The sequence below is a fragment of the Pantoea sp. CTOTU50773 genome (assembly GCF_032082325.1).
Taxonomy (GTDB): domain Bacteria; phylum Pseudomonadota; class Gammaproteobacteria; order Enterobacterales; family Enterobacteriaceae; genus Pantoea; species Pantoea communis.
This window is the reverse complement of sequence record NZ_DAMDQC010000009.1, coordinates 1-57,671: the sequence shown is the minus strand read 5'-3', so window position 1 is coordinate 57,671 and position 57,671 is coordinate 1. Positions and strand designations below refer to the sequence as shown.

The following is a 57,671-nucleotide window of genomic DNA, read 5'->3' as shown; positions in this document are numbered from 1 at the left end:
ATCGCGCAGCGTATCAAGGTTACCGCCTGAGTAGCGGGAAGCTGGATGCGCTGGATTCAGAGTTTCCGCCCCGACCTGCGCCATACGCAGGCCGTCGCGCGAACGCGCCATAGTGAGCTCTGCATTAACTGCATGACGCTCACGATCGGCGTTGACCGGATCGAGCAAAGGCTCTGCAATGGCATCGGCCAGACGATCCACCGCCGGTTGCAGTGCATCGTTTTCCACTTCCAGATAGAACGCGGTGCGATAAGAAGCGGTACTGGCATTGTGACTGCCGCCGTGCTTTTTCAGGAATTCGGCCAGATTATCCGGTTGCGGATAGCGTTTTGAGCCCATCAACACCATGTGTTCGGTATAGTGCGCCAGCCCTAGCTGCTGATTCGGATCGTCCAGCGAGCCGATAGGCAACGTCAGTGCGGCCAGTGATTTAGGCGCTTCTTTGTCAGACACCAGCAACACCGTCATACCGTTAGTCAGCGTGATGGCCTGATAACTGCGCGGATCGTGATCGCTTTTTCGAATTGTTTCATTGATGGGCTGCCAGCCGCGATCGCTATCGGCAAAGGCATTCAGCGCCAGCATGCTTAGCAGCAGCGCTCCCATCCAGCGTGCGTAAATCCGCATTTAAACCCCTTTCTTTACCCTTTACCGCTGGCTGTGTGCCCAGCGGCGCAATAGACAACTTTTTATGATTTTGGGAACACCCGCAAAAGCGGCGTTACCCAATTGCTATTCATCATCTTGATGCGCAAGGCGCACCGGTAAATACCACTGGCGAGCGGCGGCAACAATTACCTGCACCGCCTCATCATCCAGCGTCCGGCTCAGGCGCTGCAGATAAGGATCGCTGCCTTCGCCCTCCACCTGAAAACCACCCTGCCAGGCTTGCAGCAATTTGTTCAATGCCTTTTTCTGCGTGGCGTCATCGTCCAGCAACTGGCCGGATTTTCGATCAAAACTGGCATCCAGCCACGCGCCACCCGATTTGTTCAGCAACATCAACGGTTCCGTCATCCCCGCCTGATAAGCCGTCACGTATTCGTTCAACAGTGACAGCGCAGACTCAGCGTCGATGGCTTTAAAACGCCAGCGGCTTTGTTTGCGCCCGTACATGCGGCTTTCTCCTTTGCCGCCCAGCGCGCAATAAACCAGATGCTCCAGCCACAATAGCAGACCATCGTTCATGTTCAGCACACCCGGACGCCAGCGTAACAGTCCATCAGCTTGCACCTGGGTTAACCAACCGGTCAACTGCACCCCATTCAGCGGCAGATTGATTTCCCAACTCTCTGAGGGCTGACGCTGTCCACTCACTTCCGCAGCCACTTCCTGCATCTCTTCGGTCTGGCTCTGCCAGAAAAGTTCCCCAAAAGCACCATAAGGCAGATTGCCCGCAGCGCGATGACGCGCATAAAGCTGCGCGGGATCCTCACCGTTGACCAGGGTATTCAGTAGCTGCGCATTGATTTGATAACGCTCCAGACTATCTGGCGCAAACGGCTCGCTGTCCGGCAATTCGCTCTCTTCCATCCAGAAAGCCACGCCCAGCCGCTGCTGGAACCAGGCCCGTACCGGATGACGCCAGAAGCGCAGCAATTGCTCAAGCGAGAGCGTTTCCAGCGGCAGTGGCGGCAACCTTTGCACAAAGTCTGGCTGTGCCACGCCATTGCCGGTGGCAGCGGGCAACCATTCTGCGGCGAAGCTCTGGCCGTAAGCGTCAGGGCGGAAGTTCTCCGCTGCAAAGGGCATGCGGCTGTGGAGCTTCTGTAAATGTTCACGAACACGCTGCTCGCTGACGTCGGGTTCGCACGCTTCATCGCCTGGCAGACAAAAACTCTGACCAAGATAATCCACCAACTCTGTCACCAGCACTGAGGGATAACGCTCGGTGTTGTCCTGAATCGCGCGGCCGATATAGCTGATGTAGAGCTGATGCTGTGCCGAAATCAGGGCTTCAAGGAACAGGTAGCGGTCATCATCACGGCGGCTGCGATCGCCTTTGCGTGCCTGCTGCTGCATCAGGTCAAAACCGAGCGGCGCCAGCGTGCGTGGATAGACACCATCGTTCATCCCCAGCAAGCAGACGACTTTGAACGGAATCGAACGCATTGGCATCAGGGTACAGAAGTTTATCGGCCCGGCCAGGAAGCGCTGACTGATACGCTGCTGATCGAGGCGCGAGCGCAACTCATCACGCAGTAAGGTGACGGGAATCGGTTGCTGATAATCAGCCTGCGTGCCCTGCTCAATAATCTGTTTCCACTGGGTTTCAACCAGTAGTAATGCTGCGTCGCTTTCGGCATCGCCGTTGAAGAAGCTGTCGATCAGCTCGCGGCACAGCGGCAGCCACTCCGGTAGCGTACGCTCGCCGGTCAGTCGGGTGCGCCACGACTCTAAGCGAGAGAGCAATTCGGCCAGATGCCCGGCCAGTTCGGCAATCAATCCGCTGGATTCGTCGTAAGGCAGAATGCCCTGCCAGTCACCGTTGCGGCTTTCCAGCGCGTAACCCAGTAGCATGCGCTGCAGGCCAAAGCGCCAGGTATGTTGACCGGTGGCAGGCAGTGCCAATGCTTCGACGCTGGCATCATCCAGCCCCCAGCGAATACCGGATTCCATCACCCAACGGCGCAGCAGGCGCAAACCGCTTTCATCCACCGAGAAGCGCTGCGCCAGCGCAGGCACTTCGAGCAGTGCCAGCACCTCTTCGGAAGCAAAGCGGCTGTCTGGCAGCGCCAGCAAGCTCAATAAGGCCAGAATCGCCGGATGTGCCTGGCTGGCGCGGCGATCCGAGATGGCAAACGGCAGATAACGATCCGCAGGCGCACTGGCAAACGCCGCCTGAATGAAGGGCGCGTAGCTATCGATATCCGCCACCATCACGATGATGTCGCGCGGTTTGAGATCGGGATCGGCCTCCATCAGCGCCAGCAGATGATCCTGTAACACTTCCACTTCACGCTGAGCGCTATGACATACCTGCAGCGTGATGGTGCGATCATCAGGGTCGAGCACCCGTTTTTTGTGGCTGTTACCCAGTTCATCGGCGTGCAAACCGATCACGGCGTGGTCATCCAGGTTGAGCAGGTCGGCTTGCAGACTGTGTAGCAGGCTGTCCTGCGGCATCTCAACAAAGGCATCAATATCGTTAGCGGCGGATTCCATCTGACTCAGCAGAAACAGATTATCGCGCCCCAGTTTGCCCCACGAGGCCAATAACGGATTGGTGAGTTGTTGCTCGCCGAGTTCATTGAACAGCGTCGGCGCTGCTTCGGGATCGCGGAACAGCGGCTGTGCTTCTTCAGACTGCATGCGGCGACGTTTGCGGCTCTGCAATTTGGCGAGGAAAGCGTAATCCTGAATATCGCCCCAGTAGTGGCGGCAGGGGTTGGTGAACAGCAGGTGAATATCGATATGGCGGCCAAGCGCTTCCAGCGCCTGTAAATACACCGGCGGCAGCGCGGAGATACCACAAATAAACACGCGCTGCGGCAATCCCGCCGGTGGCGTTTCGGCCTGCTCCAGCGCATGGATAAAGCGCGCATACAGGTTGGCACGGTGCCACATCGGCTGGCCCAATTGTTTAGTGAACGCCACCAGATCGCGCCACAGCGGTGCCTGCCACTGTTGGGCATCGCTCAAGCCGTCGATGAGTTCTCCGCGCTCCCAACTGTTGAGCCAGTCAGATCGATACACCAGATACTGGTCAAACAGATCGGCCACGCGGGCGCTGAGCTGATAAAGCTTGCGCTTGTCATCGTCATCATTGAGGTAGTGACGCAACGGCTGAAAGGCCTCCTGCTCCAGCAAGGTGGGCAAGCGATGCATCAATTTCCAGCTCATGCTGGCTTTAGTGAAAGCGCTCTCCTCTGGAATGCCGGGCAGCACTTTGACAAACATGTTCCAGATAAAGGTCGCAGGGAGCGGAAAGTCGATATTCGCTGCAATACCAAAACTGTTTGCCAGTTCCATCTGCAGCCACTGCGCCATGCCGGGGCTTTGCACCAGCACCTGTTCGGCCGCGAACGCATCGTTCAGCGGCTGGTTTTCAATCAGAATACCTGCCAGATTTTTCAACAGATCAAGCTGATTGGAGTGGTAAACCCGGAACATAAATCTCCTTGAGAGGGAAAACAGCGCAGCCTGGTCACTCTACCCTGTATCGCTAACGATGCCTATCGCCGAGGTCACCTTAGTGACAATTGAGCTGGGCCAGACTGGCACTGCGCTGTTGCGAGCCCGTCACCGTGATACGCTCCAGCACGCATCCTATGCCCACACTCTGCTGCTGACGATCGATCTGCCAGCCCGCCACCTCACGCCCCAGCAAGGCTTGTCCGGCAACCTGCCACGCCTGGCGCTGCTGCCACTGTTGACTAAACCCTAAGGCCAGCGCGCGATGGTATTGCAACAGCATGCTGATGGTCATCGCCAGCAGCAGCATCGCCACCAGCGTTTCTGCCAGGCTAAAGCCCTGTTGATCCTTCCTGCGGCTGGCAGTGCTCCGGTTTAGACAATGGACAGTAGTCAATCCAGCCGTGCGCCTGGGGATGCAACCGTTGGTTGCGTGGCGAGACCCATTGCCAGAGGCGGAGATCACTCTTTTCATCCTGACCCGATAACAGCGCATTGCCCTCCTCCATCTGCAATAAGCAGCTTAACCACTGGTGCGCGGACTGTTGCTGACATTGCCAGCCGGACGCCGCTGGCCAACTCTGCATCAGCCCCCATTGCAGCGCAGTCTGTGCCTGCGCAAAATCTTTATGGTGCTGCTGCGTATCGGCCACCAGCACCATACCCTGTGACAACTGCGTGCGTGTGGCATGCAGCGTCAGGCTGCCGAGCAGTAACAGCATCAGCACCATGCCCAGCGTGCTGTTGCCGTGCTGGTTCATAAGTTTCGTCCTTCAATCCAGTGCTCCACCTGCAGGCTTTGTCTACCCGATCGCCCCGTCAGATGGAGCATTAATCGGGTGCCTTGCCGCACCACGCTAAAATGTTCGATGGTGAGGAAAGCGGGATCGGTTAGGCGTTCCCAACCGTTGCCGTTGCAGTTATCAACCGCGCGCTGCATTTCCAGCTGCCCGCTGCGCAACCGATAGCCGTAAAAGTCGCTGTCACTGCTGCCCACATCTTCCCAGCGCCCATTGCTGTTTTCATCCCAGCGCAGCAGCACACAGCTGCCACTCGCAGCCAGAGTCAGTGCGGGGCCAGTACATTGCCCACGACAGTATCCCGCGCGCTGTAACGCTTTTTGCAGCGTATGAGAAAGCTGCTGTAGCTCCTGTTGCAATTGCACGCGCTGCTGCAGGCGCAGATTTTGCTCCAGCAGTAGCGGCAAAAATCGGCCCACACTCACCATCAATATCGCGCCTACTGCCAGAGCAATCAGCATTTCCAGCAGGCTGAAACCGGCCTCCGCTACTCGCACCCTTTTTCTCCGGTCTGGCAGGCGCGAATACGTGCTCGCGCAGAGATAATCACCCGCCAGCGACCGGCAGCATTTTCAATCTCAATGCTGCCAGGGCGCGCCACGTCACGCCGTCCAAAGAAACCCGGCTCGCCGATGATGGTACTGAAGCGTACCCCGGCATGCGGCGGTGCTAGCCACCAGCGTGAAGGCAGTTCACAGCCCTCCGCCGGTTTTACACCTACGCCCAAACAGCCGCGTTCGCCGGGAATCAGCCACAAATTGAGATCGCTGTTATGCCCGTTCGCATGGGCGCGCAGCCGTAACAGAAACCCCTGCAGCTGCAGCACGCTATCGCGCAGTTGTTGATGCTGCTGCCAGCGCTGCCAACTGTGCAGGGCGCCGAGGCTGAGTATGCCGGCGATCACCATCACCAGTAGCAGCTCCAGCAGGGTGAAACCGAGGTTTGCGTGTTTGTTCATGGCAGCCAATGTGCGCTTCAATCGAACAGGCAACAAGGCATCAAGCGGCAGGATGGAAAGCGTCGCGCAGGCTGTTTTCGCGCGGTACAGGTTGAGACAAATTTTTGCGAGGCGGATACAGATAACAGAGATAAAAAAGCCCCGCAAAGTGGCAGGGCTTCAGCGTGATGACGCGTGCGTTTACACCGCAACCGGCGCTTTAATGGCTGGATGCGGGTCGTAACCCTCAATCTCAAAATCTTCAAAGTTGTAATCGAAGATAGAAGCAGGTTTACGTTTGATCACCAGTTTCGGCAGCGGGCGTGGCTCGCGCGTCAGCTGCAGCTGTGCCTGCTCCAGATGATTGCTGTACAGATGCGTGTCGCCACCGGTCCAGACAAAATCACCCACTTCCAGATCGCACTGCTGCGCCACCATATGCACCAGCAGCGCATAGCTGGCGATATTGAACGGCAGACCAAGGAAGATATCGCACGAGCGCTGATAAAGCTGGCAAGAGAGCTTGCCGTTTGCCACGTAGAACTGGAAGAAGGCATGACAAGGTGCTAGCGCCATCTGATCCAGCTCGCCCACGTTCCATGCCGATACGATGATGCGGCGTGAATCGGGATCGCGCTTCAACTGCTCAATCACTTTGCTAATCTGGTCGATCTCTTCGCCTGACGCACTGCCCCAGCTGCGCCATTGCTTACCGTAGACCGGTCCTAAATCGCCATTCTCATCCGCCCACTCGTCCCAAATCGTCACCTTGTTATCTTTCAGGTAGCTGATATTGGTTTCGCCTTTCAGGAACCACAGCAGTTCATGAATGATCGAACGCAGGTGCACTTTCTTGGTGGTGACCAGTGGAAAACCATCCTGCAAATTGAAACGCATCTGGTGGCCGAAAATCGACAGGGTGCCTGTACCGGTACGGTCGGCTTTCTCTGCGCCTTCATTCAGCACATGTTGCATTAAATCCAGATACTGTTTCATTTTACCTCACGAGTTTGTTGCTGCGGACGACGACGGAACGCCCAGATCATCATAATCACACCGGCCAGAATCATTGGGATCGAGAGAATCTGCCCCATGCTGATGCCGCCTTCAAACAGGCCCAGTTGGGCATCCGGCTGGCGGAAGAATTCGACGATGATGCGGAAAGCGCCATAGCCAATCAGGAACAGGCCAGAGACGCTGCCCATCGGGCGCGGCTTGCGAATAAACAGGTTGAGGATGATGAACAGCACGATACCTTCGAGGAACAGCTCATACAGCTGCGAAGGATGACGCGGCAACACACCGTAAGTGCTCAGCAACTGCTGATACTGCGGATTGTTGGCCGCCAGCGCGATATCTTCACTGCGCGATCCCGGGAACAGCATGGCGAATTTGAAGTTGGGATCGACACGCCCCCACAGCTCGCCGTTGATGAAGTTACCGAGACGACCGGCGCCCAAACCAAACGGAATCAGCGGCGCAATGAAATCAGATACCTGGAAGAAAGTGCGTTTAGTACGACGCGCAAACACCAGCATCACCACAATCACCCCAATCAAGCCACCGTGGAACGACATACCGCCATCCCAGACTTTGAACAGATAGAGTGGATTATCGAGGAACAGCGGCAGGTTATAGAACAGCACGTAGCCGATACGGCCACCGAGGAACACGCCGAGGAAGCCCGCATACAGCAGGTTTTCCACTTCTTCTTTTTTCCAGCCGCTGCCGGGTTTATTGGCACGGCGCACCGCCAGCCACATAGCAAATACAAAGCCCACCAGATACATCAAACCGTACCAGTGAAGCGAAATCGGTCCGATGGAGAAAATTACCGGATCGAATTGGGGAAACGAAATGTAGCCGTTAGTCATCTTTCACCATCGTTTTTTCTGACCTGAAACGGGTCTGGCTAAGGGGTCATACCATAAAAGGCTGCGCATGATAGCACAGCCGCTTTTCACAATTGCCGCGGAAATGTAAAAGCCGTTAACGGCCGCCGCGAATCAAACCGCCCAGGCCACGTCGTTCCATAAACGCGGACACCAGATGGCGCACTTCTGAAGCGGTATGGGCCGCCACACCATTTTCACTGAGCTTCTGCGTTTCCTCGTGATCGAGGTGACGCAACAGATACTTCACGCGCGGAATGTTTTTACCGTTCATGCTGAGGTGGTGATAACCCATGCCCACTAGCAGTGCCACGCACATCGGATCGCCGGCCATTTCACCACACAGGCAGAGTTCCAGTTTGGCCTGACGGGCTTCGTGGGCAATGCTCTGCAACGCGCGCAGCATCGCCGGATGCAGCGGATCGTAGAGATTCGCCACACGGGTATTGTTGCGATCCACCGCCAGCAGATACTGCGTCAGGTCGTTGGTGCCCACCGAAATAAAGTCCACGCGATCCGCCAGATGCGGGATCATAAACAGCATGGAGGGCACTTCGATCATCACGCCAATACGCGGTTTCGGGATCACATAGCCCAGCATCTCTTCCACTTCGCGACCGGCACGATCGATCAGGCGACGTGCATCGTCGATCTCATCGATATGGCTGATCATCGGCAGCAGAATGCTGAGATTGCCGGAGGCCACGTTGGCACGCAGCATGGCACGTACCTGCACCAGGAAAATTTCTGGCTGGTCGAGCGTCAAACGGATACCGCGCCAACCAAGGCAAGGATTTTCTTCACTGATCGGCATGTAAGGCAGCTGTTTATCGGCGCCGACATCCAGCGTACGCAACGTCACCGGCTTATCGTAGAACAGTTGCAGCATGCCTTGATATTGCGCGACCTGCTCCTCTTCCGACGGGAATCCGTTGTGCAGCATAAATGGAATTTCTGTGCGGTACAGGCCGATGCCATCCACCCAGTTATCCAGCTTCTGCTCATGCTCAGGGCTCAGGCCCGCATTCAGCATCACCTGCACCCGTTCGCCGCTTTTCAGCTCGCCGGGCTGCTCCACCACACCTTCCGCCATTTTGCTCAGCGCATTTTCTTCGCTGATCAAACGCTGATACTCCTGCACCAGCACGGGTTCAGGATCGATTAACAACTCGCCGCGATAGCCATCGACAATCAGCAGGCGTTTGTTGAGCTGCGCAGGGATGATATCCGCACCCATGACGGTGGGAATGCCCATCGCGCGCGTCAGAATAGCCGCGTGGGAATTGGCCGCACCGTCGCGTACCACCACACCGGCTAAACGCTCCGGTGGCAGCTCTGCCAGCGTGGTCGCGGTGAGTTCATCCGCCACCAGCACGAAGCGTTCAGGCCAGGCATTGGTGCCGACCAGCGTATCGTCGAGATGGAATAGCAGACGTTGTCCGAGCACGCGCAAATCGCCCGCACGCTCGCGTAAATATTGATCCTGCAGGCTGGCAAACTGTTCGGCGAACTTCTCGATCACCGTTTTCACCGCCCACTCGGCAACCGATCCGCGATCAATCTCGGCAAACAGATCTTTTTTCAAACGGGCATCGGTTAACAGGTGCGAGTAGAGATCAAAGATCGCCGCACTCTCTTTTTGCACGCTGGCGGTAAAGCGTTTGCTGAAGCGGCGAAATTCATTGCCCGCCTCGCCCATTGCCAGCACCAGACGCTCGCGTTCACGCTGCACATCCAGCGTGGAGGCCGCAGAGACTTGATCCAGCAAGGGCTGGGTTTCATCAACCCAACCGGGCGCGACCGCCACGCCAGGTGCCGCCGCGATGGCTTTCACCCGCGTCTGACGGAACTGACCAAACAGTTGGCCGAGCTGCGATTGAGATAACAAGCCCGCCATCTGCGTGGCCAGCGTCACCAGGAAAGATTCTTCGCTTTCGTCGAACTGACGATGTTCGCGCTGCTGAACCACCAGCACGCCAAGCAGTTGGCGACGGCTGATGATCGGCACGCCAAGGAAAGAGCGATAACGCTCTTCTTTAACAGAAGGAATGTATTTGAAGCTGGGATGGCTTTGCGCATCGGCAAGGTTGATCGGCTCGGCTAAACGTCCGACGAGCCCGACGATACCTTCATCAAACGCCAGCATGACAGTGCGACCGCGCGGCTTTTTCAGCCCGCGCGTCGCCATCAGGTAGTAGCAACGACGATCGTGATCTGCGAGATAAACCGAGCAGACCTCGGTTTCCATCGCAAGGCAAATTTCGTTTACCAGAATGTCGAGTGCTTCATTCAGACGCGGAGCACTCGCCACTTTCTCTACTATTTCGCGCAACTGAGTGAGCATAAAGGGCGTGGCCTATCCTCTTTTACGTCGATGAGCGGCATTGTTATTACGCTGCCCCGCACTCTCCTGCATAGACATCACCACGCCAGCGAATTCTTTCATCACGCGGCGATAGACATCGCGCTTAAAAGAGACGACCTGACGCACCGGATACCAAAAGCTGACCCAGCGCCAACCATCAAACTCCGGCGTGCTGCTGTGTTGCACATTGATCTCCGCGTCACTACACATCAACTGCAGAAGAAACCACTTTTGTTTCTGGCCGATACACACCGGCTTTGTGTCCCAACGCACCAAACGTTTTGGCAACTTGTAACGTAACCAGTTACGGGTTGAAGCAAGTATTCGAACATCTTTGCGGTGTAAACCCACTTCTTCGAACAGTTCGCGATACATCGCCTGTTCAGCGGTTTCACCCGGATTGATGCCTCCCTGAGGAAATTGCCAGGAGTGCTGTCCAAAGCGCCTGGCCCATAACACTTGTCCTTGCCTGTTACAGATTACGATACCAACATTCGGGCGGTAGCCATCATCATCGATCACTGGACTACCTCAAAGCTAAATTTGAATAGCCTGATTGTTTCACACTCCTTACAGGCGGTAAACCACTGGATATCCGGGGCGATAGCCGAATAAAAACAGGATAACTCACAGAGTTTAGCCAAGTTATAAACAGCGGAGCGGTTTTCAGGGCGATCTTATTCACCTTTTCTGTGGATAGCTTTGTGCAGAACACGGGAATGAGTTGAATAACCACTTCGGAAAATTCTCATAAGGCAGACTAAGAATAGCACTAAAAACACCATTAATCATAGTGATAGGAAAAAATCACAGTGTTGTTTCAACGCCGATCACTTTCTAATTATCCTCAGGTTCCATTAGCTGCTCAAAGATCCATCAGCGTCGCTTTTATCCACAGATAATGCCCTAAACCTGGTCAAAGAAAGGAAAAAAAGCGTTCAAATCACTAAAGTCAAGGCTGTAAATCGAAACAGGGGTGCTCTGTGAGGGGGGTTATCCCACCATTCTGTGGATAAGTAGTCTGGAGATCCTGTTCATTGTCGATAACAAACTGGGATAACCTTGCCATAGCATCCACAGCCGTCCGGCAATGCAAATAAAAAAGCACGCTTAATCATGCTATTATCACGGTTATTCACGCTGCGCGCATGTGGAAAACTCGTCCCCGCCAGCGCTGTACATCCTTTAACCAATATGAGTTTTGCCATGAATTCCCCCGTTTTATTGCCGCAGCCACCACAAAATGAAGCGGAATTACTGCAACGTGCACAACAGCTGGCAGGCCAGACGTTTGCCGCACTGGCAGCTCAGCTGGGTTTGCCGGTGCCAGCCGATTTGCGGCGGGATAAGGGCTGGGTTGGCATGCTGATTGAGCTGCACCTTGGTGCCAGCGCGGGCAGCAAAGCGGAGCAGGATTTCGCCCATCTCGGTATCGAACTCAAGACCATCCCCGTGGATGCGCTGGGCAAACCGTTGGAAACCACCTTTGTCTGCGTTGCGCCTCTGACCGGCAACAGCGGCGTAACCTGGGAGACCAGCCATGTGCGCCACAAGCTGGCTCGCGTTTTGTGGATCCCGATTGAGGGTGACCGTGCTTTGCCCCTCGCGGATCGACGAGTGGGATCGCCGCTGTTATGGCAACCGAGCGAAGAAGAAGATCAGCAGTTGCGTGAAGACTGGGAAGAGTTGATGGATATGATCGTGCTGGGCCAGGTGGAACGCATTACCGCCCGTCACGGCGCCTGGCTGCAGATCCGCCCGAAAGCGGCCAACAGCAAAGCGCTGACGGAAGCCATCGGTGAGCATGGAGAGCCTATAATGACGCTACCGCGCGGTTTTTATCTCAAGAAAAGCTTTACCGGACCGCTGCTGGCACGCCATTTTCTACTGTAAATGACTCGACTCCATACACGACTGGTTCGGTTCCCCTGATGGGGCCTTTTTTTGGTGCAGCCATGCGGCAAGTACGCGAATCCCCGGGAGCATACATAAGTAAGTGACTGGGGTGAACGTGAGCAGCCAAGGCAGCTGCAAGCCGAAACAGGACGTGTATAATCGCCGTTTAATTTTCGTTTAGGATTGAATGATTCATGTTTGACTGGATTGCTGATCCCAATGCCTGGCTGGCACTGGGAACATTGACCATTCTGGAAGTGGTTTTGGGTATCGACAACATTATCTTCCTGTCGCTGGTTGTCGCTAAGTTGCCGAAACACCAGCAAAACAAAGCTCGCCGCCTCGGTTTAATGGGTGCCATGCTGATGCGACTGGGTCTGCTGGCGTCCATTGCCTGGGTAGTCCGTCTCACCAATCCGCTGTTTACCCTGATGGATCACAGCTTCTCTGCGCGCGACCTGATCCTGCTGTTTGGTGGTCTGTTCCTGCTGTGGAAATCCAGCATGGAGATTCATGAAACCATCGAAGGCGCCGAAGGTGAGCACAAAACCAACGTCCACTCCTTCTTCGGCGCGATCGTTCAGATCATGTTGCTGGACATTATTTTCAGCCTCGATTCGGTGATCACCGCTGTCGGCTTGTCCGATCATCTGTTCATCATGATGGCTGCCGTGGTCATTGCCGTGTTGATGATGATGTTTGCCGCACGCGCCATTGGTGAATTTGTTGAGCGTCATCCATCGGTGAAAATGCTGGCGCTGGCATTCCTGATTCTGGTCGGCTTTACCCTGATTCTGGAGAGTTTCGGTATCCATGTACCAAAAGGTTACATTTATTTTGCCATGTTCTTCTCCATGGCCGTGGAGTGCCTGAACCTGATGCGCAGCAAGAAAAGCGCGGCTTAACGATGTCAAGGGCGAGCGCATCTCGCCCTTTAATTTTAGGAATGATGCGATTACGTCAGCCAGCGAAAGCATTTATTACTACACTTTTGCAGTTGAAGTAGGTTGAGGGAGATAAGAATGAAAGGGTTGGTGAGTGTCGTGGGTATTATGCTGGTCGCGCTGACGTTGAGTGGTTGCAGCAGTGATTACGTGATGGCGACCAAAGATGGCCGTATGATTAAAACTGATGGCAAACCGTCCATCGATAAAGAGACAGGTTTGGTGCAGTACACTGACGATCAAGGTCATGTGATGCAGATCAATGGTGACGAGGTCTCCACCATCATTGAGCGTTAAGTGCCAAATTCGATTGCCTGCACGATTTTTTCCCCAGTGCAGGCGATTTCCCGAACTTTCCCCCCTTCCTTCCGCGCCGCTTCACAGGATATAGTCCCAGAGGACACAACATTCCCTTTCATAATGAAAAAAGGAAGCCGGCAATGCATTATCACCGCATCCCCCACAGTACGCTGGAAGTCAGCCAACTGGGGTTAGGAACCATGACGTTTGGTGAGCAAAACAGCGAAGCCGACGCCCACGCGCAACTCGATTACGCGATGAGCAGTGGCATCAACCTGATTGATACCGCTGAAATGTATCCGGTGCCGCCACGCCCGGAAACCCAGGGATTAACCGAACAGTACATTGGCAGCTGGCTGAAGAAGCGCGGCAGCCGTGACAAGATCATTCTGGCCAGCAAAATTGCCGGTCCGGTGCGCGGCGCAGATGCGTCGATTCGCCCTAACCAGGCACTGGATCGCAAAAACATTCGCGAAGCGCTGGATGCCAGCCTGAAGCGTCTGAACACCGACTATCTCGATCTCTACCAGCTGCACTGGCCGCAACGTCAAACCAACTACTTCGGCAAACTGGGCTACCAGTACAGCGAAACCACCGCCAACGTGACGCTGCTGGAAACGCTGGAAGCGCTGAATGAGCAGGTGCGTGCGGGTAAGATTCGCTACATCGGCGTGTCTAACGAAACCGCATGGGGCGTGATGCGCTATCTGCAGCTGGCTGAGAAGCACGAGCTGCCGCGTATTGTGACCATCCAGAACCCGTACAGCCTGCTGAATCGCAGCTTTGAAGTTGGCCTGGCGGAAATCAGCCAGCACGAAGGCGTTGAACTGCTGGCCTATTCAAGCCTGGCGTTTGGTACTTTGAGCGGCAAATATCTGAATGGTGCGAAACCCGCCGGTGCGCGTAATACGCTGTTCAGCCGCTTCACCCGCTACAGCGGTGAGCAGTCGAATCAGGCGATTGCCGCTTACGTGGATTTGGCGAAGAAGCACAACCTGGATCCGTCACAGATGGCACTGGCTTACGTGCGTCAGCAGCCATTTGTCGCCAGTACCCTGCTGGGCGCGACGACGCTGGAACAGCTGAAGATTAACGTGGAGAGTTTCAACCTGACGCTGAATGCCGATGTGTTAGAGGAACTGGAAGCGATTCATCGTCAGTATACTTACCCGGCACCCTAACGGGATGCCATCGTTGCGGCGCAACGGTTTGCGTCGCAACGACCTGCAGCATTGATGGCCTGGTGGCTAAGACTTTGGCCCGATGTGCCTGGATGCACACCCTACAGGCGTATGACGCGGTTTTTGATTGTGTGCACCCGAATGCGCGCATTTCGGATCTATGGTCGCCATTGCTGGCGACCTGGTTTTTCAACGCACCGCCTTAACGGCGCGATTTCCACCACAGCAACGCAATCGCCACAGCAAAAATCCCACCGAACCCGATACCGGTTGCCACTGCAGGTGCACCCAACTTAACAGCGATGGTGTACAGCGCCAGCATCACCAACATCGCGATGTTTTCACCGAAGTTCTGCACGGCAATCGCATTACCCGCGCCCACCGACTCTTTGCCGCGCTCCTGCAACAGCGCATTAAGCGGCACCACGAAGAAGCCACCGAGCGCACCCAACACCATCAGTACCAGATAGGCATTCAGCAAGGTGGTTTGCAGTGAGAACACCACCACCATCACGCCGATTAATATCCCGGCGGGCATGCAGCGGCGCACGGTTTGCAGCGTCACCAGTTTCGCCGCCGCGGCAGCGCCAATCACAATCCCGATCGCCACCATGGCATTTAACGTGGTGGGCGTTTTATTGTCGGTAATACCGAGCGCCACGGGCACCCACAGCACCAGCAGGAAACGCAGCGTAACCCCCGCGCCCCAAAACATGCTGGTGCCGAGCAGGGAAAAACGCGTCTCGCCGTTACGCCACAACAGCAAAGCGGAATCTTTGAAACTGCGGAACATGGCACCAAACTGCCAGCTCTGACCCGGTCGTGCCGCCAACAGCTTAGGAATAAAGATATTCGCCACCACTGCCAACGCGTAAGTGAGTGCACACACAATCAGCGCGGCCAGCAGATTCCAGTCCGCCAGAATACCGCCCGCCACTGAACCCAACAGGATGGCAGCAATGGTAGAGGACTCCATCAGACCGTTGGCCTTCACCAGTCGTTCACCGCTGGTGATCTCGGTGAGGATGCCGTACTTAGCAGGCGAGTAGGATGCCGCACCAATACCCACCAGCGTATAGCCAAGGAATGGATTGAAGCCAAAACAGATAACCAGTGCACCCAGCAGCTTGAGGCTGTTGGCGAACATCATCACCCGGCCTTTAGCAAAGCTGTCAGCCATCTGCCCGACAAACGGTGCCAGAAGAATGTAAGTGGCTACAAACATCATCTGCAGAATCGGCTGGCTCCAGTCGGGATAGAGCTGACTTTTCAGCACCGCCAGCGTGGCAAACAGCAGCGCGTTATCGCCAAACGCGGAGAAAAACTGCGCCACAATCACCGCCATCATATTGCGTGACAGTAACGGTGAATCGGGATTAACCGCCTGACTCATGCTTGATCCTCTTCGGCCAGCTGTTTCAGGCTGACGTAGTCTGGTTTACCGCTACCCAGCAGCGGCAGCTGTTTCATAAAGCGAATGTCACGCGGCACAGCCAATTCTGGCGCACCGATATCGCGGGCGGCTTTAAGCAGTTGCTCACGCCCCAGTTCGCCGTCAGTAGTGAACAACACTAAGGCTTCACCGCGATGACCGTCAGGGCGCAGTGACGCGGCATGCTGCTTCTCGCCCGAGGCTTTCAAAGCGATCTGTTCGACGCTTTCCAGTGACACCATCTCACCGGCAATTTTGGCGAAGCGTTTGGCACGGCCCTGAATCTGACAGAAGCCACCTTCATCAAAGCTAACAATGTCGCCGGTATCGTACCAACCGGCTTCCATCTCGCCTTCACCGTTATCGGCTACTGGTTTCTCCAGCACGCCAGGATTCTCGACGCGCAGATAACCGTTCATGATGTTCGGACCACGCAGTTGCAGACGACCGCCCTGCTCAATACCCGGCACGGAGATCAAACGTGAATCCATGCCCGGCAGGATACGGCCCACGGTGTGGGTTTTCGCCGCCATCGGCACGTTGATTGCCACCACTGGTGCACACTCGGTGACGCCGTAGCCTTCAAGAATACGAATGCCGTACTTCTCGGCGTAGATTTGGCGCGTGCCTTCCTGCAACTTCTCTGCACCCGCTACCACATAGCGCAGGCGTGCAAAATCATACGGATTGGCAAAGCGCGCATAGTTGCCGAGGAAAGTCGACGTCCCAAACAGCACGGTGCAGTTACGGTCATACACCAGTTCGGGCACGATGCGGTAATGCAGCGGGCTCGGATAGAGGAACACCTGTGCGCCGGTCAGCAGCGGCGTAAACAAGCCCACCGTGAGGCCGAAAGCATGGAACAGCGGCAGCGCCGACATAAAGCGATCGCGCGGGGTGAAATCCGCCACGGTGCGAATCTGTTCAACGTTAGCCAGCAGGCTTTTGTGCGAGTGCACCACGCCTTTGGGATTGCCTTCCGAACCCGAAGTGAACAGCACCATCGCGGCATCTTCCGGCTGCTGCCTGACCTGTGCGCGACGCGGCATCAGTAAGTGCGTCAGAATCCACAACTTGTCTTTCAGTGTGACGGTATCTTTCAGATCTTCGAGGTAGATCCACTGGACTTCCGTTAAGCCCTGCGGCAGGTGCTCCAGGTTGCCTTTCTCAAGGAACTGGCGCGAGGTGAACACGGTTTTGACCTGTGAAGCGGTGAGCGCTGCACGCATGCCATTGACGCCCGCGGTGTAGTTGAGCATCGCCGGGATACGCCCGCGCAGTGACGCCCCGAGGATCGCCGCCGCCGTGACGGTGGCATTGGGCAGCAGCAGACCAACGTATTCCCCCTGCTGGCTGTAGCGCTCAAGAATACGGCCGATGCCGAGCGATTTTTTCAGCAGCCCGGTGTAGCTGTCCGGCTTGAAGTTGATGTCTTCGATGCAAGGTTTAGTCAGGCCATAACGCTGGCGTGCATTGAGAAAGGCTTCAAAGAGCGTTTCCCGTGGACGCACCGCCATACGCGCTTCCATCATCACATGATGTAAGTGCTCACCCGCCAATACGCGACGATCGCGCGCGCGTTTGGCTTCCGGCATCGGTATGACGGTAGCAGGCAATACGCTCAGGGTAATACGTGGGAACAGGCGACGTTTAAATACCCCTGCCAGTCTGCCAAACGGCGTATATTCCGCGCCTTCAATGCGCATGGGCACCACGGTCGCACCCGATTTCGCCGCGACAAAGCCCGCCCCGCTGTAGATTTTCATCAGCGATCCGGTCACGGTGATACGTCCTTCCGGGAAGATCACCACCGGACGCCCCTCATTGATCATGCGAACCAGATGTTTGATCGACATCGGTTTAGTGGGATCGAGCGGCACGAAGTCGATAATCGGCTTCAGGAGCCGCATAAACCATTGATCGCTGATCGAGGAGTAGACGGCGAACACCGGTTTAATCGGCAAAAACAGCGCCACCAAAATGCCATCAAGGAATGACATATGGTTAGGGGTGATCAGCACTTTTTCTTTGTGCAGTGCGGTGAGATCGCCACGCAGTTCCACCCGCCATAACAGGCGAAACAGGAATCGCAGAACAGTGAATAGCATGCCAGCTCCTTAGCAGCGTTAAAATATGGCGCTTACCTTGCAGGATCTGGCGATTTTCGACAAGTGGCGCGGTGATTTATGGTGAGGAATTGAGGTGGGTGTGGTGTGTAGTCTGTAAAAATGTGCCGTTGGGGTGCTGTTTATTGTGAAATGCTGCTCAGTGCTAATGCAGACTGGGCTGCACTGGCGTAGCTGGTGATGCGCAGTCTGAGGGGGAAACAAGGCTGGGTAGACTGGGATGATAAACAGGTGCTGACGCAGGCTGGGATGATTAGCAGGTGCTGGCGCAGAGGGGCTATGGCCCATCCGCGCGCCAAAAAAGCCCACAACAGAATCAAACTCAGCTGTTCTAAACTGCCAGACAACCTTCATCTATGCTGCTAAAACTCATCCCTGCCAGAACGAATAACACTTATCCCTGCCAACCACCGCCTAGCGCAGCGATCAACTCAACGCTGCTCACCCACTGGGTGCTCTGCAATGACAGTAAGCTCTGCTGCTCGCTCAGACTGCTGTTTTCTGTGGTCGCCACATCAAGGTAATCAATCATCCCGGCATCATACTGATTACGCGTCACGCGTGCTGACTCCTGTGCAGCGCTGGTCGCCAGCTGCTGTGAAGCTATCTCACCCTTCAGCGTATTCAGCTGCACCAGATAATCTTCTACTTCACCCATCGCCGTCAGCACCGACTGGCGATAATCCGCCACGCTGGCGTCATAGGCGGCGCGGGCCTGCTCCACTTTGGCTGAGGTGGCACCGAAGTCCAGCAGCGTGCCGCTTAACTCCGGCCCTAATGACCAGACGCGATTTGGCAGTGAGAACAGACTGTTGATGGCCGATGAGCTCACGCCGCCCGTGGCACTTAACGTCAGATCGGGATAGTAGCCGGCAATCGCTACGCCCACCGCCGCATTGGCCGCTGCCACGTTACGTTCGGCATAAGCAATATCCGGACGACGCTGCAGCAACGCAGAAGGCAGGCTGTTAGGGATGGCTGGCAGCGTGGCATCCAGCTTCGCCACTGGCAGCGAGAAATCAGCCGGTGCACGGCCCAGCAACAGCGCAATGGCGTGTTCCGACTGCGCGCGCTGCCACTGATAATCCTGTGCTGAGGCGCGCGCGCTCTCCAGCTGCATCTGCGCCTGTGCCAGCGTGGCGCGTGATTCGCTGCCCGCCGAGTACTTGTTCTGAATCACCGTTAAATAGCGCTGATAGGCATCGATACTGCGCTGATACAGAGCAATTTTTTCGTCGAGGATGCGCAGCTGGAAGTAATCCTGCGCCAGCTCCGATTGGGCACTTAGGGTGATATTCGCCAGTTCGGCCTTACTCGCCTGCGCGCTGGCTTTGTTCTCTTCCAGCGTACGGCGCAGTTTGCCCCACAAATCCAGCTCCCAGCTGGCGCTGAGATCGGCGGCATGCGCGTTGCTGACGCTGCGCTGCCCGGTGGTGCTGGCGCGACTACCGCTGCGCGTACTGCTGGCGTCGTAGCTTACCGACGGGAACAGTGCCGCGCGTGACTGCGAGGTCAGCGCCTGCGCTTCACGGTACTGCGCGGCATAGCTCGCCACGTTTTGGTTGGAGATGCTCACCTGACGCAACAGGCTATCCAGCGTGGCATCGTGATACACCGACCACCAGTCACCTTTACTCTGCTCATCCTGCGGCGTGGCCTGCTGCCAGCCTTTGGCTTCTTTAAAATGCGTCGGCATCGCCATGGTGGGGCGCTGATAATCCGGCCCCACCGCACAACCCGCCAGCAACAGTGCCACTACCATCGGGGTAAATTTCAGAACATTTTTCATCGATCAGGATTCCACATGACGCATCCGCTGCCACTGACGTTTGGTGGCACGGCTTAAACTATCGAGCCAGAGATAAACAACCGGCGTGGTAAACAGGGTTAACAACTGGCTCAGCGCCAAACCACCAGCAATCGCGATGCCGAGCGGGCTGCGTAAATCCGCATCACCGCCGCTGCCTAATGCCAGCGGCAAAGCACCAAAGAAGGCTGCCAGCGTGGTCATCATGATCGGACGGAAGCGCATTAAACAGGCCTGCGTAATCGCCTGTTTCGGCGACATGCCTTGCGTGCGCTCAGCGTGGATTGCAAAGTCGATCATCATGATGGCGTTCTTCTTCACGATGCCGATTAGCAGAATGATGCCGATCAGGGCAATCACCGTCAGTTGGGTATTGGTGAGCAGCAGCAGCAGCAGCGCGCCAACCCCCGCCGATGGCAGTGTCGAAAGAATGGTGATGGGATGGATGTAGCTCTCATACAGCACGCCCAGCACGATATACACCGCCGCCAGCGCGGCAATAATCAGCCACGGCATGGTGGCGGTCAGCTGCGCAAAGGCAGCTGCGGTGCCGGCAAATCCGGCCTGAATGGTGGACGGCAGGCCGAGCTGCGCCATCGCCTGTTTAATCAGCGCCTGCGCCTGCTCCAGTGACACACCATCATTCAGGTTAAAGGCAACGGTGCTGGTGGCCGACTGCCCCTGATGCGCCACCGACAGCGGCGCGTTACCGCCTTTGAAGCTGGCGAAAGCGGAGAGCGGCACACGATCGCCGCTGTCGTTGATCACATATAGTTCTTTCAAAATCTCCGGATCGCGCGTGTAGCTGTCCTGCAACGACATCACCACATGATACTGATTCAGCGTGTGATACAGCGTCGCCACCTGGCGCTGGCTAAAGGCGTTGTTCAGCATGGTATCCAGCATCTGCACATTCACGCCGAGGCGTTGCGCGCGGTCGCGATCGATATTGATCACCACTTCCTGGCCGCCGGTTTGCGAATCGGAGTCCACGCTGTTGAGCTGTGGGATCGCCGCCAGCGCGGCCTGCACTTTCGGCGTCCACTCGCGCAGCACATCCAGATCGTCGGCCTGCAAGCTGTATTGATAGGTAGCATTGGCACTGCGCCCACCGATATGCAGATCCTGCGCCGCCATCAGGAACATCTGCGCCCCGGCGATATGGCTGGTCTTCAGGCTCAGTCGATTGGCGACTTTGGTGGCCGTGGCATCGCGATCGCTAAAGTCTTTAAGACGCACAAAGAAGTTGGCGCTATTGCGCGAGCCAAACATGCCGCTACCCATCGACGACATCACGCTGTCCACTGCGGGATCGGACTGGATGATCTTGGTGAACTCCAGCATCTTCGGCTTCATCGCCTGGAACGAGATGTTTTGATCGGCGCGCAGTGCGCCCATCAGCAGGCCGGTATCCTGATTGGGGAAGAAGCCCTTCTGCACCACGGTGAACAGAAACAGGTTGAGCAACACCGTCAGCACCAGGCTGAACATGGTGATCTTCTGGTGCGCCATCACCCACGCCAGACCACGCGAGTAGGCTGCCAGCAAAGCATTCAGCTGGTTTTCGATAAACTGATATAGCGGATGCGGGCGCTTGCTGACTTTCGGTTTTGGCTTCAGCAGACGCGCGCACAGCATCGGCGTCAGGCTCAGCGAGACAAACATCGAGATCAACAGCGAGACGGTGAGCGTCACCGCAAACTCGCGGAACAGACGACCGACAATACTGCCCATCAGCAGGATTGGGATAAACACCGCCACCAGCGACATGGTCATCGACAGCACAGTGAAACTCACTTCCTGCGCGCCTTTTAGCGCCGCCCGCAGCGGACTCAAACCTTCTTCGATATGGCGCGTGATGTTCTCCAGCACCACGATGGCATCATCGACGACAAATCCGGTGGCGATGATCAGTGCCATCAGCGAAAGGTTATCGAGGCTGTAGCCCAGCAGATACATCACTGCACAGGTGCCAATCAACGACACCGGCAGTGCCAGCGCCGGGATCACCACCGCCTGCACGTTACGCAGGAACACAAACACCACCGCGATTACCAACAGCATGGCGATCAGCAGCGTCTCTTCGGTGTCATACAAAGATTCACGCACCGTCGGCGAACGGTCAACCACCACCTTCAGCTGGGTATCTGCGGGCAGATCTTTTTCCAGCGCTGGCAACTGCGCTTTGATGGCATCAATGGTGTCGAGCATATTGGCGCCGGCCTGGCGCTTAATGCCCACCATCACCGACGGCTGCGAGTTAAGGAAACCGGCCTGGTACTGATCTTCCACCGAATCGTAGACGGTGGCGACATCGTGCAGACGTACCGCTTTGCCGTCTTTATAGCTGACGATCAGATCCTGATACTGCGCCGCTTTATCTAACTGACCGTTGCTGTCCACCACCCATGATTGCTGGCTACCCTGCAGAATGCCTTTGGGTTTGTTGGTGGTGCTGTTGGCGATGGCTTCACGCACCGTGTCCAGCGAGATGCCGTATTGCGCCAGCTTGAGCGGTTGCAGATCGATACGCACGGCGGGCAAGGCGCTGCCCATTAGTGACACTTCGCCCACGCCCTTGACCTGCCCCATCGCCTGCTCAATTTTGCTCTCGGCCAGGTCGTAGAGCTCACCCGGCGTGCGCGTGGCGGAGGTCAACGCCAGCATCACAATCGGTGCATCGGACGGGTTAGCTTTGCGATAGGTCGGCAGTGATTCCATCGCGCTCGGCAGCAGACTGCGCGCGGCGTTGATCGCCGCCTGCACATCGCGCGCCGCGCCGTTGATGTCGCGGTCGAGATCAAACTGCAAAATCACGCTGGTGGAGCCCTGCGAACTGGTCGAAGTCATTTCGGTGACGCCGGCGATCTGCCCCAGCGAGCGCTCCAGCGGCGTCGCCACCGTGGCCGCCATGGTCTCCGGGCTGGCACCGGCTAAGCTGGCGCTGACCATAATGGTCGGGAAATCCACCTGCGGCAGCGGGGCCACCGGCAACAGCCGATAACCCAGCAAACCGAGCAGCATGATCGACAACGTTAACAGCAACGTGGTGACCGGGCGAAAGATAAAGAGTCTGGTGAGGTTCATTACTCGCTCCGCGCCTGCTGCTGTTTACGCTGCATATAGCGCTTGCCGCGCTGCGCAATGCCATCGAACCACAGATAAATCACCGGCGTGGAGAACAGCGTCAGCACCTGGCTGACAATCAACCCCCCGACGATCACCAGACCGAGCGGTTGACGCAGCTCCGCACCCGAGCCCGAAGCCAGCATCAGCGGCAGTGCACCGAGCAGCGCCGCCATGGTGGTCATCAGAATCGGACGGAAGCGCAGCAAGCAGGCCTGATGAATCGCATCACGCGCGCTCATGCCCTGCTTGTTTTCGGCCTCCAGCGCGAAGTCGATCATCATAATCGCGTTCTTCTTCACGATACCGATCAGCAGGATCACCCCGATTAAGGCAATCAAACTGAATTCACTGCCCGCCAGCAACAGCGTCAACAGTGCGCCCACCGCCGCTGATGGCAGCGTCGAGAGAATCGTCACCGGATGAATAAAGCTCTCATACAGGATGCCCAACACCACATACATGGTGATCAGTGCGGCCAGAATCAGCCACAGCGTGTTACCGGTCGCGCTCTGGAATGCCGAGGTTTCCCCCTGATAGCGCAGCGTAATGCTGGATGGCAGATCCAGCTGCTGCGTCACTTCGGCAATCGCCTTCTGCCCATCCTCCAGCGAATAACCGCTGTTGAGATTGAACGACACCATCACCGCCGGGAACTGATTCAGACGCATATGCATCAGTGAACCGGTGCGCTGGTGAATGGTGGCAATCGAGGTCAGTTTCACCATCCCGGTAGTGGTGTCGCTGTCGGAACTGGTGGTTGAGCTGCTGCTGGATGTGCTGCCCGAACTGCTGCTGGTTGATGTGCTGGAACTGCTGCTCACCGGCAGATAAACATCATCAAACGACGCCGGAGACTGCTGATACTGCGGTGCCACTTCCAGCACTACGCGATACTGGTTAGCCTGGGTAAAGATGGTGGAAACCAGACGCTGACCGAAGCTGTTGTACAGCGCCGTATCCACATCCGAGGCGGTAATGCCGTAGCGCGCGGCTTTGTCGCGGTTCAGTTCGACATAGGCGACACGGCCCTGATCCTGCAGGTTACTCACCACGCCGTTAAATTCCGGGCGCTGCTGCAAAGCCGCCACCATCTTCGGCGTCCAGCTCACCAGGTTTTCACTGTCTGCGTCATCCAGCGTGAACTGATACTGGCTCGGCGTGACCTGATCGTTGACCGTCAAATCCTGCGCCGGTTGCAGATAGAGCTGAATGCCCGCCACCTGCTCCGCCTCCTGATGCAGCTGCTTGATCACCACATCGGCTTTGTCATCTCGCTCATCAAACGACATCAGATTGATTTGGATACGGCCACTGTTGAGGCTGGTGTTGCTGCCGTCAATCCCGATGGTGGAAGAGAGGCTATCCACCGACGGGTTCTGCAGAATCACTTTTGCCAGCGCCTGCTGACGCTTCGACATCTCGCTAAATGACACATCCTGCGACGCCACGGTGACACCCTGGATCAGTCCGGTATCCTGTGTCGGGAAGAAGCCTTTCGGGATGGCGATATACAGCAGCGCTGTCAGCGCAAAGGTCGCCAGCGCCACCAGTAACGTCAACTTCTGATGGTTCAGCACCACGGTCAGAAGACGGTCATAGCCACGCACCAGCTTATCGAAAATTTGCCCGCCCTTGCGCGAGAAGCGCGACTGCTTCTCTTCCGGGATATGCTGCAACAGGTAAGCGCACAGCATTGGCGTTAGCGTCAGTGACACCACCATCGACACCAGAATCGACACCGCCAGCGTAATGGCGAACTCGCGGAACAAGCGCCCTACCACATCGCCCATAAACAGCAGCGGAATCAGTACTGCAATCAGCGAGAAGGTCAGCGAGATGATGGTGAAGCCGATCTGCTGCGAGCCTTTCAGCGCCGCCTGCATCGGCGTTTCGCCCTCTTCCAGCCGACGCGAAATGTTCTCCACTACCACAATCGCATCATCGATGACGAAGCCGGTGGCGATGGTCAGCGCCATCAGCGACAGGTTATTCAGGCTGAAATCGGCCAGATACATCACGCCGAAAGTGCCAATCAGTGACAGCGGCACCGCCACGCTTGGAATCAGCGTCGCCGCCACATTGCGCAGGAACAGGAAGGTGACCATCACCACCAGCGCCACCGACAGCATCAGCTCAAACTGCACGTCGCTGATGGATGCACGGATGGTTTGGGTGCGATCCGACAAGATGCTCATCTTCACGCCATCGGGCAACGCGGCCTGCAGGGTTGGCAGCTGCGCTTTGATGCTGTCCACCACCTGAATCACGTTGGCACCAGGCTGGCGTTGCACGCTGATCACAATCGCCGGGCTGTTATTGGCCCAAGCCGACTGGAAGCTGTTCTCCGGCCCCTGTTCGATGTGCGCGATATCTTTCAGGCGCAGTGCAGCACCGTTCTGATAGGTGATGATCAGATTGCCGTACTCATCGGCGGTGCGCAGCTGATCGTTGGCATCGATGGTCACCGAATGGTATTTGCCATCGAAGCCGCCTTTTGAGCCATTGACGTTGCTGTTGCTGATCAACGTATTCACGTCTTCCAGCGACAGCTTGTGTGCCGCCAGCGCTTTCGGGTCCATCTGCACGCGGATAGCCGGCTGATGACCACCTGCCAATGTCACCATGCCGACGCCGTTAATCTGCGACAGCTTCAGCGCCACGCGGGTGTTCACCAGATCCTGCACCTGCGTCAGCGGCAGGTTATCCGAGCTGGCCGCCAGCGTAATCACCGCCGTATCCGCCGGGTTGACCTTTTTATAGGTCGGCGGATTGGGCAGATCGCTCGGCAGCAGGTTGTTGGCGGCATTGATCGCCGCCTGCACTTCCTGCTCGGCGACATCCAGCGACAGATCGAGGCTGAATTTTAGCGTGATGATCGAGGAGCCACCGGAGCTGGTGGAGGTCATCTGGCTTAAACCGGCCATCTGCCCCAGCTGGCGTTCCAGCGGTGAGGTCACAGACGATGCCATCACATCCGGGCTGGCCCCGGGATACAGGGTGGTGACCTGAATGGTCGGATAATCCACCTGCGGCAGCGCCGAGGTGGAGAGGAATTTATAGGCAAAGATCCCGGAAATCAGCACGCCGACCATCAGCAAGATGGTGGCGACGGGACGCTGGATAAACAGACGTGACGGATTCATTTTTTGGCCGCTGTGGCAGTTTTGCTGTCATCGGCCAGAGAGACTTTACTGCCGTTGGTCAGGCGATCGATGCCTTCGGTAACAAGACGCTCGCCCGGCTCGACACCTTTTAGGATCGACTGCTGATCTTCACCAAACGCCGGGCCGGTGGTCACGGCTTTGCGCGTCACGGTGTTGTCTTGATTGATCACAAACACAAAGCTGCCGTCGCTGCTCAGTTGCAGCGCCTGCGCCGGGATCACCGTGGCGTTATTCAGAATGTTGGTTTGCAGGCGCAGGTTGACAAACTGATTGGCAAACAGCGACTCATCTTTATTCGGGAAAGTGGCTTTTAGCTCGATGGTGCCGGTGCTGGTATCGATCTGGTTGCTAATGAACTGCACGCTGCCTTGAGCCAGCTGGGTGCTATTGTCCTGATCAAAAGCCACCGCCGGTAAACTCTGCCCGTTATGCAGCGCTTTGGTGAGCTGCGCGATATTGCTCTGCGGCACGCTGAAGGTCACGGCTGCGGGCTGCATCTGCGTCACCACCACAATGCCGGTGGTGTCGGTGGTTTGCACCATGTTGCCCGGATCAACCAAACGCAGGCCGACACGGCCGCTGACTGGTGAAGTGATGCGCGCATACTCAATATCCAGCTTCGCACTGGCGATCTGCGCCTGATCGGCTGCCACTGCGCCTTTGTACTGCCCAACGGTGGCCGTTTGCGTGTCGAGATCCTGGCGTGACAACGAGTCCTGGGCCGCCAGTTTTTTGTAGCGGGCCAGCGTCAACTCGGCGCTTTTCAGCAATGCCTGGTTCTGATTAAGGTCGCCCTGATACTGCGCCAGTGTCGCCTGATAGCTACGTGGATCGATCTGCGCCAGCAGCTGTCCAGCCTCGACTTTTTGCCCTTCGGTAAAGAACACTTTTTCCAGTTGACCCGCTACGCGGCTGGTCACGGTAACGCTGGCATTGGGGATCACCGTGCCCAGCGCATTGAGATACACCGGCACGTTGGCCGTCGTGGCCACGCCACTGTGCACCAGCGTGGCACTGCCGCCCATCATCGCCATGCCCGGAGGTCCACCTGCGCCCCCGCGATGACCGCCTTTTCCGCCTCCTGGTGGCATGCCGCCCGGCGCACCGCCATGGCCGCCGACAACGCGCCAAATCACGCCAGCCACGATTAACACAACAAGTAAAATGAGTAGCCATTTCAGCCAGTGGAAACGCGATTTGCCAGGGGAATTAATTGTCATCGGACTCTTCAGATAAACAGGAAAAAGGAAAATCCCCTGCACTGACAGGGGATTATTTCAAAGGAAATCATCACTGCTTGTATTATCAGCTGAAGTGCCATGGAATTTCCATGGAGAAACCGTAAGGGTAACGTTAAGGCACTCAGGCCTTCCAACCGCCTCCTAAGGCTTTATACAAGGTGATTTTCTCGCTCAACTGGCCCAGATGTGCACTGATTAACGACTGCTGCGAACTGTAAAGCGATCGCTGGGCCACTAATACATTGAGATAATTGTCTACGCCTTGCTTAAAGCGCATTTCGGAATAGTCGTAATCGCGTTGATTAGCACCAACCTCCTGTTGCAGCGCTGTCAGCTGATCCTGCCAGGTATCCTGACCGGCCAGCGCATCATTCACCTCTTTGAACGCGGTTTGAATCGCTTTCTCATAGTCAGCAATTTCAATGCGTTTCTCGATGTGCGCGATGTTGAGATTAGCCTCGTTTTTGCCGCCGTCAAAGATCGGCAGATTGATCGACGGCACAAAGGACCAGGCACCGGTTCCGCCGCCCAGCAAACTGCCGAGCGAACTGCTGGTCGATCCCCCAGAAGCGGTCAGCGTGATGCTCGGGAAGAACGCCGCGCGCGCTGCGCCAATGTTGGCATTCGCCGCTTTCAGGCTATGTTCTGCGGCCATGATATCCGGACGACGCGTCAACAGATCAGATGGCAAGCCCGCTGGCGTGGCCGGGAACTGCCAGTTGACGTCCAGCGTCGCGTGGGACAACAAGGTAGCGGGCAGATCGGTGCCCACCAGCAAGCGCAGTGCGTCCACATCCTGACGTACCTGACGCGTATAGCTTGCCACATCCGCCTGCGCAGCCCGCACCGTGCTCTCTGCCTGCGCCAGATCCTGATCGCTACTGGCCCCGCCGTTGTAGCTGAGTTGCGTCAGACGATACGACTCTTGCTGACTTTTGGCGGTATTTTGCGCCAGATGCAGCAGATCGTTATCCGAACTCAAGGTCAGCCAGGCGGTGGCCACCTCCGAAATCAGCGAGATGCGCGTGGCGCGTTCGGTCGCGGCGGTGGACAGATAGGTTTCCTGCGCTTCATCACGCAAGCTCTGTAAACGACCAAAGAAGTCCAGCTCCCACGAGGTGACGCCCAGACCGGCGTTCAACTCGTGATAGGTCACCGCACCGCTGGTCTTGGTGTTATAGAGGTTGGCCGGTTCATGCGCCGAGGTCTGGCTGGCGGTAGCATTGATTGACGGCATTAACGCCGCACGCTGCACCGTGACGCTCTGCTGTGCCTCTTCGACATTTAGCGCCGCGACGCGCAGGTCACGGTTGTTGTCGAGTGACAGCTGAATCAGATTGCGCATCGTGGCGTCAGTGAAGAAGTTCTGCCACGGCAGATCCGCCACGTTGCCCACCGGCGTGGGCTGATCGTACTTCGCGTCTACCGGCATTGCGGGGCGCTGATAGTGGGGTGCCAGCGTACAGCCCGCCAGCGCCATGGCCAGCGGCAGCAGCGCCATACGGAAAGTTTTAGTGTTCATGCGTTGTCACCTCTGCAGATGCTTTTTTCTTGCGGGCGAAGAACTGCGAAACCACCACGTAAAACATCGGAACAAAGAAGATGGCGAGGAAGGTGGCGGTGATCATCCCGCCTGCTACCGCCGTACCAATCGAGTGCTGGCTACCTGCGCCTGCGCCGTTAGAGATAGTCAGCGGCAGCACGCCGAGAATAAACGCCATCGAGGTCATGATAATCGGGCGGATACGCAACCTGGCCGCTTCCACCGCCGCCTCAACCAGCGTTTTGCCTTCCCGTTCGTGCAACTCTTTGGCGAATTCCACAATCAGGATGGCGTTCTTCGCCGCCAGTCCCACCGTGGTGAGTAAGCCCACCTGGAAGAATACGTCGTTCTGCAAGCCGCGCAGCAGTACGGCACTAATAGTCCCGAGAATGCCGAGCGGCACCACCATGATCACTGAGAACGGAATCGACCAGCTCTCATACAGCGCGGCCAGACACAGGAACACCACCAGAATCGAGATCAGATACAGCTGGGTAGTCTGGTTGCCGGACGCCTGCTCTTCATAGGAAATGCCGTACCACTGCACGCGGAATCCTTTTGGCAACTGCTTCGCCAACTGTTCCACGGCTTTCATCGCTTCACCGGTGCTCTGCCCTGCCGCAGGCGATCCGAGGATCTCTTCAGAGGTCAGGCCGTTAAAGCGTTCGAAGTGTGGCGAGCCGTAAACCCATTTGCCGCTGGCGAAGGCGGAGAAGGGCACCATGGTGCCGCTGCTGTTGCGGAAGTACCATTTATCGAGATCGGATGGCGTGACGCGTGAATCGGCTTTACCCATCAGGTAAACCTCTTTCACACGGCCGTTATACATAAACTGATCGATATAGCTGGAACCCCACGCCACTGACAGCGTGTTGTTGATGTCGGTCATGCTCAGGCCCAGCGCGCTGGCCTTCTCGTCATTGATCTCCAGCTGATACTGCGGCTCATCTTCCAGTCCGTTCATGCGCACCTGCGCCAGATGCGGATCTTTGTCGGCCAGATCGATTAACTGGTGCGTGGCATCCATCATCTGCTGATGGGTGTGCGCGCCCGTATCCTGGAGATAGAGATCGAAGCCAGTGGCGTTACCCAGCTCCATCACCGCAGGCGGCACCATGGCGAAGATTTTGGCGTTTTTGTAGTTGGCAAAATGCGCCATCACCCGGTTCGCCAGATCCTGCACGCTTTGCCCGCTGTGGGTACGATCGCCCCAATCCTTCAGGCGCACGAAGGCCATGGCGTTACTCTGGCCGCGACCGGCAAAGTTAAAGCCCGCCACGCCAAAGGTGGTGGTGACCACTGAGGTTTCATTCTTCTGCAGGTAGTCATTGAGATCGTTGATCACCTGCTGCGTACGCTGTGAAGAGGAGTTCACCGGCAGCGTCATCTGCACCATCATCAAGCCCTGATCTTCTGCAGGCAGGAACGTGGTGGGCACACGCGTGAACAAAAAGCCCGTCACGCCGACGATCACCAGGTAGATCACCAGGAACAGGCCGCGACGGGAAATAACGTTGTTAACGCCGCGCGTGTAGTGCATCGCGCCGCTATCAAACTTACGGTTAAACCAGCCAGCAAAACCGGTGGTCTTGTGCTCCGCCGCCGAAGGTTTGAGCAGGGTGGCACAGAGTGCAGGGGTAAAGATCAGCGCCATGATCACCGACAGCGCCATCGCCGACACAATGGTGATCGAGAACTGGCGATAAATCACCCCGGTCGAGCCGGAGAAGAACGCCATTGGCAGCAGCACCGCTGACAGCACCAGCGCAATACCAAACAGTGCGCCCTGTATCTGCTGCATCGACTTGATGGTGGCGGTTTTCGGATCGAGATGTTCTTCGTGCATCACACGCTCGACGTTCTCCACCACCACGATGGCATCATCCACCAACAGCCCTATCGCCAGCACCATACCGAACATGGTCAGGGTGTTGATGCTGTAACCGAAGGCCGACAGGATGCCGAAAGTACCGAGCAACACCACCGGCACCACCAGGGTAGTAATCAGGGTGGCGCGCAGGTTTTGCAGGAACAGCAGCATGACGAAGAACACCAGCACCACCGCTTCGATCAGCGTTTTCACCACTTCTTCAATCGAAGCGCTGACCACTGGCGAAGTGTCATACGGATACTGAATTTCAACATTATCCGGCAGTGAGTCTTTGAGATCGGCTATGGTCTGGCGCACCGCTTTAGCGGTATCCAGTTCATTCGCCCCGGTGGCCAGACGCAATGCAATACCGGCGGCCGGTTTGCCGTTCATGGTGGCGTCAATGCCGTAGCTCTGCGGACCGAGCGCCACGCTGGCAACATCTTTCAAACGCACCTGTGAGCCATCGCTATTCACTTTCAACAGCACATTTTCAAACTGCTGCACCGTGGTGAAGCGAGTTTTCCCCAGTACCGTGGCCTGCGTTTTGGCGCCCTGAATGGTCGGTAACCCGCCGAGTGAACCGGACGACACCTGCACGTTCTGGTTGTCAATGGCGGTGGTGACATCACTCGGCATCAGGTTGTACTTGTACAGTTTGGCGGGATCGAGCCAGATGCGCATGGCATATTCCGAACCCAGTACCATAAAGTCACCGACGCCTGGCGTACGCGAGATCGGATCTTCCAGCTTCGACACCAGCATATCCGCGAGATCGCCGTTGCTCAGCTTGCCGTCTTTAGAGATCAGCCCGATGACCATCATGAAGTTCTTTTGGTACTTACGGATGCGGATCCCTTGCTGGGTCACGTCGGTTGGCAACTGCGATTCCGCCAGCGAGACGCGGTCCTGTACCTGCACCTGGGCGATATCCGGATTGATGCCCTGGTTAAAGGTGGCGATGATCTGCGCACTGCCGTCCGAGGCACTGCTGGATTCCAGATAGCGCAAGCCATCCAACCCGTTCAACTGCTGCTCAATCACCTGCACCACGGTGTTCTGGGTGGTTTCGGCGCTGGCCCCCGGATAAGTCACCGAGATCGACACCGCAGGTGGGGAGATATTGGGATACTGATTGACCGGCAAACTGATGGCCGCAATCCCGCCCACCAGCATCACGATAATCGCGATAACCCAGGCAAAGATGGGACGTTCAATAAAAAACTTCGACATGCCGCCCCCTATTGCGCTGCTGCGTCGGTCATCGACAGACTGACAGCGTTGGCAGATGGCGTGTCATGGGTGTTGGCGGCGGTGGTGGTGACTTTCGCCCCGGCACGCACACTTTGCAGATTGTTCACCACCACGTTTTCACCTTCGCTCAGGCCGGCGGTCACCAGCCATTCACCTTTGATCATCTCGCCGGTGTGAATGCTGCGCTGCTCAATGGTGTTATCGCTTTTCACCACGTACACATACGGCTGGCCTTTGGTGTCATGCATGATCGACTCCTGCGGCACCAGAATCCCCTGCTGCTGAATGCCCTGCGGGAAGCTGGCGTGTACGTACATGCCTGGCAGCAGTTCATTATGCGGGTTCGGGAACACCGCACGCAGCACCACGGTGCCGGTGGCGGTGTCGACGTTCACTTCCGAGAACGCCAGTTTGCCCTGCTGGCCATACTGGCTGTTGTCTTCCAGAGAGAGTCCGACCGCCGCGGTGTTGTCATCCACTTTGGCGATCTTGCCGTCGGCTAAGGCACGGCGCAGACGCAGCAGGTCGGTGGATGACTCACTGACATCAACATAGATCGGATCAAGCTGGGTGATGGTGGCGAGATAGTCGGTCTGGCCGTTGGTCACCAGCGCACCGGCGGTATACAGCGAACGGCTGATATGTCCGGAGATTGGCGCCTTCACCAGTGTGTAATCAAGATTGACCTTAGCGGTTTCCACATCGGCCTGTGCTTCACGCTCTGCCGCAACGGCATCGTCGTAAGTCTGCTGGCTGATGGCGTGTGCGGACGCCAGCGGCTGATAGCGTTTTGCCACCATGGCATCGTTTTGCCAGGTCGCCATCGCTTTGTCGTAAGCGGCTTTATAGGTCGCCGGATCGATCTGATAGAGCGGCTGACCCGCTTTCACTTCGCCGCCTTCGGTAAACAGGATTTTCTGGATCACGCCGCTGACTTGTGGGCGCACCTGTGCGGTGCGGACCGCCGTGGTGCGGCCAGGCAGTTGTGTCACCAACGTAACGGGCTCAGATTTTAGGGCGATGACACCCACCTGGGGTGTCGCGGATGCAGCGGGCTTTGCTCCGCCCTGGTCACAGGCTGCCAGTAAAAACACCACGCTGGCAGAAAGAAGTTTCAGGCGCATAATTTTTCTCTGGATGAAAGGAGGGATAGTCACTGATGTGATGACATGCAAAAAATCATTGTAGGGAGGGAGTGATAAGGCGGTTGTTAAGGTTGCGTAAAATATATTTTCCAAAGGAAAATGGTAAACCTTTCGTGCCATAAATGGCTGTGAAAATTAGCTTTTTGCGGTTTTTTTACCGCCATGCAGAGCAACAGATTTACCCTTTCGGCTCGATCCCGCGACGGCGCAGTTCGCGACGCGCCAAATCTTTCAACCAGCACGATAGCGTGATGTTTTCATCTTCGGTGACTTCGCGCAGTTGATCATGCAACTCCGGATGAATGCGTAACTGAAACGCCGTGGAGCGGCCCTCGCCTTTTGGCGTTCGGTCTTTGGTTTTTGGCATCGGGTCACACCTCAACGAATGGCAATAAAAAACGCCCCAAAGCCGCGCTACCAACACGGCAAGGGGCTGGCGAACCGAAATGGAATGCGGCATCGCGGTGCGTTACATACAGGTTACACGGCAAGATATTTTTATGTTGGCGGGGAAGTGTTAAGACTCAGACAAGAGGTGTGAGCGAGTTCGCTGAGTGCTGAATTTCAGGCAAAAAAAACCCACGCATCCGCGTGGGTCGGTGCAACCGAACAGGGTGAATACCTGAAGACAGGTATTGCTGCCGCAGCAGCCGATCTTCACACCAATCAATACCTCTGGGACTTTTATCGTCGCCGAAAGTGGTGTGAGAAAACAGCCGCAAATCGCAACGGAGTTCGGCGAAATGCAACGAGGTGTGAAAAGCACCTCACGGCAGTTACATCCTGATTTTACTAAGATTTATCCGAAGTCGGTTTGCTGTAAATGGCGTCAGGCGCAATGTTCATATGCTTCAACACCGGCCCCATAATGCTGCCGAAAATCGGCGCCGCTACCGAACCACCAAAGTGATCGCCCGCTGTCGGATGGTTGACCATCACCACCAGCGCCACCTCAGGATGGCTGGCAGGAGCAATACCGGCGGTGTAGTTAACGTAACCGCCATCGTACTTCCCGCTGGTGCCCATTTTCTCTGCGGTACCGGTTTTGGTCGCCAGGCGGTAACCCGGCACAGCGGCTTTGACGCCGGTACCGCCAGGCAATACGTCACTCTCCAGCATGTGCACCACGGTTTGCACGATTTGCGGATCGGCCACCTGCTTGCCCAACACCGGCGGTGTCACTTTGGTGATCGACAGTGGACGATATACGCCGTAAGAACCAAGCGTGGCGTATTCACGGGCGATTTGCAGCGGTGTGACGCGCAGGCCGTAGCCAAAGGCAAAGGTGGCGCGTTCAATATCCGCCCAGCGTTCACGGTGCAGCGGGAAGTAGCCCACGCTCTCGCCGGTTAACCCGAGTCCGGTCGGCTTACCCAGGCCAAACGCCTGATAGGTGTTCACCAGCGCTTCAGCAGGCATCGCCAGCGCAATGTGCGATACGCCGATATCACTCGATTTCTGCAAAATGCCCGTCATGGTCAGGCGCGGCCAGTGGCCGACGTCACGAATCAAGTGGCCGTTAACGCTGTAGGGTGTGGTATCGATCACCGAGTCGGCACGCACCAGATGACGCTCCAGCCCTTCCATAACCACCAGCGGTTTCACCGTTGACCCGGGTTCGTAGCTGTCATTGATCGCCGTGTTGCGCATCTGTGCAGGCGTGGCGTTATCGAAGTTGTTGGGGTTGAACGAAGGATAGGAAGCCATCGCCAGGATCTCGCCCGTATCAATCTTGATCAGCACTGCCGCACCGGAATCCGCTTTATTCAGCAACACGCCATCGCGCAGTTTGCTGTAGAGGGTGAACTGGTCAAACTTATCAATACTCAGCTGTACCGTTGGCGGCTGCTTCGGCGGCTCGTAATCCAGCATCGCCACGATATTACCCTCTTTGTCCTGACGATAAACCTCTTTGCCCGGCTCGCCTTGCAGCACGTGGTCGAAACCTTTCTCCAGACCGTTCAGGCCATTGCTGTCAGCACCGACAATGCCAATCAACGGCGCAGCGGCTTCACTCATTGGATAGAAGCGGCTGTCGTTGTATACCGAGCTGATGCCCTTCAGGTGCAGTTCGGCGATGTCTTTGGCGATGCCCAGTTCGATTTTACGGCCAAGATAGAGAAAGCGTTTTTTCGGGTTCGCGGTGATCTGCTCACGCAACTCTTCCGGACGTAAGTTCAGCGCCGAGGCAAGATAGGTCCATTTGGCGTTGGTAAAGTCGGGATTGGCTTCCAGCACGCGCATCGGGTCGGCGATGATATCGCGCGCCGGTACGCTCAGTGCCAGTGCCTGGCCATCACGATCCAGTAAGGTGCCACGGTTGGTGGGCAAGGTGACGGTGCGCAGTGAACGCTGATCGGCCTCGTGCTCCAGCATCGGATGCTTAATCAGTTGCAGGTCACCGACGAAGATCAGCAGCAACACCATGCAGCTGAAGACACCCAGACAAATCAGGCGAAAACGAAACGGGTTAAATGGGGCTTTGATCTGGTCTTTTCCCAGAAGTTTTTTTATACGGGGCATAGCATTCCGCTGCAATAAACAGTTTTTTCAAGCTTGTTATCCGCAGTTATAAAGAAAGGTAAAGCGAGTTGACAGGAAAACTGTGTTTCAGTTCGTTAGCGGGAACGACAGGCAAAAAAAACCTGCGCATCTGCGCAGGTCGGTGTAATCAAGAAAACTTTTTGATGTTCACCCATCAATACCTCTGGGACCCTGACTGTAGCAAGGTGGCATGACGGTTCTCCATCTCTCAAACGCAACAGTTACCCGCAAAATGTAACCAGCAGTGAGATTGTTAGCACCCCATTCACATCAGGTGTTTTTTGATTTCCACCAGGCAACTCATGGCGTTAGGGCCTTGCGTCAGTGACGAGGTGCCGATATCCAGCGTCAGTACATTGGGGTTACCGGCACGGTCCCACGGCTGCCAGGTGCGGCCGAATCCGGGATCAAACCAGGCGCCGGTGGCGATGATCACCACTCCCGGCGTTAAGCCATCAGTGAGACGCACACCGGCCAGCATGCGGCCACGTGCGTTACTGACTTCAATCTCATCGCCATCGACGATTTGGCGAGCCTCAGCGTCCTGTGGATGCATATATAAGGTTTCGCGCCCGGCAGTTTTATTCGCCTGCACCGTGGCGGTGGCGTCCATCTGGCTGTGCAGTCGATCCGAGGGCTGAATCGAGATCATATGCAGCGGGAAATCTTCGCTCAGCGGCGCGCCCAACCACTCCTGTGGCTCGCGCCACTCCGGGTGTCCGGCAAAATCTTCCAACTGATAATCGGCAATGGTCTGGCAGAACAACTCGATTTTGCCGCTGGCGGTCTGGATCGGATGCGCAATCGGGTTAGCGCGGAAATCATCCATAAACACATAAGGCTTGCCGCCTTCCGGGATCTCAACGAAACCACGCTCCCAGAATTCACCAAACTCCGGGAAGTGAATATCTTTACGCGCGTGCGCCTCCGCACACTGCTGATACAGGTGCTCAATCCACTGCATCTCGTTGCGCCCTTCGGTGAACACCTCGCGGTAGCCAAGTCGATCGGCGATATCCGCAAAGATATCGAAGTCATGACGCGCCTGATGCTGCGGTTTCACCGCCTGATGCATCGCAAACACAAAGCGATCGCGTGAAGATCCGCCGATGTCGTTGCGCTCCAGCGTGGTGGTGGCGGGTAACACGATATCCGCCATCTGCGCCGCCGGGGTCCAGACGATATCCTGCACGATAACGGTATCCGGGCGCTGCCAGCCTTCCACCAGGCGGTTAAGCTGCTGATGGTGGTGGAACGGATTACCGCCAGCCCAGTGCACCAGATGGATATCGGGATAGTGCAGGGTTTCGCCCTGGAAATGGTAAGGCTGGCCGGGATTGAGCAACATATCGCTGATGCGCGCGACCGGAATCGAGAAGTTGCCGGGATTCGGCCCGGTGCTCATCATCGGCGCGGGCCCTTCCTGACGCGGATTGCCGACGCTGTTCATCGACCCGTGACCAAAGGAGAAGCCGCCGCCCGGTAAGCCCGGCTGACCGAGCATCGAGGAGAGCGCAATCATCATCCAGTACGGCTGCTCACCGCGATGGGCGCGCTGTACCGAGTAAGAACAGGTGATAAAGCTGCGTTTGCCAATCAGCTGCTTTGCCAGTAACGCGATACGCGCCGCCGGAATGCCGGTGATGGCACTCGCCCACGCCGGCGTTTTGGCGATGCCGTCGCTTTCGCCCAGCAGATATTCACGTAACTGCGGCCAGCCGGTGCAATGGCTGGCGAGGAAACTTTCGTCCAGCGCATTGCGGCGGGTGATTTCGAAGCCAAGCGCCAGCATCAATGCCACATCGGTATTCGGGCGAATCGGAATCCACTCGGCATTCACAAACGCCGGGCAGTCATCGCGCATTGGGCTGATGTTGATGATCGGCGTGCCTTTGGCGCTGAGTTGCTCCAGCGCCGGTTTCAGGCTGTGCTGTCCGGCACCGCCCGACGCCACCTGGGCATTTTTCAGCGCCAGACCACCGAAGGCGATAAAGATGTCGGCATGTTCCACCACGCTCGGCCAGTCGGTGACGCGGCCGGTGAGCGGCATATAGGTGCCAATTACGTAAGGCAGGAAGAACTGCGCGGCGCCCCAGCTATAGTTGCCCTGCTGATCCACCCCGCCGCCGCCCTGGAAGTAGAAACGACGGATCAGGGTGCGCGCATGGTTAACGCGTCCCGCCGAAGACCAGCCATAAGAACCGTTGAAAATACCCGATGCGCCGTAGCGATCGCGCACGCGGCGATTCTCTTCTGCCACCAGATCCAGTGCGGTATCCCAATCCACGGCGACAAAATCTTCACGTCCACGCAGCGTGCGATCGCTATTCTCACGCGACTTTAGCCATGAACGACGTACCAATGGCTGGCGGATACGCTTATCCGAGTAGACCAGTTCCGGGATGGTGTTGAGCATCGGCGACGGATCGGCGTCAGCAAAAAAGGGTTCACAGCCAATCAGGCGGTCGTTTTCCGTGACGGCAGTAAATGCGCCCCAGTGCGCCAGGTGTGGCACGCGTGTTTTCATGGTTATTGGGTCCGGCAGACAGGTCTGAATCGTGCTGGCAGCATACCATGCCGCCCTGACGCGCTGAAGTCTGGCTGTGAGCGCCTGATTTTCCGCACTTTTGCGACAGCGCTGGCATTCTCGCGGGTTGCTACAGGTACTGTTTTCCGTAACACTGATGGGATGTGTAAACGTTTTCCCGGATGCAAGTAACCGCATGGCTACCATTAAGGATGTTGCCCGCATGGCTGGGGTATCGGTCGCGACCGTTTCCCGCGTCATCAATAATTCGCCCAAAGCCAGCGAGAGTTCACGTCTCGCCGTGACCCAGGCAATGGAGCAGTTGCAGTATCACCCGAACGCCAATGCGCGTGCGCTGGCACAGCAATCCACCGAAACCCTCGGTCTGGTGGTGGGTGACGTTTCCGACCCGTTTTTCGGCGCGATGGTGAAAGCGGTCGATGAAGTCGCCGGTGCCACCGGCAACTTCCTGCTGATTGGTAACGGTTACCACATTGAGCAAAAAGAGCGTCAGGCGATTGAGCAACTGATGCGTCATCGCTGCGATGCGCTGGTAGTACACGCCAAGAAAATTCCTGATGCCGACCTGGAAGTGCTGATGAAGCAAGTGCCGGGCATGGTGCTGCTCAACCGACTGCTGAAAGGCTTTGAATCGCGCTGCATCGCGCTGGATGACCGTTACGGTGCCTGGCTGGCAACGCGCCATCTGATTCAGCAAGGTCATACGCAAATCGCCTTTATCTGCTCGACCCACCCTATTTCTGACTCCGAAGACCGCCTGCAAGGTTACTACGACGCGTTGAAAGAGCACGGCTTACCGTCCAACGACCGCTTAGTGGCGTGGGGCGAGCCGGACGAAGTCGGGGGTGAACAAGCGATGACGGAATTGCTGGGGCGCGGTAAGCAGTTCACAGCGGTGGCCTGTTACAACGACTCCATGGCGGCTGGCGCACTGGCGGTGTTGAGTGATAACGGCATTCGCGTGCCTGAAGAGATGTCGCTGATTGGTTTTGATGATGTGCTGGTGTCACGCTATGTGCGTCCACGTTTGACCACGGTGCGTTACCCGATTGTCACCATGGCGCAGCAGGCGGCGCAGCTGGCGCTGGCGTTAGCCAACGGCACGGAAATGCCAGAAGTGACCAATATGTTTAGCCCGACGCTGGTGAGAAGGCATTCGGTGAGCGGACCGGGTTGATCTCCAGGTGCGCATCAATGCGCACCGGGTCACAAATCCTGCGAATAGACCTTCACCCGCACATCCGGGAACTCCAGCGCATCACACTGATACTGCCAGCCAAAGCGCTCGTAATAGCCGCCGAACGTTGACCACAGCCACAGCTTTTCATGCCCGCGCTCGCGGGCATAATTCAACACATGCTGCTGCAGCGCTTCACTCAGGCCATTGCCGCGCGCATGTTCATCCACATACAACGCGGCAATCCACGGATAGAGATCCTGACGGCTGATGAGATCACAGCGCCAGAATCCCACCGTGCCCAACGGCACATCGCCATCCAGCGCCACGAAAGTCACCGGATACTCGGCACCGTTCAGGCTGCTGCGCACAATGCTGTCGTAAAACTCGCGCGACGTTCCCTCGCCAAACGCCTGCCACAGCCAGTCGGTAATATGACTGGCGTGATGTGGGACTTCACTGAGTGGAACAATGTTGATCACATCAGCTCCAGCGCCAGCAGCTCCTGAATGGTCTGCGCGCGACGAATTTCACGCGGAGCGCCATTCTCAAACAGCACTTCCGGAATCAGCGGACGGCTGTTGTAGTTGGAAGACATCGAAGCGCCGTACGCGCCGGTGTCGTGGAACACCAGATAATCGCCGACCTGCGTCGCAGGCAGCGCACGCGTCTCGACTTTACCGCCCTCAAGCTGGGTAAACACATCACCCGACTCGCACAGCGGCCCCGCCACCACGCTCTCCACCGTTGCATCACTCAATGCACGACCATCAGCTGGCAGCACAGAAATATGGTGATAGCTGCCGTACATCGATGGACGCATCAGATCGCTAAAGCCCGCATCCACCAGCACGAAGTGACGGCTGCCCATATCTTTAACCGCACGCACCTGCGACACCAGCACGCCAGACTCCGCCACCAGGAAACGACCCGGTTCAATCTCCAGTTTCACCGCATGGCCAAGATGCGCCGCAATGCGGTCACGCGCGCCACTCCACAAACCGAAATAGTGCTGGGTATCAATGGCTTCTTCACCGAAGCGATAAGGAATCGACAAACCACCACCGGCTGAAATCGCTTCCAGATCCTGACCAAATTCGATGACCTGATCGACCATCGCGTCACACACCTGCTGCAGGTGGCCGTAATCAACACCGGAACCGATGTGCATATGCAGACCCACTAATTTCAGGCCGTGCTGCTGAATCGCTGCCAGCGCCAGCGGCAGATCGCTATGCCAGATGCCATGCTTGCTGTTCTCGCCACCGGTATTGGTTTTTTGACTGTGCCCATGACCAAAACCCGGGTTGATACGCAGCCACACTTTATGGCCCGCAGAGACCGCGCCAAGCTGATGCAGCATATCCACAGAACCGGCATTGACCGGCACTTTTAACTCCGCGATACGCGCCAGGGTTGGCTGATCGAAGACGTCAGCGGTAAAGACGATATCTTCGCCACCCGGCTGGAAACCGGCGGCCAGGGCGCGCTCAATTTCACCCAGTGACACCGAGTCGACCTTCACGCCTGCGGCACGCATCAGGCGCAGAATGTGAATATTGGAGCAGGCTTTTTGCGCAAAACGCACCACGTCAAACGCGCTCAGCTGCGCAATACGCTGCTGGATAATGGCGGCATCGTAAGCCCAAAATGGACCAGCATAGCGCTGTGCCAGTGGCAGTAAATTAGCGGCGGTCAGCGCCGTTTCGGTGTTGTTCAGTGGACGTGGCATCTCAATTCTCCTGTGTCTTTGCCACTATTTAGCCACAGCAAGACGATTCAGAAAAATATCTGTTTTAGCGTCAGCTATACAAATATGATATGGGTCAACGGAGGAGTGATGGCAAAAATTAACTGGCGACATATCGAAATTTTCCATGCGGTGATGACCAGCGGCAACCTGACGCAAGCCGCCGCGTTGCTGCACACCTCGCAGCCAACGGTGAGCCGTGAGCTGGCGCGGCTGGAGCAGCAGCTGGGTCTGGAACTGTTTGAGCGAGTGCGTGGACGTTTGCAGCCCACGGTGCAGGGTTTACGGCTGTATGAAGAAGTACAACGCTCCTGGTACGGGCTGGACCGCATCATGGATGCCGCCGAAGGATTGCGCCAATTCCGTCAGGGCGAGCTGTCGATTGCCTGTTTGCCGGTGTTCTCGCAGTCACTGCTGCCACCACTGCTGCAACCCTTTCTGCAGCGCTATCCACAGGTCAGCCTGAACATCATTCCGCAGGAGTCGCCGCTGCTGGAAGAGTGGCTGTCGGCACAGCGCTACGATCTGGGTCTGACCGAAACCCAGCATGCGCCGGCAGGCACCGAGCGCGTGCCGCTGCTGACCTGCGATGAAGTGTGCGTGCTGCCGCCCAACCATCCGCTGTGCCAGCGTGAGGTGCTGACGCCGCAGGATTTTCAAGGGGAGAATTACGTCAGCTTGTCGCGCAGTGATAGCTATCGTCAGCTGCTGGACTCGCTGTTCCATGAGCAACAGGTGGAGCGCCGTTTAGTGCTGGAAACGCACAGTGCGGCATCGGTATGCGCGATGGTACGCGCGGGGGTGGGGATTTCGATTGTGAATCCGCTGACGGCGCTCGATTACGCCGACAGCGGTGTGGTGATGCGCAGATTCAGTATCGCGGTGCCGTTCACCGTCAGTCTGGTGCGGCCACAGCATCGCCCGGCGTCAGCGCTGGTTGATCATTTCTGCGACCACCTGCAACAGCAGGTGGCCACCTTTACCCAACGCATTGCCGAGCGCCTGCTTTAAGCGCGCACCGTTTCGCCCTGCCCGCCCGATTTGCGGAAGGTGATCAGGCAGATGACCAGACCGACCACCGCCAGTGCAGCAGCTGCCACCGGCACTGACGTCAGGCCGTAGCCTTTATCGATCACCGCGCCGCCTACCCAGGCACCGAGCGCATTACCGACGTTGAACGCAGAGATGTTCAACGTGGAGACCAGGTTAGGTGCGTCTTTACCATGGCGCACCACGTTAATCTGCAAACCGGGCACGGTAGCAAAAGTCGCCATCGCCCACAGGAACAGGGTGATTTCTGCCAGCCACAGCGCGTGGCTGGTCCAGCTGAACAGCAGCGAGAAGACGGCGATCAGCACAAAGCTGAGGATCAGGCTGAAGGAAACTTTCCAGTCGGCAAGTTTGCCGCCGAGGATGTTACCGACGGTTAAGCCCGCGCCAATCAGGAACAGCGTCCAGCTCACCCCACGATCGGTGATGCCCGTGACCTGCAACAACAGCGGCGCGATATAGCTGAACAGCGCAAACATCGCAGCAGCAAAGAACACTGTCATCAGCAGCGACAGCCATAGTTTGCCATTCGCCAGCGCACTGACTTCACTCGCCAGATGCACCGGTTTCTCTTCTTTATTGGTTGGCAGACTGACAATCAAAGCGATAAAAGCGAGGATGCCGATGATCGCCACGCCCCAGAAGGTGGCACGCCAGCCAAACATCTGACCAAACCAGGTGCCGAGCGGCACACCCAGCACGTTGGCGAGGGTTAAGCCGGTGAACATCAGCGCCACTGCCGAGGCCTGACGGCTCGGTGCCACCAGACTCGCCGCCACTACCGCACCAATCCCGAAGAAGGCGCCGTGACAGAGTGCGGTGACCACGCGCGCCAGCATCAGCAGGTTGTAGGTGTAAGCCAGCGCGCACAGCACATTGCCGATGATGAAGATGATCATCAACAGAATCAGGGTTCGTTTACGCGGCAGCTTCGCCGTCAGCAACGCCATAATCGGTGCACCGATGGCTACGCCCAGTGCATAACCACTGATCAGCCATCCTGCTGAAGGAATCGTTACCTGTAGATCGCCCGCCACTTCCGGCAGTAATCCCATAATCACGAACTCCGTGGTGCCGATGGCGAACGCACTCAGCGCCAGCGCCAGTAATGCAACAGGCATAACACACTCTCCTAAAAATGTTTTGCAGGCAGGCCGCACAACGAACGCCGTGCGGTTACAACGGACGCTTATAGATATTTGAACTGCGTCACATTCTGATTAAAGCACAGGCTTGGCAGCTCAACCAGCCTCTGCGCTGCAAGGCATCTTTGCTTGCAAAGCAATAATCCCCGCGCGCGAAAGTGACTCTGCCTGACCACTGAGACAGATGACACTTTTCACGCTACGCTTGATTCAGTTGTGATCGCTGTCACAGCTCATCAGCTTTTGGCGAGCAATCAAGCAGTAAAGGATGGGCGCGCATTGCCGATACCTCAACCAGTTACGCGGTGATGCGGTGTCAAACAATGCAGGGGGAATGACCTATGCGATGGCTGATCGCACTGACAGTGGGCTGCCTGAGCGGCTGCTCCGTGGGGCACTATGAGTACAGCAAAGAAGCCGCAAAACGCGTCGATATGACCGTAACCGGCATTCCTACCGTGCTGGGCATTGGCGCGCTGGGCACCACCATTCCACTGACGCCTGAATACAGCTTAACGGCCGCGCACGTGGCGAAATACTCGATGTATCGGGTGAAAGCCTGGCATCCCGAGTGCGATATCGCCGTGGTGTACCACAAGAACACCGAACCCAATCTTCCCCCACCGTTCCGCAATAGCCATATCGGCGACAACGTCAATCTCTACGGTTACAGCTTTATCTCTGCCATGCCGGTGGCCTCAAGCGGCAAGAATTTGATCAACACCACACTGGCCAACGACTGGAATAAACCGAGTTGTGTGGTGGTCGCGGCGAATGCCGGTGTAGTGAAAGGCATGTCGGGTGGTGCGGTGTACAACGCCAGCGATGATACGCTGGCGGGGGTAATTGTCGGCTACAGCAGCGCGATTGACGACAATAAAAGCGGTAAGACCTTGTATAAGGATGTGGCGCTGTATGTGCCTTACGCACGTTTTCAGGTGTGGCTGGATCAGGTCGTGAAATCGTAATTACGCTGGCACCCAGGCCCCTTTCAGCTGCACCTGCGGGAAGCCAGCAGTCAGAATACGCAGTTCGGCATCACGCGGGGTGTTGTCGCCCTGCCCCTGAATGCTGACGATATCCTGTGGGCAGGCGGAGAATGCCACGTAGCAATCCATCTCAGCGCGCAGCACAATGTAGTCGCCGGGCTTAGTCACCACCGGCAGCGTTTTCAACGTGATACCATCCGGCTGCACCTGAATATTCATAAAAATATTCAGAGACGCCAGATTACCGTGCGGCAGTTCAACACCTAACTCGCGCATGCCCTCAAACAGGTTATCGTGGCAGTTGCGGTGATACTCGGTGCAGCCCAGCAGCTCATAACGACGCGCATCGCAGGCCGCCATAAAGGAATCATGCACGCCGGGTGAAGTATCTGCCACCAGGGTCAGAATCGGGTGGCGCTGGCTGGTGATAAAGCTGTCACCGACTTTGGGATTAAGACGCTGGTTCCACACGCGCGTCGCTTCCATACACATATATTCACTGACGTCTTCGGCGTTGTACGCCCAGCAATCCACTACCTGAGTGCCATGCAGATTGATCACCTGCACCGCTTCCCCTTTCTTCAAACGTACCGCTTTGCCGTAGCGCGCGGGAATGGTGATCGCTTCACGATGCTGATATTCAGCTGACATAGTGTTCTCCTGATTAATGCTGCATGCCGCGACGATAGCGCGTCATGCGAGATTCAAGGCCGCGTGCCAACCAGTCGATCAGACTGTTGAGCAGCCAGTAACAAAGCGCCACCGTGAGATAGATCTCCAGCGGCGCGTAGGTATCTGAAATCGCCTGTTTGGCGGCGTACATAAACTCCTGCACCGAGACAATCGATAGCAGCGCCGAGTCTTTAATCAAACCAATCATCAGACCGACCAGCGGCGACAGCATCTGCGGCAGGGTTTGCGGCAACACCACATCGCGCAGCTGTTCGCTGCGGCTCAAACCCAGCACGCGGCAAGCTTCCCACTGCCCCTTCGGCAATGCCTCTATTGCCGCACGAATAACCTGTGCGATATAGGGCGCGTAATAGAGCGTCAGGGCCAGCACGCCCACCACCGGCGATGACAGCGTGATGTCGTACTCCGGCAGCACAAAATAGAGCAGGTAGATCACCACCAGCAGCGGCAACGCGAGGGTTAATCCGCTGTAAAGATTGAGTAAACGCAACCAGAACGGCGAAGCGCGCATTAGCAGTAATGCCATCAGTCCGCCCCATGCCAGTGAGCAGAGCGCGGCAACAATGCACAGTTGCAGCGTGGCGATCATGCCGTCTCCCAGCGAAGGCAGGGAAGTGAGAATGGCTTGCCAATCCATCAGGCAATCCTCCGTTTGGCTTCCAGACGTCGGGCAGCGGCAATTAACGGCATGGCGATCAGCAGATATCCAGCCGCCACCAGCAGCAGCACCTGCGTAGCTTCATAGGTACGCGCAATCACAATCTGTCCTGCGTAGGTCAGTTCCGTCAGCGCCACCACCGAGGCCAGCGGCGTGGTTTTCAGCAGGATGGTGAACTCGTTAACCAGCATCGGCAGGCTGGCGCGCATCACCTGTGGATTAATCACATACCACCAGGTTAAGAAGCGGCTGAGACCTAGCGTGCGTGCGGCTTCGAGCTGACCGCGCGTCACCAGTGAACGGTTCACCCGCAAAATCTCCGCCACGTAAGCGCCACTGTTGAGGCCGATGGCAATCACCGCCGCCAGCATCGGCTGACCGCCCAATCCGAGGCGCGGCAAGGTGAAAAACACCACGAACAGTTGCACGATGGCCGGTGTACCGCGCATCAGGCTGACGTACAGCCGGCCGATGGCGCGCCAGATCCAGGCACGGCGCAGTTGCAGGAAGCAGCCAAGCTGCCCCATCACCACGCTGACCAATGATGCCAGTACAGTGAGTACCAACGTCATCAGCAGGCCGTGTCCGAGTTCCGGCAGCGCGGCCACTACCTGTTGATCCAGCCCCATGCGTTACTCCGCGTTAAAGTCGTGCAGGTTTTCCGCCACCGACAGCAGCAGCGGTGCAGGTTGATCGTTGCCCTCGATGCCGGTGTTGCAGGCCGAGACGATAAACTGCGTGTCCATCACCACGCGACAGGTGATGCTGTCGCCTGCTTTGGTGAGGTTCGGCTCCGGCAGGATGTCGCCGGCCCGCGTCAGCTTGACGTGCATAAACAGGTTGATCGGGTCCGGCAGCTTCGGCACCACCATCCCCAATCGCGCCAGCTCGCCGCTCACCGCTTCCAGGCAACCTTCCCCTCGATAACCTTTTTCCATCAGGAAGGCGCGGGTCGAGGCAGGCAGCAGCAGGTCGTGACGTTTTACGCTGTCTTTGCCCAGCACCATCATAGGACGGCGGCGGTTGTTCACCAGACGCATACCTGAACCCAGCAGATAGCTGTTGCTGAAGACGCGAGTGTGATGCACCGACAGCCACACAGCAGGATCGGCGAGGCTAAAACCAAACAGGGAAGCCACCGCGCCGTCGCCCTGCGCCGTGATGCGCAGCAACTGGCCGCGCAGCACCTTAATCGACCCGACGCTGCCCGGTTCCACCGTGACCGACTGCGCCAGCGTGCGCTCAGCGGTCTCTTCATAACTTTCACGCATTAACAGCATGATTCATCTCCTCTGCGTGAAACACGTCACTCACCACGATATCAATCGGCGTGACCTGCAAACCGTTACCGGGAATGATGTCCTGCGGGCAGGACGATACCGAACAAATCAAATCGCACAGCGCTTCGAAGGTAATGCTGTCGCCCGCTTTGCTGTTGGGATCGGTCACTTCCATTCGGCCATCGGCGGTCACCGGACCGTTCTGAAAAAGGTTGAACGGCTCAGGCAGCGAGAAGTACGTCACGCCAAAGGCTTTCATGCCCTCCAGCAGGTTGTCCACGCAGTTACGATGGCCTTCGACGCCGAAATCGACGCTAAAGCGGGTACGATCGCAGGCTGGCACGTTGGCATCGTGGATGCCGATGCTGTCCGCCAGAATGCGCAGCATCGGACGGTTTTCACTCGACCACAGTGCATCGCCGGGCTTAAAGAACAGCGAGCGCAGATGCTGGCGGGTATGCACCGGCGACAGCTTTTCATTCAAATCATCGGCATTGACCGCGACGAAATCCGCCGCCTGCTGCCCTTCACTGTCAATCACGGTAATAAACTGGCCCTTACGCACGCGGAAGGTTTTGCCATGGCCCGCAGGCACCGTCAGGTTGCACTGGCACATAATTACTCCTGAGGAATGAAATCGCTGGCGGGCACGGTAAAGGTGGTGCCGAGATACTGCTGCTGCAGTTTGGTCAGCTCGCCATCTTTCTGCATTGCCAGAATGTGGTCGCTGATGGCTTTGTTCAGGCTGCCGTCTTCTTTACGTGTCGCCCAGCCCATCCATTGCGATGGACCGACTTCACCCACCTGCGCCACTTTTCCGGCGTATTTTTTCGCGACCGGGGCCAGCACGGAGATGTCGTCGTAAACGAAGTCAGCGCGTTTGGTCATCAAAGTGCTGACGGTCTGATCCAGCGAATCCACGTTGATGATGGTGATGGGTTTTTTACCCTCCTTTTTCAGCTGCTCGTTAAAGCCTTTAAGCAACTGCTCTGGCACGCTGGCGGTTTTTACCGCGCCACGCAGACCAGACAGGCTTTCCGGGCTGAGCGTTTTGCCGCTGAAGGTGCTGGCTTCACTTTCACGTACCAGCACGCCGTTTACGGTTTTGCTGTAAGGCACGGTGAACAGCACTTTCTTCGCGCGCTCGGCGGTGACGTTAAGAGAAGAACCTTCGGCGTTGAACGAGCCAGAGATCAGGCCCGGCAAAATGCCGCTGAAGGCGGTTTTCTGAAACTCCAGTTTCACACCGAGATCTTTGGCGAAGGATTGCATGATCGCCACGCTATAGCCGGTGATATCGCCTTTGTCGTCGGTGTATTCGTATGGAGGAAAGGTTGGATCGATACCAACGGTAATTTTGCCGCTGCTTTTGATGTCACTCAGGGTATCGGCTTGCGCCTGCGCCATGGTGCCAATGGTGAGAAGAGCGGCGATCAGCAGTGCTGTTTTTTTCATTGTGGTGTTTCCCTGGTGTTGGTGAAATGTCTTTTTCTACTGAGCATATTTTGTGCCAGTTTTTTCACCACCCAGCTAACACCTTTCGGGTAGAGAGGGTATTACTGAATAAAATCAGTGAGAAACATTTGTTTCTTTATTTTAATTTTAAGTTTCTGTGATTTCATTGGCGGGAAATCAGGCGGGGATAGCGGAGGAGTGAGCGCACTACTATGGGGCAATATCTGGCGCACTATGCGCCAGAACGGGGCGTTATTCCAGTTCGTCGAGGGATTGGTGCAAGGCTTCAACCTGCGCCAGATAATCATTGCTGGTTTTGCCCATTTGCCGGGCCACCAGTGAGCAGAGCAGATTGCATACGCCGGAGAGCGCGGCGGTGCTGTCGAACATCAGGCTGCTGTCGGTATGGCAGCGCACCACCCACTGCGCGTGACGCGCTGGTTTGCCGGAGAGCACATCGGCGATATACAACATCGGCACGTTGCGTTCTGCCAGCGCATTCATCGCCGCTTCCAGCGCAGGCATACGGCGACGCAATCCAACGCAGATCACCACATCCTGCTGATTCAGCGCCGCCAGATGCTCCGCAAGCGAATCGCCGGGACGCGGCAGCAAACGCACGTCAGGATGGATATGCACCAGATCGCGGTAAATCAGCTGGGCAATGGTCTGGCTGTGACGCCAGCCCATCACCACCACGCGGCGTGATTGGGCAATGGCGCTCACCGCCTGCTGCAGCTGTTCACTGTCGAGCGTGCGATAGCTGTTGACCAGATTAGCGATCTCTTTTTCCAGGTGCTGCTGCATGATGCTGGCCAGCGGTGATGCGGTTGGTACGGCCTGCAAATAGAGCGGTGAGCCGCTGCTCTGCATCTCACGCGCCTGCCGACGCGCGGCTTCATAGCTTTCGTAACCGAGATGACGGAAAAAACGCGTGGTGGTGGCTTTGGAAACGCCCGCGCTCTGTGCCAGTTCGGTGGCGGTATTCATCGCCAGCTGGCCGGGTGCCGCCAGCAGCACGTCAGCCAGTCGCTGCTCGTGGCTGGAGAGTTGATCCCAGTGCTGTTGAATCCGGCCCTCTAACGTTGCCGCTTTTGCACTCATGGTGATTCCCTGAAAATAAAAAAACTATCCTGCACAGAGCGTGCCGGGTTGTCATCAGGAATTTTGCCAGGGGAATAGAAATGAAAAAGGCCGCCATAATGGCGACCTCTAAGACTTACGGCAAAGTGCGCGGATTTATGCGCACCGATTTGCCTTACTTGCTGGTTGGACGCAGTGCCGGGAACAGGATCACGTCGCGGATGGTATGGCTGTTGGTGAACAGCATTACCATACGGTCGATACCAATGCCGAGACCTGCTGTTGGCGGCAGGCCGTGCTCCAGTGCAGTGACGTAGTCTTCGTCATAGAACATCGCTTCGTCATCGCCTGCATCCTTAGCGTTAACCTGCTGCAGGAAACGCTCTGCCTGATCTTCTGCATCGTTCAGCTCGGAGAAGCCGTTACCGATTTCACGACCGCCGATGAAGAACTCAAAGCGGTCAGTGATTTCCGGGTTCTCGTCGTTACGACGTGCCAGCGGTGACACTTCAGCCGGGTATTCAGTGATGAAGGTTGGCTGAATCAGGTGTGCTTCTGCGGTCTCTTCGAAGATCTCAGTGACGACGCGGCCCAGACCCCAGCTCTTCTCTACTTTGATATGCAGCGATTTGGCAATCGCAACGGCTTTATCAAAGTCTTCCAGATCGTTCAGGTCGGTTTCCGGACGGTATTTCTTGATCGCTTCACGCATGGTGAGCTTCTCAAACGGTTTACCGAAATCGAAGGTGTGGTCACCATAAGGCACTTCAGTGGTGCCCAGCACATCCTGCGCCAGGGTGCGGAACAGGCTTTCGGTCAGCTCGATCAAATCTTTGTAATCCGCATACGCCATATAGAGTTCCATCATAGTGAACTCTGGATTATGACGTGGCGAAATACCTTCGTTACGGAAGTTACGGTTGATCTCGAACACGCGATCGAAGCCGCCTACCACCAGACGCTTCAGGTAAAGCTCTGGTGCAATACGCAGGTACATGTCGATGTCGAGCGCATTGTGATGGGTGATGAACGGACGGGCTGACGCGCCGCCAGGGATCACCTGCATCATTGGGGTTTCCACTTCCATAAAGTCGCGGTTAACCATGAACTGACGGATGCCGGCCATGATTTTAGAGCGCACTTTGAAAGTATTACGTGATTCATCGTTAGAGATCAGATCGAGATAACGCTGACGGTAACGGGTTTCCTGATCAGCCAGGCCGTGGAATTTATCCGGCAGTGGACGCAGCGCTTTGGTCAGCAGACGCAGTTCAGTGATGTGGATCGACAGCTCACCGGTTTTGGTCTTGAACAACTTACCGCGCGCGCCAAGGATATCGCCCAGATCCCATTTTTTGAACTGCTCGTTGTAGACGCCTTCTGGCAGATCGTCACGTGATACGTAGATCTGAATCTGGCCGCCAACGTCTTGCAGCGTAGCAAAAGAGGCTTTACCCATGATGCGGCGGGTCATCATACGACCAGCCACGCTCACTTCAACGCCGAGCGCTTCCAGCTCTTCGTTCTCTTTCGCGTCATAGCTGGCGTGCAGCACATCAGACGTGGTATCGCGACGGAAATCGTTAGGAAACGCGATGCCCTTTTCACGCAGCGCGCTGAGTTTTTCGCGACGCGCTTTCAGTTCGTTGTTTAACTCAAGGGCGGCATCAGCGCTCTGCGGTTGTTGTTCAGACATGTCGGTTCCTTATAACCCTGCTTTTAAACTTGCTTCAATGAAGCGGTCGATGTCGCCATCCAGCACCGCCTGGGTGTTGCGCGTCTCTACGCCAGTGCGCAGATCTTTGATACGTGAATCGTCGAGTACGTATGAACGAATCTGACTGCCCCAGCCAATGTCGGATTTGTTGTCTTCCGCGGCCTGCTTGTCAGCGTTTTTCTTCTGCATCTCATATTCGTACAGCTTCGCACGCAACTGCTTGAAAGCTTGATCTTTGTTTTTGTGCTGTGAACGGTCGTTCTGGCACTGCACCACAATGTTGGTTGGCAAGTGGGTAATACGCACCGCAGACTCGGTTTTGTTAACGTGCTGGCCGCCCGCGCCAGAGGCACGGTAAACGTCGATACGCAGATCGGCGGGATTGATGTCGATATCGATGTTGTCATCCACTTCCGGGTAGATAAACACCGAACTGAATGAGGTATGACGACGGCCGCCGGAGTCAAATGGACTCTTACGCACCAGGCGATGGACGCCAGTTTCGGTACGCAGCCAGCCAAACGCGTAGTCACCGATGATTTTAATGGTGGCGGATTTAGTACCGGCCACTTCACCGTCTGACTCTTCAATGATTTCGGTTTTATAACCTTTGGCCTCTGCCCAACGCAGGTACATGCGCAGCAGCATACTGGCCCAGTCTTGCGCTTCAGTACCGCCAGAACCGGCCTGAATATCCATGTAGCAGTCGGCGCTGTCATACTCGCCAGAGAACATGCGACGGAATTCGAGTTCGCCCAGCTTGGCTTCTAAACCATCCAGCTCGATAACGGCTTCGTTGAAGGTCTCTTCGTCGTCGGCTTCTACCGCCAGATCCAGCAAGCCCTGCACATCTTCCAGGCCCTGACGCATATGATCTAAGGTTTCTACCACCGCTTCCAGCGAAGCGCGTTCTTTACCCAGCGCCTGCGCGCGTTCAGGTTCGTTCCAGACGTCCGGCTGTTCCAGCTCGGCGTTTACTTCTTCGAGGCGTTCTTTCTTGGCATCGTAGTCAAAGATACCCCCTAAGAACGTCGCTGCGCTCGGTGAGGTCTTGAATACGATTTTTGACCGGATTAATTTCAAACATGTCTTTTCAGTCTTTTTTGACGATTCGGTGAAAGGGGATAAAAAGTAACGCGCTAGTTTACCCGAAACTGCGCGTACTTTGTAGCATTGCAGGTATGCGAGATAGCGCAACAGTGCGCCCAAAGGGATTCGGTTACCCACCATGGCGAACCAGGGTCACTCGCTGCAGGTTACCGGGTGCGCTTTTAGACGCCCCCGAATGAATGATGCGGTTATAGCGGCCAGATATGGTCGATAATCAGTTGAACCGAGCGGTTGCCACGGTATTCGTTGATATCGAGTTTGTAGGCCAGTTTCACCTGGCGCACGCTGGTATCCGGCCACAAGGTCGTATCAACGTTAAACGCGATGCCATCCAATAGTGGGCCGCCGCCCAGAGGCTCAATCATCACCTTGAGGTGGCGCTCGCCCACCAGCTTTTGTTGCAGCAATTTGAACTGGCCGTCGAACACTGGCTCCGGAAAAGCCTGGCCCCAGGGACCGGCTTCACGCAGCATTTCAGCGGTGTGCAGCGTGAATTCCTGCGCATGCAGTTCGCCATCGGACCAAATCACACCCTGCAGCGCTTCACCATCTAACCACTCGTCGATCAGCGCGGCGAAGCGTTCGCGGAACAGATCATACTTCTCGGTTTCCAGCGACAGGCCCGCCGCCATGGCATGCCCACCAAACTTGATCATCAAGCCAGGATAGAGCGTATCAAGACGCTCCAGTGCATCACGTAAGTGCAGCCCCGCAATCGAGCGGCCCGAGCCTTTAAGCGTGCCGTCGCCCGCTGGCGCGAAGGCGATCACCGGGCGATGGAAACGCTCTTTCAGCCGTGAGGCCAGAATGCCGACCACGCCCTGATGCCATTCGGGATGATAGAAGGCCAGCCCCAGCGGCAAATCGGTGTGCTGGCGTTCCAGCTCATCACACAGCGCCAGCGCTTCGCTCTTCATGCCCTGCTCAATCTCTTTGCGCGTCTGGTTCAGCGCATCAAGCTCGTTGGCAAGCATGCGCGCCTGCGCAATGTCTTCGGTGAGCAGCAGTGCCACACCGACCGACATATCATCCAGTCGACCGGCTGCATTGAGGCGAGGCCCGACGGCAAAACCGAGATCGCTGGCCGCCAACTGACGCGCATCGCGGTTGGCGATCTCCAGCAGCGCGCGAATCCCCGCCCGGCATTTTCCAGCGCGGATGCGGCTCAAGCCCTGCCACACCAGAATGCGGTTATTGGCATCCAGCGGCACCACGTCAGCCACTGTACCTAGCGCCACCAGATCCAGCCACTCCGCCAGATTGGGCTCGTTTCGGCCATCACTAAACCAGTTCTGCAAACGCAGGTGTGCACGCAGCGCCAGCATCAGATAAAACGCCACGCCCACACCGGCCAACGACCGCGAAGGGAAGGCACTGTCATTGAGATTCGGGTTAACGATCGCTTCCGCTGCTGGCAACGTTTCGCCAGGCAAGTGGTGATCGGTGACCAGCACCGGAATACCGTGCTGATGGGCGGTTTCTACGCCTGCATGGGAAGAGATGCCGTTATCCACGGTGAGAATCATCTCCGCACCGCGCGCGCGCGCCTGCTCAACTACTTCAGGGCTCAGACCGTAGCCATCTTCAAAGCGGTTCGGCACCAGATAATCGACGTTGCCGCCCATGCTGCGCAGCGCTAAGACGGTTAACGCGGTGCTGGTTGCGCCATCGGCATCGAAATCGCCGACCACCATAATACGGCGACCGGTTTTCAGCATCTGATGCAGTAAGGCTACCGCTTGATCGATGCCACCCAGGGTTTGCCACGGCAGTAGGTTTTTGGCACCGCGCTCAAGTTCGGCGGCCTCTTTTACACCGCGTTGCAGGTAAAGGCGGCGCAGTAGCGGCGGTAAGGTATCAGGTAAGCTGGCGTCGGCCTGGATTTCACGCCGACGCAGTTCGACAGAATGCATCACTGTGGATTAACCGCCTCGCTTCTGACCATCAAGAACCTGTTTCAGCTCCTGCGGGCCCTGATAGCCAGGGATCATCATGCCGGTATCGGTAAGAATGGCAGGCGTGCCCTGAATGCCGTACAGGATGCCCAGTTGATAATGCTTATCCAGATTGATTTTGCAGGTTTCTGGCGCATCCATCTGCGGCGCATCGCCTTTCATCGCTGCATCAAAGGCTTTGTTGCGATCGGCGCTGCACCAGATGGCGCGCATGGCTTTTTCCACCTGACCGTGCAGACCTTCACGCGGGAAAGCGAGGTAACGCACGGTGATGCCCAGCGCGTTGTAGTCAGCCATCTGCTCATGCAGCTTACGGCAGTAGCCACAGGTGATGTCGGTAAACACGGTAATCACGTGCTGCTCTTTTGGCGCTTTATAAACGATCATTTCCGGCGCCAGCGCGGTGATTTTTTTGTCCAGTAGCTGGTTGGTGACGTTTACCGGCTGCGCACCGCTAACATCGTATAGTGGGCCCTGAATCATGTGTTTGCCATCTTCAGAGACGTACAGCACGCCACTTTCGGTCAACACGGTTTTCATGCCTGGCAGCGGTGAAGACTGAATCTCTGTCTGCTGCAATCCGAGTTTTTTCAATGCTTGCTGAATGGCGCTGTCATCGGCATGAGCCAGACCGGCAAAGGCGCTGACCAGCAATGCCAGCATCGTTAACTGTTTTTTCATCTCAATTCCTTGTTGCCGCGGTTCAAGCACGCGGATGATGCTGTTGATGTAACTGACGAAGGCGCTCGGTAGCCACGTGCGTATAAATTTGAGTGGTGGAGAGGTCGCTGTGTCCCAACAACATCTGTACGACGCGCAAATCCGCACCGTGGTTCAGTAAATGTGTGGCAAATGCGTGACGTAGCACGTGTGGTGATAGCTTTTCGCTGTCGATACCGGCAAGGGTGGCATAGTGTTTGATGCGATGCCAGAAAGTCTGACGCGTCATTTGTTGCGCGCGGTTACTGGGGAACATCACATCCAGCGTTTGCCCATTCAGCAACCACGGCCGACCGTGCGCCATATAGTGCTCCAGCCAGTAAATCGCGTCTTCACCTAATGGCACAAGTCGCTCTTTGTTACCTTTGCCGATCACGCGCACCACGCCCTGACGCAAACTGATGTCGCTGAGGGTTAAACCCACCAGCTCCGACACACGTAAACCGGTGGCATACAGCAGTTCCAGCATCGCTTTGTCACGTAGCTCAAGCGGCACATCAATACTCGGTGCCTGCAGCAGACGTTCTACCTGGTTTTCACTGAGGTCTTTTGGCAATCGCTGCGGCAGTTTGGGCGCGGAGAGCAGTGCGCTGGGGTCATCACTGCGCAGCTTTTCGCGATAGAGGTATTGAAACAGACGGCGCATCGCGCTAAGCGTACGCGCCGAACTGGTGGCCTTGTAGCCGCCTTCGACGCGTTCGGCGAGAAATTGCTGCAGATCGAGCGCTTCCAGCGTCAGCAGCGTGCGTTCGTGGTGGTGTAGCCAGCCGGTGAGCGTTTGCAAATCCTGGCGATAAGACGCAAGGGTATTTTGCGCCAGGTTACGCTCAATCCAGAGCGCATCCAGAAATTGTTCAATCAGATCGCTATCCTGCACGGTTCCCCCCAAACACGTGTGAAATCGTGCTCATTATGCCTGAAAGTCACCTGCTTCTGGTACAATTGCGCCAAAGTGAGTTTCAGTCAGAGCATTAATTGCATGAATATCGGTCTGTTTTACGGTTCAAGTACCTGTTACACCGAGATGACGGCGGAGAAAATTCGCGATTTTATCGGTGAAGAGTTAGTCACGCTGCACAACCTCAAAGATGAGGATCCCTCGCTGATGGAGCAGTACGATTTGCTGATCCTCGGCATTCCCACCTGGGATTTCGGTGAGTTGCAGGAGGACTGGGAAGCAGTGTGGCAGCAACTGCCTGCGCTGAATTTGCAGGGTAAAATTGTCGCGCTGTACGGCATGGGCGATCAGGCCGAATATTCAGAGTGGTTCTTAGATGCGCTCGGCATGCTGCATGAATTGCTGCAGCCGATGGGCGTGCAGTTTGTCGGTTACTGGCCGCTGGAAGGCTATGAGTTTGCCAGCAAAAAACCACTCACGGCTGACGGCACCCAGTTTGTCGGCCTGGCACTCGACGACGTGAATCAGTTCGAGCTGAGTGAAGATCGTGTCGAACAGTGGTGCGAACAGATTCTGACGGAAACGGCTGCACTGCTCTAGCGCGACACATCCCCATTACGAAGAAAGCAGCAGGCGCGTAGCGTGCGCCATGCATAGGGCGGCAGGTTATCCATCATCAACCACAGCCGCCAGCGCGTGCCCTGCTGGTTTCGCAACGTCAACAGCACGCCGAAAGGCAACCAGTCGGCCTGTCGCGCTAATTGCCAGCGCGTTCCGCGCCAATGCCAGTCACCCTGTTCATCCAGCCCTAAGCGACCGGTGCGCTGCCTGAGCCGACGCTCATTGCGCCCGCACTCCAGCAGCATCAGAATCAGCAGCGGGGCTTTGCCCCACGCCCAGCCCTCGGGCCACTCAAGACTCAACAGCCAAACGGTGAACAGCACATACAGCGTCACGTTAAGCGCCCGAGCGCTGCGTGACGGCTGCACATCACATTGGAACCGGTCCGCGTTCACGGTTGCGTTGCTGAATCAGTTGCACCATGCGCTTGAACTCTGGATCAGCGGGCTCGCCGTGGTTCATCAACCAGTTAAACAGGTCAGGATCGTCACTCTTGAGCAGGGCGATAAACACCTGCTTATCGGTGTCAGTGAGCGAGTCATATTCGTATTTGAAGAACGGCATGATGGAGACATCCAGCTCCAGCATGCCGCGACGGCACGCCCACTGAACGCGAGCTTTATCATGAATTTCCATGTGTCTTTTTTCCATGGCTGAAAACAGTGGCGCTCAGTGTACCTGCTTTTTTCTCTGCCTGCAGGCGCAGCGCTGAATGCTGCGTGAAATTGCGCACAACAGTTCTACCCATTGCAGGGTTATCACGCGATTTGTGCGCCAGATGAGGTAAACAGGTTGCAAAGCAGCACTGCTCTTTTAACATTGGAAGCAATATTGTTATTAATCAGGACGCACCCATGCCGATTTTCACCCTTCCGCCACGCCAGCCTGCTGCGGCCTCACGCCTGCCATTAACCCTGATCTCCCTCGACGAGTGGGCGCTGGTGTCGGTGCAGGGCAAAGACAGTACGTCATATCTGCAAGGCCAGGTCACTTTAGATGTTGCTGCAATGGACGCCACCCAGCATCGTCCGGCAGCCCATTGTGATGCCAAAGGTAAAATGTGGAGTAATCTGCGTCTGTTTCATCGCGGTGAAGGTTACGCCTACATAGTCCGCCGC

General features: G+C 56.6%; 47 protein-coding genes, 1 tRNA gene and 2 pseudogenes (1 of these 50 running past the window's edge). 10 read left to right on the top strand and 40 right to left on the bottom strand.

Annotated elements, in window-relative coordinates:
* The 10 genes from ptrA to rppH form a co-directional block, all read right to left on the bottom strand.
* Nucleotides 1-627: part of a pitrilysin coding region (gene ptrA / locus RT340_RS02845; protein WP_313373951.1), annotated on the bottom strand (this coding region is incomplete at its 3' end). 1,176 nt of the annotated region lie to the left of the window's left edge; the window shows 627 of its 1,803 annotated nt.
* A 105-nt stretch (nt 628-732) separates the two neighbouring features.
* Nucleotides 733-4,113, bottom strand: a complete 3,381-nt coding sequence (gene recC / locus RT340_RS02840; RefSeq protein ID WP_313373949.1) for an exodeoxyribonuclease V subunit gamma — start codon at nt 4,111-4,113, stop codon at nt 733-735.
* 79 nt (nt 4,114-4,192) lie between these two features.
* Nucleotides 4,193-4,465, bottom strand: a complete 273-nt coding sequence (locus RT340_RS02835) for a prepilin-type N-terminal cleavage/methylation domain-containing protein (protein WP_313373956.1) — start codon at nt 4,463-4,465, stop codon at nt 4,193-4,195.
* Nucleotide 4,466: 1 nt separating this feature from the next.
* On the bottom strand, nt 4,467-4,895 hold the full coding sequence (locus RT340_RS02830; RefSeq protein WP_249221763.1) for a DUF2509 family protein: 429 nt from the start codon (nt 4,893-4,895) through the stop codon (nt 4,467-4,469).
* The gene (locus RT340_RS02825; RefSeq protein WP_211729275.1) at nt 4,892-5,431 is read right to left on the bottom strand and encodes a prepilin peptidase-dependent protein; all 540 of its coding nucleotides are present in this window, start codon (nt 5,429-5,431) and stop codon (nt 4,892-4,894) included. The genes RT340_RS02830 and RT340_RS02825 overlap by 4 nt, the downstream gene beginning before the upstream one ends.
* Nucleotides 5,422-5,892 (bottom strand): prepilin-type N-terminal cleavage/methylation domain-containing protein, encoded by a 471-nt coding sequence (locus RT340_RS02820; protein WP_211729276.1) that lies wholly within the window; start codon nt 5,890-5,892, stop codon nt 5,422-5,424. The genes RT340_RS02825 and RT340_RS02820 overlap by 10 nt, the downstream gene beginning before the upstream one ends.
* Nucleotides 5,893-6,072: 180 nt before the next feature.
* Complete coding sequence (gene thyA / locus RT340_RS02815) at nt 6,073-6,867, bottom strand: thymidylate synthase (RefSeq protein ID WP_045816400.1); 795 nt, start codon at nt 6,865-6,867, stop codon at nt 6,073-6,075.
* On the bottom strand, nt 6,864-7,745 hold the full coding sequence (lgt, locus tag RT340_RS02810) for a prolipoprotein diacylglyceryl transferase (RefSeq protein ID WP_034823111.1): 882 nt from the start codon (nt 7,743-7,745) through the stop codon (nt 6,864-6,866). Before lgt ends, thyA begins: the two co-directional genes overlap by 4 nt.
* A 115-nt stretch (nt 7,746-7,860) precedes the next feature.
* Nucleotides 7,861-10,107, bottom strand: coding sequence for a phosphoenolpyruvate--protein phosphotransferase (gene ptsP, locus RT340_RS02805; RefSeq protein WP_313373943.1), 2,247 nt, complete (start codon nt 10,105-10,107; stop codon nt 7,861-7,863).
* Between the two features lie 12 nt (nt 10,108-10,119).
* A complete protein-coding gene (rppH, locus tag RT340_RS02800; protein WP_034823115.1) occupies nt 10,120-10,650 on the bottom strand; it encodes an RNA pyrophosphohydrolase in 531 nt (176 codons plus the stop codon).
* Nucleotides 10,651-11,334: 684 nt separating this feature from the next.
* Between rppH and mutH the strand changes: the two genes are divergently transcribed.
* From mutH to RT340_RS02780, 4 genes are all read left to right on the top strand, one after another.
* Nucleotides 11,335-12,021: a DNA mismatch repair endonuclease MutH gene (gene mutH / locus RT340_RS02795; RefSeq protein WP_313373940.1), complete on the top strand. Its 687-nt coding sequence runs from the start codon at nt 11,335-11,337 to the stop codon at nt 12,019-12,021.
* A gap of 197 nt (nt 12,022-12,218) precedes the next feature.
* Entirely contained in the window at nt 12,219-12,929 is a 711-nt protein-coding gene (locus RT340_RS02790) for a TerC family protein (protein WP_034823125.1), read from the top strand.
* 117 nt (nt 12,930-13,046) lie between these two features.
* On the top strand, nt 13,047-13,265 hold the full coding sequence (locus tag RT340_RS02785) for a YgdI/YgdR family lipoprotein (protein WP_034823127.1): 219 nt from the start codon (nt 13,047-13,049) through the stop codon (nt 13,263-13,265).
* A gap of 143 nt (nt 13,266-13,408) precedes the next feature.
* Nucleotides 13,409-14,449 (top strand): NADP(H)-dependent aldo-keto reductase, encoded by a 1,041-nt coding sequence (locus RT340_RS02780; RefSeq protein ID WP_097117995.1) that lies wholly within the window; start codon nt 13,409-13,411, stop codon nt 14,447-14,449.
* A 202-nt stretch (nt 14,450-14,651) separates the two neighbouring features.
* On the opposite strand, the gene lplT is transcribed toward RT340_RS02780, so the two are convergent.
* The 11 genes from lplT to RT340_RS02725 form a co-directional block, all read right to left on the bottom strand.
* Nucleotides 14,652-15,842, bottom strand: a complete 1,191-nt coding sequence (gene lplT / locus RT340_RS02775; RefSeq protein WP_313373936.1) for a lysophospholipid transporter LplT — start codon at nt 15,840-15,842, stop codon at nt 14,652-14,654.
* The gene (gene aas / locus RT340_RS02770; protein WP_313373934.1) at nt 15,839-17,989 is read right to left on the bottom strand and encodes a bifunctional acyl-ACP--phospholipid O-acyltransferase/long-chain-fatty-acid--ACP ligase; all 2,151 of its coding nucleotides are present in this window, start codon (nt 17,987-17,989) and stop codon (nt 15,839-15,841) included. Before aas ends, lplT begins: the two co-directional genes overlap by 4 nt.
* A gap of 412 nt (nt 17,990-18,401) precedes the next feature.
* The gene (locus tag RT340_RS02765; RefSeq protein ID WP_283215644.1) at nt 18,402-19,796 is read right to left on the bottom strand and encodes an efflux transporter outer membrane subunit; all 1,395 of its coding nucleotides are present in this window, start codon (nt 19,794-19,796) and stop codon (nt 18,402-18,404) included.
* A gap of 3 nt (nt 19,797-19,799) precedes the next feature.
* Nucleotides 19,800-22,901: an efflux RND transporter permease subunit gene (locus RT340_RS02760; protein ID WP_313373931.1), complete on the bottom strand. Its 3,102-nt coding sequence runs from the start codon at nt 22,899-22,901 to the stop codon at nt 19,800-19,802.
* The gene (locus tag RT340_RS02755) at nt 22,901-26,086 is read right to left on the bottom strand and encodes a multidrug efflux RND transporter permease subunit (protein WP_313373929.1); all 3,186 of its coding nucleotides are present in this window, start codon (nt 26,084-26,086) and stop codon (nt 22,901-22,903) included. Before RT340_RS02755 ends, RT340_RS02760 begins: the two co-directional genes overlap by 1 nt.
* Entirely contained in the window at nt 26,083-27,327 is a 1,245-nt protein-coding gene (locus RT340_RS02750) for an MdtA/MuxA family multidrug efflux RND transporter periplasmic adaptor subunit (protein ID WP_211729282.1), read from the bottom strand. Before RT340_RS02750 ends, RT340_RS02755 begins: the two co-directional genes overlap by 4 nt.
* A 142-nt stretch (nt 27,328-27,469) precedes the next feature.
* Nucleotides 27,470-28,870, bottom strand: a complete 1,401-nt coding sequence (locus RT340_RS02745) for an efflux transporter outer membrane subunit (protein WP_313373926.1) — start codon at nt 28,868-28,870, stop codon at nt 27,470-27,472.
* Nucleotides 28,860-31,994 (bottom strand): efflux RND transporter permease subunit, encoded by a 3,135-nt coding sequence (locus tag RT340_RS02740; protein ID WP_313373924.1) that lies wholly within the window; start codon nt 31,992-31,994, stop codon nt 28,860-28,862. Before RT340_RS02740 ends, RT340_RS02745 begins: the two co-directional genes overlap by 11 nt.
* An 8-nt stretch (nt 31,995-32,002) precedes the next feature.
* Nucleotides 32,003-33,139: an efflux RND transporter periplasmic adaptor subunit gene (locus tag RT340_RS02735; protein ID WP_283215640.1), complete on the bottom strand. Its 1,137-nt coding sequence runs from the start codon at nt 33,137-33,139 to the stop codon at nt 32,003-32,005.
* 199 nt (nt 33,140-33,338) lie between these two features.
* The gene (locus tag RT340_RS02730) at nt 33,339-33,527 is read right to left on the bottom strand and encodes a hypothetical protein (RefSeq protein ID WP_058961818.1); all 189 of its coding nucleotides are present in this window, start codon (nt 33,525-33,527) and stop codon (nt 33,339-33,341) included.
* A gap of 425 nt (nt 33,528-33,952) precedes the next feature.
* Nucleotides 33,953-34,342, bottom strand: coding sequence for a penicillin-binding transpeptidase domain-containing protein (locus RT340_RS02725; RefSeq protein ID WP_153012330.1), 390 nt, complete (start codon nt 34,340-34,342; stop codon nt 33,953-33,955).
* Between the two features lie 81 nt (nt 34,343-34,423).
* On the opposite strand from RT340_RS02725, the gene RT340_RS02720 reads away from it, so the two are divergent.
* Nucleotides 34,424-34,536, top strand: a tRNA-OTHER gene (locus RT340_RS02720).
* 556 nt (nt 34,537-35,092) lie between these two features.
* On the opposite strand, the pseudogene RT340_RS22570 reads toward RT340_RS02720, so the two are convergent.
* Nucleotides 35,093-35,536: pseudogene (locus RT340_RS22570) on the bottom strand (peptidoglycan synthase); the annotation flags it as partial.
* 433 nt (nt 35,537-35,969) lie between these two features.
* The gene (locus RT340_RS02710) at nt 35,970-38,231 is read right to left on the bottom strand and encodes a molybdopterin-dependent oxidoreductase (protein ID WP_313373917.1); all 2,262 of its coding nucleotides are present in this window, start codon (nt 38,229-38,231) and stop codon (nt 35,970-35,972) included.
* A 196-nt stretch (nt 38,232-38,427) separates the two neighbouring features.
* Here RT340_RS02710 and galR point away from each other — a divergent pair, with 196 nt between their 5' ends.
* Nucleotides 38,428-39,429 (top strand): HTH-type transcriptional regulator GalR, encoded by a 1,002-nt coding sequence (galR, locus tag RT340_RS02705; protein ID WP_034823157.1) that lies wholly within the window; start codon nt 38,428-38,430, stop codon nt 39,427-39,429.
* A gap of 29 nt (nt 39,430-39,458) precedes the next feature.
* On the opposite strand, the gene RT340_RS02700 is transcribed toward galR, so the two are convergent.
* Nucleotides 39,459-39,908: a GNAT family N-acetyltransferase gene (locus RT340_RS02700; protein WP_182058123.1), complete on the bottom strand. Its 450-nt coding sequence runs from the start codon at nt 39,906-39,908 to the stop codon at nt 39,459-39,461.
* Nucleotides 39,908-41,161, bottom strand: a complete 1,254-nt coding sequence (lysA, locus tag RT340_RS02695) for a diaminopimelate decarboxylase (RefSeq protein ID WP_034823160.1) — start codon at nt 41,159-41,161, stop codon at nt 39,908-39,910. Before lysA ends, RT340_RS02700 begins: the two co-directional genes overlap by 1 nt.
* Before the next feature lie 108 nt (nt 41,162-41,269).
* On the opposite strand from lysA, the gene RT340_RS02690 reads away from it, so the two are divergent.
* Nucleotides 41,270-42,190: a LysR family transcriptional regulator gene (locus tag RT340_RS02690; protein ID WP_313373914.1), complete on the top strand. Its 921-nt coding sequence runs from the start codon at nt 41,270-41,272 to the stop codon at nt 42,188-42,190.
* Here RT340_RS02690 and RT340_RS02685 read toward each other — a convergent pair.
* Nucleotides 42,187-43,350, bottom strand: coding sequence for an MFS transporter (locus RT340_RS02685; RefSeq protein ID WP_058961822.1), 1,164 nt, complete (start codon nt 43,348-43,350; stop codon nt 42,187-42,189). The two genes, RT340_RS02690 and RT340_RS02685, sit on opposite strands and share 4 nt — an antisense overlap.
* Nucleotides 43,351-43,715: 365 nt before the next feature.
* Here RT340_RS02685 and RT340_RS02680 point away from each other — a divergent pair, with 365 nt between their 5' ends.
* Nucleotides 43,716-44,342, top strand: a complete 627-nt coding sequence (locus RT340_RS02680) for a serine protease (protein WP_313373911.1) — start codon at nt 43,716-43,718, stop codon at nt 44,340-44,342.
* Here RT340_RS02680 and RT340_RS02675 read toward each other — a convergent pair whose 3' ends face one another.
* The 12 genes from RT340_RS02675 to xerD form a co-directional block, all read right to left on the bottom strand.
* Nucleotides 44,343-45,014 (bottom strand): DUF1989 domain-containing protein, encoded by a 672-nt coding sequence (locus tag RT340_RS02675; protein ID WP_097118012.1) that lies wholly within the window; start codon nt 45,012-45,014, stop codon nt 44,343-44,345.
* 13 nt (nt 45,015-45,027) lie between these two features.
* On the bottom strand, nt 45,028-45,693 hold the full coding sequence (locus tag RT340_RS02670) for an amino acid ABC transporter permease (RefSeq protein ID WP_034823167.1): 666 nt from the start codon (nt 45,691-45,693) through the stop codon (nt 45,028-45,030).
* Complete coding sequence (locus tag RT340_RS02665; protein ID WP_034823169.1) at nt 45,693-46,343, bottom strand: amino acid ABC transporter permease; 651 nt, start codon at nt 46,341-46,343, stop codon at nt 45,693-45,695. The genes RT340_RS02670 and RT340_RS02665 overlap by 1 nt, the downstream gene beginning before the upstream one ends.
* A gap of 3 nt (nt 46,344-46,346) precedes the next feature.
* Entirely contained in the window at nt 46,347-46,994 is a 648-nt protein-coding gene (locus RT340_RS02660) for an urea carboxylase-associated family protein (protein WP_313373908.1), read from the bottom strand.
* A complete protein-coding gene (locus tag RT340_RS02655; RefSeq protein WP_097118015.1) occupies nt 46,978-47,610 on the bottom strand; it encodes a DUF1989 domain-containing protein in 633 nt (210 codons plus the stop codon). Before RT340_RS02655 ends, RT340_RS02660 begins: the two co-directional genes overlap by 17 nt.
* Nucleotides 47,611-47,612: 2 nt before the next feature.
* Nucleotides 47,613-48,449: a transporter substrate-binding domain-containing protein gene (locus RT340_RS02650; protein WP_313373904.1), complete on the bottom strand. Its 837-nt coding sequence runs from the start codon at nt 48,447-48,449 to the stop codon at nt 47,613-47,615.
* 252 nt (nt 48,450-48,701) lie between these two features.
* Nucleotides 48,702-49,553 carry a MurR/RpiR family transcriptional regulator gene (locus tag RT340_RS02645; protein WP_097118017.1) on the bottom strand — a complete coding sequence of 284 codons (852 nt, stop codon included), beginning with the start codon at nt 49,551-49,553 and terminating at the stop codon, nt 48,702-48,704.
* A gap of 154 nt (nt 49,554-49,707) precedes the next feature.
* Nucleotides 49,708-51,228 carry a lysine--tRNA ligase gene (gene lysS, locus RT340_RS02640; protein WP_034823176.1) on the bottom strand — a complete coding sequence of 507 codons (1,521 nt, stop codon included), beginning with the start codon at nt 51,226-51,228 and terminating at the stop codon, nt 49,708-49,710.
* 9 nt (nt 51,229-51,237) lie between these two features.
* Nucleotides 51,238-52,336 (bottom strand): peptide chain release factor 2 gene (gene prfB, locus RT340_RS02635; protein WP_097118019.1). Its coding sequence is split into 2 segments (ribosomal slippage): nt 51,238-52,260 and nt 52,262-52,336, totalling 1,098 coding nucleotides; the frame shifts between segments, so codons are not numbered across the junction.
* Nucleotides 52,337-52,547: 211 nt separating this feature from the next.
* Complete coding sequence (gene recJ / locus RT340_RS02630; RefSeq protein WP_313373953.1) at nt 52,548-54,272, bottom strand: single-stranded-DNA-specific exonuclease RecJ; 1,725 nt, start codon at nt 54,270-54,272, stop codon at nt 52,548-52,550.
* 9 nt (nt 54,273-54,281) lie between these two features.
* Complete coding sequence (gene dsbC, locus RT340_RS02625) at nt 54,282-54,995, bottom strand: bifunctional protein-disulfide isomerase/oxidoreductase DsbC (protein ID WP_034823178.1); 714 nt, start codon at nt 54,993-54,995, stop codon at nt 54,282-54,284.
* Between the two features lie 22 nt (nt 54,996-55,017).
* A complete protein-coding gene (gene xerD / locus RT340_RS02620) occupies nt 55,018-55,911 on the bottom strand; it encodes a site-specific tyrosine recombinase XerD (protein WP_313373898.1) in 894 nt (297 codons plus the stop codon).
* Between the two features lie 102 nt (nt 55,912-56,013).
* On the opposite strand from xerD, the gene fldB reads away from it, so the two are divergent.
* Complete coding sequence (fldB, locus tag RT340_RS02615; RefSeq protein ID WP_058961908.1) at nt 56,014-56,532, top strand: flavodoxin FldB; 519 nt, start codon at nt 56,014-56,016, stop codon at nt 56,530-56,532.
* On the opposite strand, the gene RT340_RS02610 is transcribed toward fldB, so the two are convergent.
* Both RT340_RS02610 and sdhE read right to left on the bottom strand, forming a co-directional pair.
* On the bottom strand, nt 56,529-56,948 hold the full coding sequence (locus RT340_RS02610) for a protein YgfX (RefSeq protein WP_313373896.1): 420 nt from the start codon (nt 56,946-56,948) through the stop codon (nt 56,529-56,531). The genes fldB and RT340_RS02610 overlap by 4 nt on opposite strands.
* Entirely contained in the window at nt 56,923-57,189 is a 267-nt protein-coding gene (gene sdhE / locus RT340_RS02605) for an FAD assembly factor SdhE (RefSeq protein ID WP_038645011.1), read from the bottom strand. Before sdhE ends, RT340_RS02610 begins: the two co-directional genes overlap by 26 nt.
* Before the next feature lie 218 nt (nt 57,190-57,407).
* On the opposite strand from sdhE, the pseudogene ygfZ reads away from it, so the two are divergent.
* A pseudogene (gene ygfZ, locus RT340_RS02600) lies at nt 57,408-57,671 on the top strand (tRNA-modifying protein YgfZ); the annotation flags it as partial.

What these genes read in the sequence shown, in the direction of transcription:
- recC (WP_313373949.1), bottom strand. Translation starts at nt 4,113, where the DNA reads ATGTTCCGGGTTTACCACTCCAATCAGCTTGATCTGTTGAAAAATCTG.
- RT340_RS02830 (WP_249221763.1), bottom strand. Translation starts at nt 4,895, where the DNA reads ATGAACCAGCACGGCAACAGCACGCTGGGCATGGTGCTGATGCTGTTA.
- RT340_RS02820 (WP_211729276.1), bottom strand. Translation starts at nt 5,892, where the DNA reads ATGAACAAACACGCAAACCTCGGTTTCACCCTGCTGGAGCTGCTACTG.
- thyA (WP_045816400.1), bottom strand. Translation starts at nt 6,867, where the DNA reads ATGAAACAGTATCTGGATTTAATGCAACATGTGCTGAATGAAGGCGCA.
- lgt (WP_034823111.1), bottom strand. Translation starts at nt 7,745, where the DNA reads ATGACTAACGGCTACATTTCGTTTCCCCAATTCGATCCGGTAATTTTC.
- ptsP (WP_313373943.1), bottom strand. Translation starts at nt 10,107, where the DNA reads ATGCTCACTCAGTTGCGCGAAATAGTAGAGAAAGTGGCGAGTGCTCCG.
- mutH (WP_313373940.1), top strand. Translation starts at nt 11,335, where the DNA reads ATGAATTCCCCCGTTTTATTGCCGCAGCCACCACAAAATGAAGCGGAA.
- RT340_RS02790 (WP_034823125.1), top strand. Translation starts at nt 12,219, where the DNA reads ATGTTTGACTGGATTGCTGATCCCAATGCCTGGCTGGCACTGGGAACA.
- RT340_RS02785 (WP_034823127.1), top strand. Translation starts at nt 13,047, where the DNA reads ATGAAAGGGTTGGTGAGTGTCGTGGGTATTATGCTGGTCGCGCTGACG.
- RT340_RS02780 (WP_097117995.1), top strand. Translation starts at nt 13,409, where the DNA reads ATGCATTATCACCGCATCCCCCACAGTACGCTGGAAGTCAGCCAACTG.
- lplT (WP_313373936.1), bottom strand. Translation starts at nt 15,842, where the DNA reads ATGAGTCAGGCGGTTAATCCCGATTCACCGTTACTGTCACGCAATATG.
- aas (WP_313373934.1), bottom strand. Translation starts at nt 17,989, where the DNA reads ATGCTATTCACTGTTCTGCGATTCCTGTTTCGCCTGTTATGGCGGGTG.
- RT340_RS02765 (WP_283215644.1), bottom strand. Translation starts at nt 19,796, where the DNA reads ATGAAAAATGTTCTGAAATTTACCCCGATGGTAGTGGCACTGTTGCTG.
- RT340_RS02760 (WP_313373931.1), bottom strand. Translation starts at nt 22,901, where the DNA reads ATGAACCTCACCAGACTCTTTATCTTTCGCCCGGTCACCACGTTGCTG.
- RT340_RS02755 (WP_313373929.1), bottom strand. Translation starts at nt 26,086, where the DNA reads ATGAATCCGTCACGTCTGTTTATCCAGCGTCCCGTCGCCACCATCTTG.
- RT340_RS02750 (WP_211729282.1), bottom strand. Translation starts at nt 27,327, where the DNA reads ATGACAATTAATTCCCCTGGCAAATCGCGTTTCCACTGGCTGAAATGG.
- RT340_RS02745 (WP_313373926.1), bottom strand. Translation starts at nt 28,870, where the DNA reads ATGAACACTAAAACTTTCCGTATGGCGCTGCTGCCGCTGGCCATGGCG.
- RT340_RS02740 (WP_313373924.1), bottom strand. Translation starts at nt 31,994, where the DNA reads ATGTCGAAGTTTTTTATTGAACGTCCCATCTTTGCCTGGGTTATCGCG.
- RT340_RS02735 (WP_283215640.1), bottom strand. Translation starts at nt 33,139, where the DNA reads ATGCGCCTGAAACTTCTTTCTGCCAGCGTGGTGTTTTTACTGGCAGCC.
- RT340_RS02730 (WP_058961818.1), bottom strand. Translation starts at nt 33,527, where the DNA reads ATGCCAAAAACCAAAGACCGAACGCCAAAAGGCGAGGGCCGCTCCACG.
- RT340_RS02710 (WP_313373917.1), bottom strand. Translation starts at nt 38,231, where the DNA reads ATGAAAACACGCGTGCCACACCTGGCGCACTGGGGCGCATTTACTGCC.
- galR (WP_034823157.1), top strand. Translation starts at nt 38,428, where the DNA reads ATGGCTACCATTAAGGATGTTGCCCGCATGGCTGGGGTATCGGTCGCG.
- lysA (WP_034823160.1), bottom strand. Translation starts at nt 41,161, where the DNA reads ATGCCACGTCCACTGAACAACACCGAAACGGCGCTGACCGCCGCTAAT.
- RT340_RS02690 (WP_313373914.1), top strand. Translation starts at nt 41,270, where the DNA reads ATGGCAAAAATTAACTGGCGACATATCGAAATTTTCCATGCGGTGATG.
- RT340_RS02685 (WP_058961822.1), bottom strand. Translation starts at nt 43,350, where the DNA reads ATGCCTGTTGCATTACTGGCGCTGGCGCTGAGTGCGTTCGCCATCGGC.
- RT340_RS02680 (WP_313373911.1), top strand. Translation starts at nt 43,716, where the DNA reads ATGCGATGGCTGATCGCACTGACAGTGGGCTGCCTGAGCGGCTGCTCC.
- RT340_RS02675 (WP_097118012.1), bottom strand. Translation starts at nt 45,014, where the DNA reads ATGTCAGCTGAATATCAGCATCGTGAAGCGATCACCATTCCCGCGCGC.
- RT340_RS02670 (WP_034823167.1), bottom strand. Translation starts at nt 45,693, where the DNA reads ATGGATTGGCAAGCCATTCTCACTTCCCTGCCTTCGCTGGGAGACGGC.
- RT340_RS02665 (WP_034823169.1), bottom strand. Translation starts at nt 46,343, where the DNA reads ATGGGGCTGGATCAACAGGTAGTGGCCGCGCTGCCGGAACTCGGACAC.
- RT340_RS02660 (WP_313373908.1), bottom strand. Translation starts at nt 46,994, where the DNA reads ATGCTGTTAATGCGTGAAAGTTATGAAGAGACCGCTGAGCGCACGCTG.
- RT340_RS02655 (WP_097118015.1), bottom strand. Translation starts at nt 47,610, where the DNA reads ATGTGCCAGTGCAACCTGACGGTGCCTGCGGGCCATGGCAAAACCTTC.
- RT340_RS02650 (WP_313373904.1), bottom strand. Translation starts at nt 48,449, where the DNA reads ATGAAAAAAACAGCACTGCTGATCGCCGCTCTTCTCACCATTGGCACC.
- RT340_RS02645 (WP_097118017.1), bottom strand. Translation starts at nt 49,553, where the DNA reads ATGAGTGCAAAAGCGGCAACGTTAGAGGGCCGGATTCAACAGCACTGG.
- lysS (WP_034823176.1), bottom strand. Translation starts at nt 51,228, where the DNA reads ATGTCTGAACAACAACCGCAGAGCGCTGATGCCGCCCTTGAGTTAAAC.
- recJ (WP_313373953.1), bottom strand. Translation starts at nt 54,272, where the DNA reads ATGCATTCTGTCGAACTGCGTCGGCGTGAAATCCAGGCCGACGCCAGC.
- dsbC (WP_034823178.1), bottom strand. Translation starts at nt 54,995, where the DNA reads ATGAAAAAACAGTTAACGATGCTGGCATTGCTGGTCAGCGCCTTTGCC.
- fldB (WP_058961908.1), top strand. Translation starts at nt 56,014, where the DNA reads ATGAATATCGGTCTGTTTTACGGTTCAAGTACCTGTTACACCGAGATG.
- sdhE (WP_038645011.1), bottom strand. Translation starts at nt 57,189, where the DNA reads ATGGAAATTCATGATAAAGCTCGCGTTCAGTGGGCGTGCCGTCGCGGC.